Raw genomic sequence first — 54785 nt, 5'->3', positions numbered from 1 at the left:
CATTTAGGATGTGCTCCGCCATCTTGGATTTGAGGAGACCTTCCTCCTTGACGCGCTTCACGTATCCACCCATCAGACCGCCCAACGGCACCGAACGGTCCCTAGGTATGCCGTGCTCCTCGCATAGCTTCCGAAGAAACTTGACCAGAAACGTATGTAACCGGTCCAGGCCTTGTTCGGGCTCGTTTCGCTCAAAGCACTCCCTTGCGGCCTTAGCCACCTTCTGGAAGTCCTCCGAGTCGCCTTCGATGGCCTCTATATCCGCCACTGCCTTCGCTTGCGCCAGACGTGTCCCTATAGCTTCGCACTCCTTGAACAGAGCCTGCCGCTCTAAGGCGGGGTGACCGGTGTCCCCGCAATGCTCTAGCAACCCCAGAATTACCCGACCTACCAGGAAATCGTCTTCCTTGGTCCAAAAGCTGCGCAGATGGTTGGCTTTCGACGAGCCATATTCGCTGTACTTCCCTCCGTAGATGTCCAGATAAACCACTTCTTCAAAGAACCGAGCAAATGTGCTGTTCGAAAAGTCGAGAACGTAACCACTGCTCATTCCGAACAGATCTTCAAGTTTTCGTTTTTCCCGGGGAGCTAACGTAGACATAGCGGCCAGACTATTGGTGTGAGGGGTGGGACTACTTACCAAGGAATGTCGTCATCGTCAGCTGATGTCTCAGCATCTTCATCCCCATCGCTAGGGCTCATCATCTCAATCAGGCGCTCTCCTTGAGCCAGCAGGTGATCGTAGGTCATCACGGATATCCCGTGCATGCGCTGATTGAGGCCGTGGAGCGCACGCTGTTGCTCATCGGACCACTCATTGGACCGCCCGATGACGATGGTGGCCCGCGGGTGGTAGGCGACTACTTCTTTGTGGTCCAGCAAACCGTGCCTGGCTGCCTCATGAAGGAGGTCCAGGTAGCGATGACATTGCCCGATGGCACGGGATACGTCCGCTGAGAAGTAGTGGTTCTTGTGGGCTGCATCGTAGAGCAGCACATCCTTGTCCGGTCGCTTGAGCTCGACGATGTCCCGATAGCCGGCAATGACATTGGGCAACATCAGATCGAGATTGTCACCGGTGGTAATGCCCCTAACCTCATCCCGGACCACGTAGGCGCTGCCAAAGGCCCAGCAGTGCTTTTCGCACCAGGCCTGGTAAGTCTGTTCAACCGCCTCTCCCCGGGTGAGGTTGGAGCGCAGTTCGGCCACCGCTGATCGCATCTCGCTCAAGCGGATTGACCCACGCAGCGCCGTGCTTAGCTCATGCGTGAGTTCAGTGCTGGACAAATGACCCAGCAACTCTGACTGCGATAGAACCTTTGTCAGGGCACCCACCAGTTCTTGAGGATCATGGCCCGTCAGGTTGGCCTCGCCGTTGGCCACCCGAATCAAGATGAACTCCCCCGTTTCCGACTGAGCGGCAAGGGGCAGATGTGTCTGTAGGTATTTAAGTAGCTGGAGGGACGAAGTTTCCGACAACGTCAGGGTCTTGGTCTTGTCCTCGATAAAGGGCTGGCCTTTCGACTTCACCAAGCCTTCTAGCTTCAGCGAGAAAGTGGTTCGACCATCGCTATGGGGGATGAACCAAGCTAACGCTTGCAGCTTGCTTTTGCTGGTCTCGTTGAGAACCACGGGTGGTGCGTAGTCCACCTTGCCACTGCTGGCCGTCTTTCTGACGACTTTCTGGACTTCCCTTGGCTTTTCCATGTCTGTTCCCCGTCTATGTCCCGATCGCCGCCTTCCATTGCTCGGTGCCGCTATTTCCCGCCTCTTGCTTTAACACAGCCATCCGGTGGATTCCGCAGCCCTTGCCCTTGGTCGCCCGGAGATCGTCCACGATCCACTTATCCGCCCTGTATCTGTCCCAAGTATCGTTCAGCCCCATGGTAGAGGGCCACTTTCGCAGCACCTGCGACATAGCAAGCCTCTGTTTCCAAAGATTCTCCCCATCAGCGGCAAGCCACCTCGGCCACCGTTTGCGCAGCCCCAAGGTCCGCAGGCAGCTGGGCCTTGCAGACCCCTTCCACGTCCACCGTCTGGCCGGGGCGCGGCTGCTCCAGGTAGAGCACCCCGTCATAGCCCACCTGGGTGGTCTCGGTCGCTGTCTTGGCCACCGTGCCCGCTTCGATGGCCGGGCCCGTGAGGCGGAAGGTGCGTGCGGTCTCGGTCAGGACCGGGAAGGTGAGGTGCATGCCGGCTTGGCGGCCCGCGGTGGCGGTTTGCTCGATCTCGGCCAACTGGGTGCCCAGTGGCAGCGCCCGATCGTCTACGCGGACCTCGGTGGGCACCATTGGGGTCACCTCGCCCACCACCAGGCGGCCCTGGGCGTTGGTCTTCCCCACCAATCGGCCGCCCACCCTCACCGGCACCCCGGCTTGGCCGGGCACGTCCACCACGGCGAAGGATTCGGCCGGACCTAGGAACGTCACGCCCTGGCGGTCCAGGTGAACGGCACCGGCCATCGAACCGGAAGTCCAGGTGCCGCTGGGCCCGTGCTCGGCGTTGATCTGAGCCCACCCTGCCCGGGTGGTCCAGTTGGCGTTGGCCCGGGCCGTCTGGCCAGCCGCTCCCTCGTCTACCGACAAGGACAAGCCCACCGGGGTTCCAAAGACCGTGGGGCGGGCGCGTCCTTGGACGGCCCAGGCCGTGGCATCCGGGGCTTGCCGGGCCCTAACGCTCACGCCCTTGCCCCGGCCGAAATCGTAGCTGTAGCCCACCTCCACCCGGGTTTCCTTGCGCTCCAGATCGCGCAACGCGGAGACGGCCACGGTGTGCCCGTCGCCACGCCAGGTCAGCCCGGCGTCGGCGTAGGCGGTGCGAAAGCGTGGCGTGCGCACGTTCGAATAGCTGGCCCGAAGGGACCACTGGGGCGTGGGCCGCCAGAAGACCGAGCCCCGGGTGCGCTGTTCCACGTCCAGCGCACCGGGCGCGCGCAGGCGCCAGTAGTCCTGTTGGCGCTCGTGCTCCAGGCGCACGCCAAACCTCGGGCCGCGGTAGTCGTAGGCCAAGGCCTGGCGTTGGCCGCCTTGCGTGGAGGTGCCTAGTTCCATGTCCAGCGTGCCGTAGGTCCCAAGCACCGTCGTGGCCCCCAACGCCACGCTGGCCTTCCCGTCCGCTGAGGTTTGGGCGGTGCCGTGCAGGGTCCACCGGTCGTTGAGGCCCCAAGCCACCGACCCGGTCGCGCCCAAGGTCCCGTAATCGCTCTCCCCTTGGCGCACCCGGCCGGCCGCGACCTCCCAGGTGGTGAGCCCTTGGCGGAGCAACGTGGGGGCGACGTAGAAGCGCTGATCGTTCACCACGGTTTCGCGGCCGTAAGGGTCTCGCACCACCACTTGGGTTTGCTGCGCACCGGTGCCCAAGGCGCTGCCATCGGCCGTGAACGGCCCTCTCCCCACCCGGCCTTGCAGCACGCGGGCGCGGTTGGCCAGGACTTCGACCGTGGCCGGATCGAGCGCCACGCCGCCGAGCATCGGGACCGGATACGTGGGCGTCAACGGGTCCAACGCCCGCGGGTCCTTGGCCACGCGCACCCCTCCCAGGTTGACCGGAGAGGACGAGGGACCGGCGAACACATCGCCGGCCTGGTAAGTCACCAAGCGGTTGGGATCGTCTTTCTGCCAGCGCGTCACGCCGCGAACGTAGCCGGTGCCCGACGCGTCGGTGTTGACCTGCCCGCTGGTGCTGATCACGCCCCAACGCCCCGCCTTGCGGACCTCGTGGCCCAACGAGAGCGCCTGCTGTTGCTCGGAGGCCATGCCGGCCACGCTGTAGTTCACCAGCACCCCGGGAGCGGGTGGCGCGATGGGTCCGCGCTCGGTGCGATCACGGGCCACGCGTTGGGCCTTGAGCCGATCGGCCGGCAGCTCCAGGGCTACCGTCGCGGTGGCCTCGTCCACAGCAAAGCCCACACCCAACGCTTGGGCGCTCATCGCCTCCGTTTGACCCGGGGGAAGTTGGAGCCCGACCTCGCGCCACGTGGCCGGCTCGGCGAACCACTGACCGCCTTGCTGCCAGAACGTGAGCGGATCCGCCTTGGCCTTGCCGCCGATGACCGGCACCAGGAACGCGGGGGCCACGCCGTCGGGCACCGCAGCGCTGGCCGACGATGCAGCCAGCAACAACACGGCCAAGGCCCGGCCACGCATGGATCACCGCCCCACGGGGACCGTGACGGGCTGGTTGTTGACGGTGATCGAAAGCACCTCGGCGCGCTGGTCGGGTTGGGTCTCGTAAGTCATCGAGGCCCCCGGCAGTGTCCAGCCCAATGCACCCTCGCGCCACGGCTTCCCACCGGTAGGGCCGATGGACGACACGCGGGCCGCGGTCTGCCCGTGATTCGTCAAGCGGTATCCATTGGGCACCGCGTGGACGGTCACCTGGGGGACGGGCGCGTTGGCAGCTTCAAAGGCCACAGGCAGGTCCTGGTTGACCAGCAACTGGACGCCCTGGGCGTTGGGGTCTTTGAGCTGCATCAGCAGCACGCGGTAGTAGCGCCGCTCGCCCAGTGCGCCCACCCGCATCAATCGGGCGGTGCGCTTGGATTGGGGTGGCACGTCCACGAAGGTGGGCGCCCCCACGATCTCCGTGGTGGGTGAAAACACGTTCTGCCCTGTGGCCTGATCCCACCCCACGGCTTTCACCTGGTAACGCACCGACGCGTCGCCGCTGTTGTGCAGCGTCACGGCGACGTGCTTGGCCGAGGTATCGGCCATCAGGGTGGTGGGGCCGACGGAGATGGAACCGGCGGACGCCGAAAAGGACAGCAAGGACGCAGCGACCGCGGCCAGGGAGCGTTGGGAATGGGTCATGGGATCTCCTTTGGGGGGTCTCCTTTCAAGCTAGATCGGAATGCTATTACGTCAACCCATACCTACTCATCTTTTCGACAACAAAAAGCCCCCAGCGCGAACCGGGGGCTTCGGGACAACCGATGGGGATCAGTTGTAAGTGGCGGTGACGGTGACCGTATCGGTGTAGTTGCCACCCACGGCCTGCTTGAGGGCGAAGAACTTCAACGCGAATTCGTGGGTTTGCACAGCACCGTTACCCGTGCCCGCGAACGCATCGGCATCATCGCCCCATGCCTGGGTGCCGGGAATGTCCTTGAACAACCCATACGGAATGAAGGCACCCGAACCGTTGCTCACGGCGCGGTAGGTCTCGTAACCCGCCAACGCTCCGAAGTTCTGTCCCTGTCCTGGGGAAATGGAGTAAGTGGTTCCCTGGTTGCACACGATGCTCAACGCAGAGGTTCGGGTGGAGTTGTCAGAAGTGCCCGACCAATCCATGTCCGTGACCGGAGAAACGGACAGGTTGCAGGTGTTGGTCAGGGTGCCCTGAATCGTCAGGTCTGCGGTGGTGTCGGCGGCGAAGGCGGGCACCGCCAGCGAGGCCAGGGCGATGGGCAGCAGGGCGCGAAAGAAGGTCTTGCGTGTCATGGGTATCGTTTCCTTGAGAGGGATTGAGTGGGGATGAGTAGCCCTTAATGGGCCATCCCCTTACCGATACCTCGAATCTAAAAACGCGCAAGGGGGCCCCTTGCTACCTGGCCGCCTTTGTCTCGTTAGTCTTCGGTGATAGAAGGACTTTTATCTGACGCGCCTCGCTCATCTAGGAATGCCCTCCACTCGTCGGTCTTAACGACTTTCGCTACCGCCTCTTTAGTAGCGGCTTCCCAGTCGACTCCAGACCCAATACGAAAGGGCCTCATAAAGGAGCGTATCCAAGAATGACCGGCTGAAAACTCCCCATCCTTTTGTTGAACGTTGTGACAATTTTTCATGGCTTGTCTCCTCTTGATTGACCAGCGGACCTCGCCGGATACGGGTTCGGGTGGACTGCCCCCGAACTGGGCTGGGTAGATCCGGATGGGCTAAAGTGGGCCAGGTAAGGCCCATTGAGCCAGCGGTCAGAGCCTGGGACGTTTGCCACCTGCGGTGGCTGACTGTTGCCATGCCCCATCCAACTCACGCGCACGGTGCTGAGCCATTGCCTCCTGAATCATGCGCTGAAGGACGAACGCAAAAGCGTCGGTCACAAAAACGCCCACGCCGATCCCGCAATCATCCGGCAAGCTGGAAATCTGTTTTATCGATGGCTGGTGAATGACCTCGTCGAGCTCAGGGGGCAACGGGTCCACGAACGTGTCAATGAACGCGCTCACCTCTGTTTCGGCTGCCTTGCAGAGGTCGGCGTCAGCGAGCAGCACCCGCAAGTCGGCCAGCGTGGGAAGCCACACCGTGTTGAATAGCGGGCCACCCACCGAGGGACTGATGAAATGGATGCCGTGAAGCACGGTTGCCCTCTCACTCTTTCCGAGCTCTCCCTCCCCCCAATGTCCGTTCATCCGGGGGATCGAGTCACCCATCACAACCGGCGCATCTTTGGCCTGGGTGAGAAAAGGAGCCAAGGTCAGTGCCCTCCCCGCGCTTTCCAGTAAGCCAGTTCTGCGCGCCGACCCTGCTCCTCTCGCCAGCACCTGAGCAAATGCTTGTAGCCGGGCTTGGCTTGGGTGACGTGGAAGGATCGGCCGTTAACGTAGACCTTCCCGCCGTTGTGGAGCTCGACGGCATGAACCGCACTCCAAGTGGTCGCCCAGCCCAGGCGGTCCTCTTCTTCAAAGCTCACGGGCTCCAAGGAGACCGCTGCATAATCTTCAATCAAACCGGGGTTCAACCCCAACTCGGTCATCGCGGCTTCGTTGGTTGTGACGGCTGTGCTCATGTGACACCTCTTGGCTTGGTCGGCGGTATTGCCTACCTATAGATTCAAGGTAGATCGCCACGGCATTTTGTCCACACCACGAGTGGACAATAATTTGACTAGACACAAAAAGTGCGAAGCGAAGGCCGCAGTTTTCCACCTCATCGTTTTTCGCGCCGAAGGCGTTTGTGCTTTCCATCCATGCGGATGCTTCTTCATATGCCGGCGCGCAGCGACCGGCGGCGGCTTCCGGCACTGGCCTTTGCTCCCAAGTGGGCCAGCCATCGGGAACTTGAGAGCTTCGGTCGGAACAGCGACGATGGGACGACCTGTCCTCTCACGAAGGCCCCTATGTCCAACATGGCCGATCCCAATCAAGCCCTAATCTCTTTCCAAGAAGCCCTGGCTGCGGGCGGCCTTCGGCTGGAGCGGGGCCGCATCGATCCAACGGTCTACCTGCACGTGGATCACCTCCAAGGCAAGCCGCGATTCACTTACGTTCAGATGGACGGGAAGACCGTCACGGCTTTTGCCAATTTCGTTCCCAATGGAACCTTTGAAGGCCATGCAAACCTAGCGGTTGGCTACGCGGTTCCCGAGCGTTATCAAAACCAGGGGCGCGCCAAAGCCATCCTTGCGGCGGGCATTGCAGAGCTCCAAAACGGCTTTCGCGGGCATCCGCCCTTCTACATCGAAGCGGTGGTGAGCGTGAACAACCCCGCTTCGCAGAACGTGGCCCAAGAGGTTCTGGGCGGCGAACCTGAGCCAATCGTGGATAACCATTCGGACGAGCCCGCTCTTCGCTACGCAAAACTGTTCCCAACCGGCAAGTAGACGGCGACGGCCGCGCCTACTTTGGACCCTACATACAGCAAGGAACGCACATGAGCACGTTCTCAGAACGCCACAACTACAGCTCGCCCGATGCAGACATCACCATTCGTGAAGATGCGCCCGAGGTGTTGCGCGGAGCCGTTGTTGCCATCGCTGGCAAAGCGGGGATTGGATACGAAACCCTGCGCAAGGAAGTCTGCGGTGCGCTTGGCGTGGCACCAGACACCCGGGGCAACTGGAGCGAACCCAACGTGATCGCGGAGGTGCAGCATCACCTGGAAGAGTGCGAATGGTTTGAGGTGTATGACGTCATCGAAAGCATAGCAGCGTCCCTTCAAGGTCGCCCACCTGCCTATGGGCAGCCCAAAGCACCTTCGGACGTCTTCTCGGACGGAATCAACAAGGTCTTTCGGAAGAACGGAATCGGTTGGCAGCTGTTGGGCAACCGCATTGAGTTTCGCGGCTCAGAGGCGTTTGAAGTTGCTATAAGGAAGGGCACCAACGAGTTGCGCAGCGCAGGGAAGAACACGACGGCCAATGAACTCCACGAGGCATTGCGCGATCTGTCTCGTCGCCCCAACCCCGAGCTCACCGGCGCCATTCAACACGGGATGGCTGCCTTGGAATGCTTGTCGCGGGACGTCACTGGATCGAAAGACACCTTGGGGAAATTGCTCGGAAGAAACCCCAACCTGTTTCCAGCGCCACTCGGAGACGCAACGGAAATGATTTATGGCTTTGCTTCCAACAATGGCCGCCACCTTAAAGAAGGCGGCGATCCGACGTTGGAAGAGGCGGAACTTATCGTTGGACTGTCAGGCGTGCTGTGTCGCTACCTGGGCCGCAAGCATTCCCCGAGCAGGTAATTGCGCGCCCCGTGCAACATGGCCTGAGTGGCCGCCATGAGCTTGGCGGCCACCGGGCACTACTTACAGACCAAACGAGGCTTCACGGACAGCGACTTGCATGCCGGACAGAAGAGGCCCAAGTTGATCTCCCGCTGGAAATGGTGATTGCATTTCCTGCAGGCAAAGAGATAGGGAGCGCCCGGCACGAAGGCGACCATCACCTCCCCTCCTTTCGCCGAAATTTCGCCTCCCCCTTGGAACTAAAGTCCACGTCGTAATCCTTGTGAATCGCCAAGATCAACGCGATGCCCAAACTGGCTGCGGTGATAATTGCCGCTATTTCCAGCCCGGTGACTGTGGCTACCGCCGCCAGCCCCAGCGTGCTGAGCCCTCCGGTAACCGGAGCCAAGCCAACGGCAGCGGCGATTGCCGCAACGCCCACAGCCCCGAGTGTTGCAAACTTGCGCGTCTTCTTGAGGTCGTCAGCCAACTTTCCCACAGCGACAATCTCGTGGGCCTTTGCGTTCTTGGCCACTTCCAGCTCATCCCGTGTCCTTACGATCACACTTTCCATATCGCCCCCTGTTGTTAGCAAAACCACTGATGGATACCCTCGATAGGATAGCCGAGGGCTGAATCACGGCAACGATGTCGCCTGGGCAGCAATGATCGCACTGGACTGTCTCTCTAGTTGAGACGCGGCGCGCTCATCACATCCGCTGCCGCGGGACGTCTTTGGGCGCCTCCACCAGAGCCTCCACAACGTCGTCTGACGCACGCCACACCTTCCCTTCGCGCACCATGGCGGGGGCCCTGGAAAGTGCGATGGCGACCTCTTTGGCGGTTGGTGGGTTCCATGACCGGTGTTCGTCCAGGTAGCGCTCCAGGGACGGCCTCAACGGCCGACCGATGTTGGGCAAGGGCAATGCCCGATCATGGCGTTCGTCTTGCTCACGCGCATAGGCGACTTGCTCGGGCTCCCCAAGCGCCTCCCGGTGGGCATCGAGCAAGCGATCAACCGCGTCCACGTCCCCGCGGGCATGGAGCGATTCGGTGTAAAGCGCTTGAAGCAACGAATCACGCTCTTGATGAGCTTCCTCGCCCGTGCCTTCGCCCTGAAAAAGCCCATCGTGGCGAGGGCGGGCGTCGACGGCGTCTGGGCGGAACCGCCCGTGACTGGTCCTCATGCTCGCCTCCGGGCCAGCCCGCTGCCCTGAAGCAGCCCACACGTCATCGAATAGACGACAAGCGCCAGCGTGGATGACAGGTATAGGTTGGAAGGATCCAACCAGACTTGGCTCACCACATGCTGTAGCTGGTAAGCCAGCAGTGCCAGGCACGCGTAGAACACGGCCAAATGCCACACCAACGCAACCACGGATGGGACGTCTTCCCGGCCGGCTTGGAACGCCTCCCAGCCCCTGCGTGCGCTGCGGGCTTTGGAGGCGCACAGCCACGCGACCCCGAAAGTGACCGCGGAGAGGACGAGCTCAGACAGCACGACCACCAGAAAAAGGGTCATGGCGTCCTCCTCTGGTTGGGGAGCAGGCCATGGGCCTGCAGGTAAGCGTGGACCGCCTGCCGGGTCACGCCCAGGCGCTTGGCAATTGCAGGGCCGTTGTTCCCCTGCTCCAGGAGGCGCACCACCAGGGCGTGCTGGTCAGCTAGTGGGCGCCTGGGCTTTTGCCGCAACCCCAGGTGAGCCAGGTCGGCGCTCACCACGGGCGCCGGAACGCCCAGGGCTTGGGCGATGGCCGCCCGGCGGTGCCCCTCTCGGAACATCCGGGCGACTTCAGAGCGGCGGTGGGCAACGGATGGCCGCTTCATGCGCCCAACCACCAGCCAGCGAACAAGGAAATCCATTTCATCAGCGCATCTCATCCGCCAAACCAATGGCACCGCAGGCGCGCTCGTTGCATGACGATGCGTTCTCACCACCTCCCCACGGCGAAACATCCATCCGCGCAATCGGCACAACCCGGGTCTTGCTTCCCTTCCCTACCAGAAACACCCGATCGCCTTGGCGGACGTCCACGTCCGCGTCTTGGACTACCGCGATGACGCGCTGGCGCCTGTCGCTCAGGTCGCGCACGTAGATCTCCACCGCGCGCCGGCCGCTCAGGCCCTTCTGGACGGCGGTTCCAGCAACCGCACCGATGACGCCACCGGCCACGCGGGCAGCATTGCGGTAGTCCCGGTTCTTGACTTGGTTAGCAGCCCCATAACCAACGGCCGCCCCAATGGCAGAACCAGCGTTGAGCCGCTGGTCGGACTTCAGTTGAACCGTGCGAACCATCAGGACCTCGCCCAGTCGGGCGTCCTGGACGAACAAGGCTTCGGACGAACCGTAACGGCGAGCGGAGGTGGAATCGGCGGCAAAGGCAGCTGGAGCAGACAACGCCAATGCAAGGGCCAGGACGATGGGTTTCAAGGTGCACCTCCATTTCGTGAGTAGGTTCACCTATGCATAGACCGATTCTGGAAATGCGCAAGAGGGTTCAGGCCACCATAACGTGGCTCATCTTTCTGGTCTTCTCACGCGCTTTCGTGCGGGCCTTCGTGCCGTTGGTTTTTTCAAGCTCCTGCAAATTGGTCGCCACTGACTGTCGCTCCTGCTCAACCTTCGGGAGCGGCTCCCGAACCAACTCGGGCACCTTCAGGAACTCCACCACCCGCTCGGCCGCCGCGGCGGCACGGAAGAGTTCCCGGGGATCGTCCCGGAGGATTTGGATCCAGGACTTCACGTAAGCCGCGTGCTGGGTTGGATCGTGGCCATTGCCCAGGCGTTCGCCCATCAGCATGGACGACACCTCCGCGACCAGTTCTTCCTTGGCGTAGTCGATGCTCCCAAAGGCCCCCTTCTGATCGCGGTGGAGGCGGGTGGGAAAGCCGGTCCAGTGGCCCAGCTCGTGCAGCGCGGTGGCGTAGTAGCCACTGGCCGAGTGAAAGGTGTTGCGATGGGGCAAATGGATGCTGTCGTTCATCGGACGGTAGAACGCCTGGTTGCCCCCGTCGTGGTGGATCTCGGCCCCGCTGCCCTTGAGCACCGCTTCGCAGGCCTGATGGATATCGGGCTCTCGACGCGGGGGTGGCAGGACCAGTGCCGGCAACCCATCGATCTGCATCGCGTTGAACACCCGGGGGAAGAAGACCTTGGGGTGGGCCTTGGCGATGAGATCGGGATCCCCGCTCTTCTTGGCCTCCTCCACCGGCGACCAATCCCAATACTCAATCACGCTGGCCTTCTCACCTTTTCGCACCTGAGCGCCCACGGCCGCGGCTTGCTTGTAAGTCATCCACCGGTTGTCCTGGGTGTCCCAGGCGCTCTGCAGGGCCCACAGGTGGAGAAGGTTTCCGCCCCGGTAGCTCTTGCCCGTCGTGGCGTTCATCGGCAACCCGAGGTCCACGCGGGCGTCCCATGGTTTGAGGAAGGGACCGGTGCCCTCCTCCATTTGGCGGATCAGGCGTTCGACGACGTCGCGGGAGTGGCGCTGAAGGAAGCTTTCGTTGGGGGTTGCATCGGACACGGACAGGCTCTCCTGGAAGGCAAGGAAAGGCGCCTGTCGGCAACGCCAAGGGGGCTAGGCTGGAAACTTCAATCGTGAATGGTGACGACGCGTCCCTGCTCCAACAGGTTCTCCAGCAACGCCAAGGCCCGATCGATGGTCAAACCTGTGCCGGGGTCTCCGTCGCCCTCCTGGAGCTGCACACGGACGCCATCCGGGGTTCGTTGCACGGTGAAACGGGTGGAGGCCGCCAGGGCGTCTTGGCGGTTTATGCTGTCATCCACGAAGGCTTCCGAAGGGGTCATGGCCCCAGCATGCGACAGCATTGGGATTTGGCAAGCCCCCGCCACGATTGCACCTGATGACAGGGGGGCCTCTAGGGCCTGGATTTGAGATTGGACCACTGCTTCCTCCCGCGGTTGACGGCATTGGGTCCCAGCCTCTCTGCAAGCCAGCGAACCGCAAACGGTTGTTGTGGAACTGGCTCAAACAGGCGTTTCCATATCTGCCATGTCCCGCAGTGGTTTGATCCCCGCAATTCGAATCTCGGCCACGCGAGGCTTCTTGCCCCCATGGGAGATCTGGTAGATGCCGGCCTCGGGGAACTTCTCGCGAACGCGCTTCCAGAAGTCCTCCGCGTTGACGGGCTTCTTGCCCAGCTCTTCCAACACGTATTGGCGGTAGTCCGCGTAGATGGCCGTCTTGTCGGTGCAAACACCACTGTCGTAGGAGGCGTCTCGGTCCGCCATGTAGGCCATGGTCGTGTCCGATTCCATTCGATTCTGCTCGGCCAGCGCGAGCACGGCGTCGGGTAGCTTCTCGGAAAACCCGCCACGCTCCATAAGGCGCAGCGCGCCTTCCAGCACCCAGTCCAGCATCTGGGCCATCTCCTCCTCGCTTTCGGTGATCTGAAGGTGGAAGTCAGGCTCACGCTTCTTTCCATTTCCACCCTTCGCGTCCTCATGGGTCTTCTCACCCATCCGAACATTGAAGGGGATGGCCAGGACCTTTCGCCAGAACCCGTGCTCATGTCCGGAAACCGTGAACCAGGCGTTGACGCTGGCGAATAGGGTGCCGATTGGGAGCGTGGTGTATGCGTCTTTGCGCTTGGCCTCGACTTGGATCGGGTCACGGGAAATGAGCGCTTTCAGGACTTCCTGGATGGATGCGGCAAGGACCTTTGGCGTCTCCGTGACAATGTAGGCGCTCTTGCCCACCAACGGGGCCATAGCGAAGGTTCCGTCCAACTTCTCCAGACGCAGCGACACATTGCGGGGGTGAAGGGCGCGCAGGATGTGGAGGAACGTGGATTTGCCATTGCTGCCCGACCCAACCAGGAAGAAGGCCTTCTCAAAGCAGATCGACATCAACGAGCTGGCCACCGCCTCCTGAAGGAGTGCACGCACCTCCAGGTCGGGCTGAAAGAGATCCAGGTATTGACCGAACTTCGAGTTGGTGTCCAGCGGCTTGGGAGTGTAATAGCCATCGCCGTCAACCTGTTCCAGCCGCAGCTTGGCAGGGACCTGGTAAGTGATTCCATGCTCCTTGGTGGCCGCCAGCACCCGAATTCGCGTCCTAGACGGCGCCTCGTCGGTTTGAAACAGGAGCCCTTGCCGCAGGCCCAAACTCTGTCCATACGTCGGAGAGAAAACGTCCTGGTCAATGACTTCTTCTCCATCCGCCGCCGCGGGAGCACAACGCGGTTCGTCAGGCTTGACGATCTCAAGGTAGCCACCCTTGAGGGGAACGATGGCCCTGCGATCGGACTTCTTGGGCAACCAGCATTTCCGATCTCCCATCAGCTCAAGCACCGCCGTGTTGATGCAGCTGGTTGCATGACCTGCGTTCGCCTTCTCCTTGCGCTCCAATCGCAGCCAGGAAAGCGCCTTGGCGGCCATGTCCTTCTCGGAGCACCGATCCCAATAGCCTTGCTCAGGAAGCCAACGGAAGAAGCTGCAATCGTCATCCCCATCCGGAAGCTTTCCGCCGATCGCATACTCCTCGGTTGCCTTCAGGTGATCGGCAAAATCGGCCTCGAATGCTTGATCGCTCAAGGTTGCCTTGGGCGCTGGCGCTCCGAAAGCTGCTTTGGGGGCCGCATTCCCACGGAAGGAAAGGACATTGTTGGGGCGCCCATTGACACCCGAAGTTGGTGTTGTATCGTTCATGTGTGTGTTTTCCGTTTTTTTGAACCCCGGTTGGCGCCGGGGTTTTTTGTTGATTACGCGGCCTGCTGGACGCGACTCATCCATTCCACCAGTGCTTGACGCATGGCTTCCGATGAAGTTTTGCCCTGGGCATCAGCCGCCGCTTGAAGCCGCCGCTTGAACGCTCGACTCACCCGCGCCTTCAGCATTTCGTCTCGCGGTTGCGTCGCCTTCTTCGATGTGGGGGAGTTCGTCATTGCTCGTTTCCTAGGTGATGTGGTCCCGTTGTGGCCACAACCCCATCCAAACAGAGCTCACGAACTTGTCCAGATCGACTTCTTGACTAAAACCAATATCTGTTGCCTCAACAGCATTTTTTTCATAAACGAGAGGCAATTCACGCTTTTCAGCCAAGGTGTAACAGGTGCTTGTTACACCCCTTGTTACGGCTGGAACCCTGACCAGACAAGGTTTGTCATGGGTGTAACAGGTGTAACAAGTAGATCCATTGATCTGAAAAAGTGATTGGCCATTGAAGCCAAAATCTCTGATGCAGCTGCAAGTAATACCTACCCACCCGTTACACCCGTTACACGCGCCTTGGCCCCTGCAAAGCCATTGAATCCATTGGACAAACTTCCGTAACAAGCACCTGTGACGGGTGTAACGGGTGCTTGTTCCGTCCCCGAGAAGATCATTCTTCGTTCGCACTCCCCTGGTTCGCACTGGCCACCTGCACTACCCGCTCGATGGCAAAGAACTTCCCGCGCAGCACACCACTTGCTTGCGCTTGCTGAAGGTGACCGGCTGCGCGCCTGCCGTAAGCGACCACCACCGATCCCGACGGCGCTGCCGTGCCGGTGGTCCCGTCGGGACGCACAAACTTCAGCCGCCCGCGGGTGAACAGAATCGCCGTCGCGTTGGGGTGGGAAAGCACGCAGTCGTGCATCCATCCCGTCTCCATGTTGACCGGCACGAGAGCCATACCGCCGCCGGGGTGGTTGGCCAGCTTGCTCAGCCACTTCTCCATCCCTTTTCCGTAAGGCGGGTTCATCCACACGAATGCCTGCATGGGCCACGGCGTTGCCAAGCCGTCCTGGCTCGGCGGGATCATTCGGCGGGCCGTGGGCGCCGGCAGCCGCGACGGGTCTTCGGGCGTGCAAGGATCGAGGTCAAAGCCGCGCCTTCCCCCCAGCGCCCTGACGATGGCATGCGGGGTATACCAATCGACGCTCGTGTGGGCCTTGTCGCTTGCCTTGTAGCAAACGGAGGTGAGCCGGGTGGGTTTAGCCGCTGCGAGGCGGTTGGGGCGGTTGGCAGTCTTGAACGGCACAACATTGGTTTTGGGTTGCATGAGAAATCTCCAGGCAAATCTCCGCCAGCACGGCTGTGTTGCCGCGTTGAAGGAATGGGTTTTGGGAGTTGGGCTTGAACCAGCCCGAGAGGCGCTGCTGGCGGCGGGTTACCACCAAGAGTTGTAGAACACGTCCCAACCGCCGTTGATCAATGCGCGGGCCTGCGCAATGAAGTCCAGATCTTCTTTAGCTCGATCGGGATCCGATTCACCGAAGAAGAAGCCCACCGTGTGGGGCAGCCGCTCATCGAGGACAGCCTGCTCCAATGCGTCGAGGTCTGCCGCTCCGAGAAACACGCGAACCATGTTGAACTCAAACGGGTCAGAGCACCCCGTCCGGGCACTGTGCAGCCCGAACATCCAGCCGTGGAGGTTGGGATGGCATCGCCACTGAAAGAACACCTGTCCCTCGCACGACGTCTCCTCCTTGCGGATCTTCCCCCCATACATATCAAGGCCCATCTTGTTGCTCCATCGCTCCGACCACCGGGGCGTTGGAGCAATCATCCGAATTCAACGCCACCCAAAATACGGATATTGGAGGCCTCCAATGCGATTCAGGCACTGCTTAGACGCGTTTCTTCTTGAGTTCTGGCGTGTGCTGGGTGGTTTGGTTTAAACGCTCGTCGAGCGCTTGTTCGATTACCCTAGCTCGCGAGGCGTCTAACTGGTGAGCGAGATCACGCAGGCGTTTGGCCTGGGCTTGGGCTGCCTCGTTGAATGCGTCCACCCACTGACGCTTGACGTCAGGGTTTTGCCAAGGCTGGGCGAATGCCTCGGTCAGCGTGCAGACCCGAATCCCAAGCCCGATCTGCGCGCCCAATGCTTGGAGCCGGCGAATTAGCGCATCGGTGATCGGTTGGTCAGTCAGTGGCTCCAGGAAGAGCTGCTTAGCCTTGGGCCCTTTGGCCACCAGAAAAGGCAGTTCTGCAGTTAGGAGGGTGTTGATCGCAACGCCCCGTTCGCTCAACGGCTTCCAAAGGCCCTTAGCCTTGAGCTCGGCTGCCCAGGCCATCAACGGGACAAGGGTGGTCGAGCGCTTGCGAGTTCCCTTCACCGTGAACAGCGTCCCCGTTGGGGAGTGTTCCTTCAAGAGGTGTTGCAACTGGGCCGTGCTGATCGCCAACACCCCAGCGGCCTCATTGAAGCTCAGCTCCACGTCCACCGTGGAGCGCAACTTCGCTAGGCGCAGATGGTCTGCAACCTTCTTCTCCATCTGGCCCACGGTTTCGGAGCCAGAGAGTTTGCCGAGAAAGCGGTCGATGGCTCGTCGGTAGGCATCGGCGGCAGTGAGGGCCATTAGTTCGGCTCGCTCCCCTTACGGCCGACCTTTGAAGAGCGCGCGGCAGCATTGCTGCTGCGCCGCCCGACCTTGCGCGCCGGCAGGGTGCGCAGCGCCTCCAGGTCGATTCCGTAATCTAGGACACCCAAAGCTGGCGTTCCTCCGGCACCGTTGAGCTTCTCACTCACCGTAAAGGGCCTGCTGTAAGTCGCGTGGTGTTCGTCGTCCAATTCGTGGCCGACGATTTGGGCTCGCATCTCAGAGGCCACACCGCTGCCCTGCATCTCCTGAATCACGGTCTTTCGGAGACTATGGAAACCACGCTTCGCTTTCGGCCACCCACCACTGTGCTTTTGGAGGTAGTAGCTGAACGCCTTCGATATCCAGTTCCCCGCACCATTCTTCGCCTTACTGTCAGCCTGCGGAAACAATCGCCAGTCCCCGCTCTCCCTTCGTTCGGCGACGTAGTCCAAGAAACCGAGCTTGATCAGGTCGGGATGCAACGGGACGACCCGATTGGAAACATCGGTCTTCAACCGCTGATCCTCCCCCTCATCGGTAAACCGTATGCACGGGATCCCCTCCTCCTCCTTGACGTCGAGGGTGAACAGCTGCCCCACCTCACCCGCCCGGGCTCCCGTATACAGGCCCAACAAAGCCGCCCAGCGCGCTCCCGTTGAAAGCTGCCTGAAGCTATCGGGTGCGAAGAGTTGATGGACCTGGTCCAAGGTAAAGGCCTGGAAGCCAAATTTTCTACGCTTACGCTTCTCAGCCATCGAAACGCTGACGTGACCTGCGGCGACATTGTCTCCCTTTAGCACATAGCCTGAAGCCATTGCCCAAGTGAAGAATCCTCTCTTTCCTGCGAGGTAGCTCTGGCGATTGTTGAGCGTAGAACGCGTTAACCCGCGCTTGGCCAAATGGTCGTAGAAGCGGGCCATCTCAGGCCGCGTGATGGTATGCAGCTCGCGCTCGGCGCCCAAGAACTCGATCAGCTCTGTCACGGGAAGCAGTTTGATGCCGACCGTTTTGACCTCGATGTCCTCGGCGGCGACTTTGTCCTGCCAGATTCGCTTCGCATCGATGAGGCTGATCGTCTCAGCTGGCAGGGGCTGCGCCGCCGCTGATTCCAACGGGTTTGGCCCAGCCGCCGCCGGAACTGCACCCGCATCACGGAAGTGGAACTTGCCGATTTCTTCCAGCGCCTCCATTGCTCGAGCATGGTCCGCCGCATCCGTGGTCCGAAGACGGAAGCCCGGCAAGTCAATTTCATAACGTCTGGAGCCGTTCTCCGCGACGCTGCGGAGAACATCCTGAACCGTGAGTCCCTTCTTGGTCATGCACCCATCCCTGATGGCATCGAATGCTTGAGCATAACGCTGCGCGATGGCCAAGGCAGCCACTCTTGCGCTATGCAGGTGGATGCCCAAGGGATGCTTGACGAAAGGTTTGCCGACGATGCCGCGCATGTCCGTCGGAACGCGCATGCGAAACTGGTAACGACCAGTGGAAGAGCGAGTGAGATAGCTTGGTAATCGCATCGGAGTTGTGCCCCGATTTGTGCCCCAAGCCGCCCTTCAAGACCCTAAAAAATGTCGTTTAAAAACAAACACTTATTCAGGATTGGCGGAGAGAGTGGGATTCGAACCCACGGAAGGTTTGACTCTTCGCCGGTTTTCAAGACCGGTGCCTTAAACCGCTCGGCCATCTCTCCAATCTGGTCCCGGTCGCCCGGGCAGCGGCGTATTCTCGCACGTGAAGGCCATTTGCCCAAGACCACCCTTGCCCCCGCCCCTCGCATCCGGCACGGTGAGGGCTCGACTGCATCCGGAGCCGCCATGGCCCACCTCGATCTGGCCAACCTGCGCACCACCCTGCTGGACGACACCCAGCTGGCCGCAGTGGCCCTGCACCGCACCTTCGCCGGCCACCTGCCGGTCAGCAGCGGGCACCTGGTGGTCTGCGATCCGCTGGTCCAGGCCGAGGCGCCGGCGCTGGCCGACTACACCGCTCCGGTGGGTCGGCATCCGGTCGAGATCATCGTGCACAGCGGCCGCCCGGCACTGGCCGTGGCCTGGTTCAAGCCCCGCGAAGCCCTCACTGCATCCGCGCTGCATTGGCAGATGGCGCGCTGGACCACGCAGGACCTGACCGGACTGGATGAAGACAGCTTCATCGGCTATCCGGTCGACGCCGGCATCGGCTGTTTCATGGACACCGACACCCAGCAGGCACTGCTGGCCCTGATCGAACAGGCCAATGGCGACGAAGACAGCGCGTGGTCCGATGCCCTGATCGACCACGACGGCTTGGATGAAGGCGCCGAGTACCGTCCGTGGGGAGAGGACTCCCCGCATGGGCTGGTGGTGTTCACCAGTGGCTGGGGCGATGGCGTCTATCCCAGCTACTGGGCGCTGGATACCTCCGGCATTCCAGTTGCCCTGGTGACGGATTTCCTGTGCATCCAGGGCGGTGACGGGCGCGACGAGCGCGAGATCGCCGACCAGGCCTATCGCGACAACCTTCCACCTGAAGAAGCGGAAGCGCTGGCTCGGCTGGTGGCGGCCGTGGAGCGGGATGACGCGGATGCGCTGCACATCCTGTTGAAGGACGCCCCACAGCGTGCCAACCAGATCGAACCCGGTTGCGGCGGCACCGCGGTGTTCGAGGCGATCCGGCTGGACCGCCCAGAGGCGTTGCGGGTGCTGCTGCAGGGCGGCGCCTTGCCGGCGATGCCGGAGCGCCTGCACATGAGCAAGGTGACCAGCTATCTGGACTATGCGCGCTTCCTGAAGAAGCCGCGCAGCGCGGAGCTGATGGCAGTACTGGAAGCGCCGGTCGTCGCTGCCGCCCCCACGCCGATGCCGGCACCGCAGCGTAGCTTCTGGGACCGGTTGTTCGGGCGGAAGTGATCTACCCGGGAGACAGCAACGCCGGGCATGGCCTGGCGCTACCATTCAGCTCTCTCAGCCCGCATCCACCGCCAGCGCGCCCAGTGCACTGGCCTTGATCCGCTCCTTGGCCTTCTCGCAGGCACCATCGCAATGCAGGCGCGAGGCCTCCAACTGCGGCGGCAGGTGCTCGGCCAGGAAGTCGATGAACACGCGCACCGCCGGCAACAGGCCGCGGCGCGAGGCGAACACGGCATGGCACACGCCCTGCGGCAGCGACCAGTCCGGCAGCACCACTTCCAGCTCGCCGTTGCGCACGGCGTCGGCGCACACGGTTTCCGGCAGCATGGTGATGCCGAAACCGTCCTTCACCATGCTCTGCAGCAGCGGGAAGTCGAAGCCGGCCACGCGCGGCTGCAGGTCGACCCGGCGCACTTCGCCTTCCGGCCCGTGCAGCTCCCAGCGTTGGCGGGCTTCGTCTTCGCTGATGCTGAGGGTGACGTGCTGGGTCAATTCTTCCGGATCCTTCGGCCGGCCGGCGCGGTCCAGGTACTTCGGGCTGGCCACCAGCAGTTCCTGCACCTGGCCGAAGCTGCGCATCACCAGGCTGCCGTCATCGTCCAGGCGCGAACGCACGCGCAGGGCCACGTCGTAGCCTTCGTTGATGATGTCCACGCGGCGGTTGCTGATGTTCAGCTGCAGGCGCACCTTCGGGTACTGCTCAAGGAACTTGGGCAGCAGCTTGGGCAGCTGCATCTGCGCCAGCGACACCGGCACGCTGGCGCGGACCACGCCGCGCGGTTCCGCGCTGAGCCGGTCCACCACTTCGCGCGCGGCCTGGGCCTCGGCCAGCATCGTCTGCGCATGGCGGTGCACGCTGGTGCCGACGTCGGTGACCGCGAAACGGCGCGTGGAGCGCTGCAGCAGGCGCACGCCCAGGTCGGTTTCCAGCTGGCTGATGCGGCGGCTCAGTCGCGACTTGGGGATACCCAAGGCGCGCTCGGCGGCGGCGAATCCGCCGTGGTCGACCACCATCGCGAAGTAGTACAGATCATTCAGGTCATGCATGCCCGAGTTCCATATCTAGAACAATACGTGGCATTCAATCACCTTTATCCCGCCTTTGCAACAACCTATCGTTCTCTCCGTCGGCGGGGCCACCCCGCCCCTTCCCTCCAGAACATAGGTGACTGCCATGAAGCTTCTGCATCTCGACGCCAGCGTGCTTGGCGACAATTCCGTCTCGCGCCAGCTGTCGGCCGCCGTGGTCGCCCGCTTCACGGGCCAGATCGATGGCCTGCAGGTCGATTATCGCGATCTTGACGCCAATCCGGTACCGCATCTGCGCAGCAGCTCGCTGGCCAAGACCGATGCCGCCGAGGCGACCGATGCTGAACAGGTGATGCAGCAGTTCCTGGAGGCTGACATCGTGGTGATCGGCGCGCCGATGTACAACTTCAGCATTCCTTCCACGCTGAAGGCCTGGATCGACCGCGTGGCCGTGGCCGGCCGCACCTTCAAGTACACCGAGAACGGCCCGGTGGGCCTGGCCGGTGGCAAGCGGGTGATCATCGCCAGCAGCCGCGGCGGCATCTACACCGACTCGCCGGCCGACTTCCAGGAGCCGTTCCTGCGCCAGGTGTTCGCCTTCATGGGCATCAACGAGGTCGAGTTCGTGCGCGCCGAGGGCATTGCCTACTCGCCGCAGCACCGTGAAGACGCCATTGCCGGTGCACTGGCAGCCCTGCCGTCGCACGAAGTGGTCGAAGCTGTCGCTGCATAAGCGTTCCAGCGTTCGGCGCCGCTCTCTCCTCGTCGAGGCGCTGAACGCGGGCCGTGGATCCCCTCCCCCATCCCGGCCCACCCTGGCGGCCCCGCTTTGCGGGGCCGTTTTCTTGCGTCAGTAGATCCACGCCATGCGTGGATGCGGTGCCATGCGCGGCGCTCACCAGCACGTTAGGCTGGGGCCATGAACTACATCGTGACCACTGCGCACTGCAGCGAATTTCCGCACCCGATCACCCTGCGCCGCGGCCAGGCGCTGGTAGTGGGCGAACGCTATGAAGGCCCGGAGGGCTGGGATGACTGGTTCCTGTGCGAGGCCGAGGGGCAGCACCCCGGTTTCGTCCCGGCGCCGGTGATCGGTCGCGACGCGCAGGGTGGCGCGTTTGCCACGGAGGACTACTGCGCGCGGGAACTGGATGTGGATCCCGGGCAGCTGCTGCGTGGGCAGCGCACGCTCAATGGCTGGGCGTGGTGCGTGCCGGAGGCCGGCGACCCGGGATGGGTGCCGTTGGAGAAGGTGCGGGTTGTGGAGTGATCGTGGGGTTCATCCACGCATGGCGTGGATACGGTGCCATGCAAGCATGGCACCCACCAGAGACACAGCGGTGCCATGCAAGCATGGCACCCACCCGAGCCGCAGCACCGCCCGATCAGGGAATCAGGCGATGGTTTCCAGGCCACCCATGTACGGGCGCAGGGCCTCCGGCACGGTGATGCTGCCGTCGGCGTTCTGGTAGTTCTCCATCACCGCGATCATCGCGCGGCCGACGGCCACGCCCGAGCCGTTCAGGGTATGCGCCAGTTCCGGCTTGCCCGTGGCCGGGTTGCGCCAGCGGGCCTGCATGCGGCGGGCCTGGAAATCACCACAGTTCGAGCACGAGGAGATCTCGCGGTAGGTCTCCTGCGACGGCAGCCAGACTTCCAGGTCGTAGGTCTTCACGGCCGAGAAGCCCATGTCGCCGGTGCACAGCAGCACCTTGCGGTACGGCAGGCCCAGCTTTTCCAGCACCACTTCGGCGCAGCGGGTCATGCGCTGGTGTTCGGCATCGCTGTCTTCCGGGCGGCTGATCGAGACCAGCTCGACCTTCTCGAACTGGTGCTGGCGGATCATGCCGCGCACGTCGCGACCACCGCTGCCAGCCTCGGCACGGAAGCACATCGAGTGGGCGGTCATGCGCAGCGGCAGGCGTTCGGCATCGACGATCTCGTCGCGCACGATGTTGGTCAGCGGCACTTCCGAGGTCGGGATCAGGTAGCGCGTGGAATCGCCCACGGCCGTCTTGAACAGGTCGTCCTCGAACTTCGGCAGCTGGCTGGTGCCGCGCAGCGAATCGGCGTTGACCAGCAGCGGCACGTTGGTTTCCTCATAGCCGTGCTCGCCGGTGTGCAGGTCGACCATGAACTGGGCCAGCGCACGGTGCAGGCGCGCGATCGGGCCGCGCAGCACGGTGAAGCGCGAGCCGGACAGCTTGGCCGCGGTCTCGCCGTCCAGCCAGCCGTTGCGGGCGCCCAGTTCGACGTGGTCGAGCACCTTGAAATCGAACTGGCGCGGGGTTCCCCAGCGCGACTGCTCGACGTTGTCGTTCTCGTCGGCACCGGCCGGCACGTCATCGGCCGGCAGGTTCGGGATGCCCATCGAGATCGCTTCGATCTTCTCGCGCAGCTCGTCCAGCGCCACTTCCGAGGCCTTCAGCTCGTCGGCGAAGGCTGCGACCTCGGCCATGATGGCCGAGACGTCCTCGCCCTTGGCCTTGGCCTGGCCGATGGCCTTGGAACGGCTGTTGCGCAGGCTCTGCAGCTCCTGGGTCCGCACCTGGATGCGCTTGCGATCAGCCTCCAGGGACTCCAGGGCAGACACGTCGAGCTCGAAGCCGCGGCTGGTGCGCAGGCGTTCGGCGAGGTCGGCGGGCTGGTGGCGGAGCAGGGCTGGATCAAGCATGGCAGGTGTCGTGGTGGGTATCAGGGATGGGATTATCGCTTGTTATACGGATTTCTGCCGCCCGGTTCATTCCCGCCGTGGCAGAATCGAGCCATTCCGTACTGGTCCGGTCCATGTCTGCACCCCGCTCGTCGTCCGCCAAGTCGTTCACTGTGCATATCCCGCGCAACGCCCTGAAGATCGCCGGCATCGCCTTCGGCGTGGGCGTACTGCTGTTCGTGCTGGTCTGGCTGACCGGTCGCGACAAGGAGTTCTTCCGCGCCGATCCGGCTGCCCAGACCCCGCAGGAAACCGCCCAGATCGAGCCCCTGCCGGAACCGCTGGCCGCTGCCGCCGGTTCCAGCGACATGCCCGATGCCAAGCCGGCACCAGTGGAGGAAGAAGCGCCGAAGCTGGTGGAAACGGCCCCGCCGCCGCCCGCGCCCGTGGCTGAAGCGGCCCCGGCTGCACCGGGCCCTGCGCCGGCGGCCACCGGCAACAGCCAGCCGATGCCGATTGCCGGCCAGTCGCCGCCGCCGTCCTATCCCGCCGCCGCCCTGCGCGCCGGTGAAACCGGCACGGTGGTGGTACGCGTGGACGTGGACGCCACCGGCTATCCGAACAACGCCACGGTGATCCAGCGCAGCGGTTCACGCGAGCTCGACCGTGCCGCCACCGACGCTGTGCGCCGCTGGCGCTTCACTCCGGCGCAGAGCAACGGCCAGGCCGTACCCGGCAGCATTGAAGTGCCGTTCGACTTCAAGACGCAGTAACTGAACACTTCCCGGCAGGCAAACTGAACCCTGCCGGTGGCGTTGACGCAACGCTGACACTTCCCGTCCGTGGCTCGGGCAACACTGCCCACGTCGTCCATTGACGGAAGGAGTTTGCGATGACCGCCACCACCCACGAAGACCTTCATTCGCCGCAGCTGCCGCAGGATTCAAGCGCGCAGCACAAGCCCACGTCGCCCTGGATGTGGATCGCGCTGATCGTGGCGATGTTTGCCGGCGCCCTGCTCTGGCTGCGTCATTCGAACCAGGAAGACGTGGCACCGGCGCCGGTCGGTGAGCGCATGCTGCCGGCCCCTGAGCAGCCCGCGGTGACGGATGCAGCGGCCCCTGCCGCGCGCCAGGCAACCCCGGCTACTGCTTCGCGGAAGGCCGCGCCGGTAGTGCGCAATCGTGAAGCCCGCCCGCTGGCCAGCAACCGCATGCCCACCTACCCCGCCGCCGCGCTGCGTAGCGGCGTGCAGGGCAGCGTGATCGCCAGCCTGAATGTCGATACCCGCGGCAATGTCGCCAGCGCTGCGATCGTCTCGCGCAGCGGCGAGCGCAGTCGCGATCTGGATCGTGCGGTGCTCAATACCGTGCAGAACTGGAAGTTCCAGCCGGCGGTGCATGACGGCCGCGCAGTAGCAAGCGTAGTGCGGGTCCCGGTGGACTTCCGTACCGAGCAGCGTTGATCGCGGACGAGGGGTTCGTGATGTTTAGACGGAGGCTTCGGCCTCCGTCCTTTTATGCGGGAAAGCGTGCCAACCAAGGTTGGCACCTACCAGGAGATGTGAGCATGCCAACCAAGGTTGGCACCTACCGGGCATTGCGATCCGCCGGGCATGACCCGGCGGATGCAGTGACGATCAGGCCAGGTTGAATCCGGCGCTGCGGGCCAGGCCGTCGAAGTCCGGGAAGGACGTGGCGACGTTGGCGATATCGTTGATGCGCACTTCGCCGTCACTGATCTGGCCGGCAATGGCGAACGCCATGGCGATGCGGTGGTCGCCGTGGCTTTCGATGGTGCCGCTACCCAGGCGTACACCACCGTGCAGGGTGGCGCCATCTTCGGTCTCGTCCACCTGCATGCCCAGCGCGCGCAGGCCGGTGGCCATCGCCGCAAGGCGATCGGATTCCTTCACCCGCAGCTCGGCGGCACCGGTCACCACGGTCTGGCCTTCGGCGGCGGCGGCGGCCACGAACAGCGCGGGGAACTCGTCGATCATGTCCGGCACCAGTGCTTCCGGAATGCGTGCACCCTTCAGCGGGGCGTAGCGCACCACCAGGTCCGCCACTGGTTCACCGCCCTGCTCGGCCGGGTTCTCTTCGGTGATGTCGGCACCCATCAGGCGCAGCGCGTGCAGCAGGCCGGTGCGGCGCGGGTTCAGGCCAACCTGCTTCAGGCGCAGCTCGGAGCCCGGGATGATGCTGGCAGCCACCAGATAGAACGCCGCAGACGAGAAGTCGGCCGGCACCACGATATCCGTGGCACGAAGGCGTTGGCCGCCGCGCAGGCGCGCCTTGCCCGGCGAGAATTCGATGTCCACGCCGAACGCGGACAGCATGCGTTCGGTGTAGTCGCGGGTCGGGTGCGGCTCGACAACGCTGGTTTCGCCCTGCGCGTACAGGCCTGCCAGCAACACCGCCGACTTGATCTGCGCGCTGGCCACCGGCGAGGCGAAGTCGATGCCATGCAGCGTCTGGCCGCCATGCACGTGCAGCGGCGGCGTGCCGTCATCCTGGGTGTCGATCTTCGCGCCCATCTGCGACAGCGGGCCGGTGACGCGGCGCATCGGTCGGCCCGACAGCGACTCGTCGCCGATCAGCGTGCAGTCGAACGCCTGGCCTGCCAGCAGGCCGGCCAGCAGGCGCATGCCGGTACCGGCATTGCCGCAGTCCAGCGGTGCGCTGGGTGCCTGCAGACCGTCGATGCCGACGCCGTGCACGATGCGCTGCGACGCGCTGGGGGTTTCGATACGCACGCCCAGCTGGCTGAAGATGCGCGCGGTAGCGCGGGTATCTTCGCCTTCCAGGAAGCCTTCGATATGCGAGGTGCCATCGGCCAGCGCGGCGAACATCACCGAGCGGTGCGAGACCGACTTGTCGCCGGGAATGGTCAGGCTGCCCTGCAGCGGCTGGCCCTTGCGGGCGATCCAGTGTTGCGCGTTGCTCATCGTTCAATCATTCCGTAAACACCGGCAGCGCCGGCGATGCATCAGGGAGCGGCGGCCATGGCCGCCGCAGCAGCACTCAGGGCACGGCCACCGGGTAGGAGCCCAGCACCTTGATCTGTGCCGAGTGCGCTTCCAGTTCGGCCAGTGCGGCCTGCATCGGCGCGTCGTCGATGTGGCCGGCCAGGTCGATGAAGAAGCCGTACTCCCACTTGCCGTGGTGCGACGGCCGCGACTCGATGCGGTTCATGCTGATGCCGTGGCGGGCGAACGGGCTGAGCACGTCGAACAGCGCACCGGGCTTGTCATGGATGAACACCAGCACCGAGGTGCGGTCGTGGCCGGAGGTCGGGAAGATGTTGCGGCCCACCACCAGGAAGCGGGTGGTGTTGTCGGCATCGTTCTGGATCGGCTTGGTGACCACCTTCTTCAGGCCGTACACGTGGCCGGCACTCTCGCCGCCGATGGCAGCCGCGTCGTCGGCGTTGCGCGCACGGCGCGCACCTTCGGCGTTGCTGGATACCGGAATCTTCTCGGCCTTCGGCAGGTTGGCGCGCAGCCACGCCGAGGTCTGCATGAACGACTGCGGGTGTGCGTAGATGCGCTCGATGTCCTCGATGCGGCCGCTGCGCGACATCAGGTACTGCTGCACGCGCAGTTCCACTTCGCCACAGATCTTCAGGTTGGAGGTCAGGAACATGTCCAGGGTGATCTGGATGGTGCCCTGCCCCGAATTCTCCACCGGCACCACGCCGAAATCGGCGTTGCCCGCTTCCACTTCCTGGAACACTTCCTCGATGCTGGCCATCGGCAGGCCCAGCGCGGAGCGGCCGAAATGCTTGAGCACCGCCTGCTGGCTGAAGGTGCCTTCCGGGCCGAGGTAGCCGATCTTCAGCGGCTCCTGCTGCGCCAGGCAGGCCGACATGATCTCGCGGTAGACGTGCACCAGCAGCTCATCGCTGAGCGGGCCTTCGTTGCGATCCACCACCATCCGCAGCACCTGCGCTTCGCGCTCGGGGCGGTAGTAGTCGACGGCAGCGGCCAGCTTGCCCTTGGCCTTGCCGACCTGGTGAGCGAAACGTGCGCGCTCGGCGATCAGGCTCTGGATGTCGCGGTCGATCTGGTCGATCTTCGAGCGCACATCGGCCAGCGCCAGCGGCGCCAGGGTGGGCGCCGGGTTCGACGCAACCTTGGACGTGCTCTTGCCCTTGGCCTTGGTGGACGCGCTGTCCTTGGCCGGTTCGGCCTTCTTCGGCGCCTTCTTGCTGGATTTGCTGCTTGCCATCGGAATTCCCTGTTGCGGGGCACGCACCCGACGGTGCGCGCCGTTCATTGCTCAACCGTGACGCTGCTGGAAATCGGCCATGAAGGCGACCAGCGCCTCGGCCCCGGCCAGCGGCATGGCGTTGTACAGCGAAGCCCGAATGCCGCCGACCACCTTGTGGCCCTTCAGCGCCAGCAGGCCAGCGGCCTTGGCTTCAGCGACGAAGCGGGCGTCGAGTTCGGCATCGGGCAGGAAGAACGGAATGTTCATGCGCGAACGGGCCGCATGTGCGACCTCATTGCGGTAGAAGCCGCCGGAGCCGTCGATGGCGCCGTACACCAGCGCGGCCTTGGCGGCGTTGCGCTTGGCGAATTCGGTCACGCCGCCCTCGGCCAGCATCCACTTGAACACCAGGCCGGCCAGATACCAGTTCCAGGTCGGCGGGGTGTTGAGCATCGAATCGCGGGCGACGTGCGAGCGGTAATCGAAGATGTCCGCGCGCGGCTGGCCACTGCGCTCGAGCAGGTCGCGGCGGATGATCATCACCGCGATGCCGACCGGGCCCAGGTTCTTCTGCGCGCCGGCGTAGATCACACCGTAGCGGCGCACGTCCAGCGGCTCGCTGGCGATGGACGAGCTGAAGTCAGCGATCAGCGGAACGTTACCGGTGTCGGGCACATCACGGAACTCGACGCCGTGGATGGTCTCGTTGGCGGTGATGTGCACGTAGGCGGCATCGCGCGACAGCTGCCAGTCGGCACGCGCCGGCAGTTCGCGGTAGCCGTGGGCCTCGCTGCTGGCGGCGATGTTGACGTCGACGTAGACACCGGCCTGCTTGACCGCGGTCTTGCCCCAGTGACCACTGACCACGTAATCGGCACGCTGGCCCGGGGCGGCGAAGTTGAGCGGGATCAGCGCCTGCTGGGTGGTGGCGCCACCGGACAGGAACAGCACCGCATAGTCGTCGGGGATGTCGAGCAGGCGACGCAGGTCGGCCTCGGCTTCGGCAGCCACGGACATGAATTCCGCGCCGCGATGGCTCATTTCCACGATCGAAGCGCCGGACCCGTGCCAGTCCAGCATTTCCGCCTGCGCCTGGCGCAGGACCGATTCCGGCAAGGTCGCAGGGCCGGCACTGAAGTTGAACGCGCGCGTCATGTCACACCTGTGGGGCAAGACCCCTAGTATGCCGCAGTGCACCAGCCTTGCGGCCTTGTGGCGCAAGGGAAATTTGGTTTCATTGGAATCCATTGGCCGACGCGACCGGGTAGTGCCGGCCGCTGGCCGGCAACCTCATGGATTCGGGGCGGCGGTTGCCGGCCAGCGGCCGGCACTACCGTCACCGCGCGACCGTCAGCGCGCGCCGAACCAGAGCAGCAGGCTGAGCACTGCCGCCAGCAACAAGGCGCTGGCCAGCAGCCACGGCCAGCGCCGGACCCTGCGCGGCGTCACCGGCAGTACCGGCGCCTGTTCCGCGTCGTCGCCGGACTCGTCCTCGGCCGGCAACGGCCGCCGACGTGGATCGTGCGGCACTTCCAGCACGAAACGATGCTGGCCATCGAACACCACCTGGTCACCGGCCTGCAGCCAGCAGTGGCGCACGGCCACGCCGTTGACCCGGGTGCCGTCGGCACTGCCGAGGTCGCGCAGCAGCACACGTTCACCGTGCACTTCCACGCGGGCGTGCTGTTCGGCGAAGGCCGGATCGTCGATGGCGATGTCGGCGTCGCTGCCGCGGCCGATCAACCGTGCCCGCGACAGCGTATAGCTGCGGCCATGATGCAGGCCGCCGACACCGCGCAGCAGGCGCTGCTGCTCATCGGTGCCATCGTCGTTCTTCGGCGCGGGTGCCTGCAGCAGGCTCTCGACCTCGCCCTGCAGCACCATCTCCACGCCGTCCACATAGACCGCATCGCCTGCACGCAGCAGCGCCATGCGGCGCACCGGCCGACCATTCACGTGGATGCCACGGATACCGTTGCCGACCTGCAGCCACAGGCCGCGATCGTCCATGCAGAACTGCGCCAGCAGCAGGGCGCCGTGGCCGGCGTCGCCGAGCCGCACACTGCCGTTGGCCTGGCGCACGATGCGTTGCACCCCGGGCCGCAGCGGCTGGTCGGGCTGTTGTTGTTGACTGAAGTGAACAAGCAGGTTCTGCACGCGGCGCAGCCTAGCAGGTTGGCCGCCAACGAAGAAGAACCTGCGATGAGTGCTTGGCGCGACGGCCCTCGATGCGCACAATGCTCGCCCTCATTGATCATCCCCGCCCTGCGCCAGGAGCCTGCATGTCCACCATCGATGTCCGCCACGCCCACGCCCTGCCCGACGCGCAGGCACGCGCCGCGATCGAACAGGTCGCCGCCAAGCTGTCCGAGCGCTTCGGCCTGAAGTCGTCCTGGGCCGCCGACGTGCTGAACTTCTCTGGCAGCGGCGTGGACGGTGCGATCGAACTGCAGCCGGGCGCCGTGCGCGTCACCGCCAAGCTGGGCTTCCTGCTGTCGGCGATGAAGGGCATGGTCGAGGGCGAGATCCAGCGCGTGCTGAAGGAAAAGCTGGGCTGAACCCCGGCGGCGGCCGTCACGGCCGTGCAACGCCATCGCGCGCTACTCTCGGGGCAGGCCCAACTCCCACGGGAAGTGCGATGAACCAGTACGAAAACGATGACCGCCGCAACGACGACGCCTCGTTCGGTGACCAGGCCGAGCGCTTCTCGCGCAAGCTGAGTGACTCGGCGCAGCAGGTCTGGCTGGCCGGCCTGGGCGCTCTTGGCCGTGCACAGGCCGAAGGCAGCCGCTTCTTCGACGGCCTGGTGAAGGAAGGCGAAGCCTGGGAGGCCCGCCGCCGTGAACGCCACGGCGAACAGGGCCCGGGCTGGCGCGACAACGTGGAATCCTCGCTGGATGAGGCCCGCGAGAAGGCCTCTGGCACCTGGAACAAGGTCGAAAAGGCCTTCGATGACCAGGTGCAGGGCGTGCTCAAGCGCCTGCATGTCCCAACTGCCGATGAGGTGACCGCGCTGGAAGCCCGTATCGACGCCCTGCACGCGCGGCTGGCCAAGCTGGAAAACCGTGCGGCCTCGGGCGCCGATGCTCCCGCCCCGGGCAGCCATCAGTCGCCAGGCAGCGTGCCCTGACCGGCCATTGTTGCAATGCAATAAAATTTGATTGACAATCGCGAGCAACCCGCCAATCGCTTCGGCTGCCGTTTGTTCCCTCCCCTCACGGCTTCAGGATTGGCGGGTTTTTCGTGCCCGCCGTATGCCGATCTGAGCGTTCCATCACGCTTCCTGTCAGGAACGTCCTGACCCAGCCGGATAGTGCGACCTTTACACTGTCGTCTTCCGCATTCGCCCCTTCCGCGCACCTCCTGCATGCTCCCTTGGATCCTGGCCCTGCTGTCGGCCCTGCTTACCTGTTCCCTGGCTGTTGTCTATCTGTGGTGGATCAAGCGGCGGCAGAAGGAGATGCAACTCGGCCTGCAAGCCCTGGCGGGCATGCACTGGCGCGAGTTCTCGGTACTGGTCAAGCGCATGCTGCGCGAACAGCGCGGCCTGCGTGAATTGAATGACCCGGCGGAGGAATCCCGCGAGCCGAGCAGCGACTTCCTGCTCAGCGACGGCCCCAACCAGTGGCTGGTGTCCTGCAAGCATGGCCTTGCCTACCGTATCGGCACCGCCGCAGTGAACGAGCTGGGGGCTGCTGCGCGCCTGGCCGGCGCCAAGGGCGGCGTGCTGCTGACCGAAGGCCGGATGGAACGCGACGGGCGCAGCGCTGCCGAGAAGCAGGCGGTCGAGGTGCTGGACGGTCCACGCCTGTGGCCGCTGCTGCAGCCCTACCTGCCGGCGGAAATCGAAACCCGTGTGCGCGCCAGCGCCCGCCATGAAGCCCTGCGCCGGATCGCCATTGCCGCGCTCGGCGCGGTCACGCTGGGCCTGCTGGTGGGATTGAGCCTGCAAGGCTTGCATGTGCAGGACACCGCGCCTGTTGCCGAGGTGGCGGACACCCCCGCGCCGGTTGCACCTGCGGTTGAAGCGGCGCCCGAACCGGCGCCGGCCCCCGCCACCACGCCGCCGGCCGCTGCGCCTGCACCGGCCGCGCCCTCAGCCGACGTGCGCAGCAACCTCAACCCGGATGCCGCCACGCTGGAGCGCTTCCAGGCCGATCTGTCCCGCGCCTTGGCCGGCAAGCCCGGTATCGCCAGCGGGGTCTGGCTGACCCGGCAGACGCTGGCGATCAACCGCACCGGCGAGCTGGACGCGGTCTGGCCGCAGGTCTGCGAGGAAGTGCTGCACTACCCCGCCCTGCGCAACGTGCGCATCCAGCTCAACGCCCGCCCCGGCGTGGATGAGCCGGTGCGCTGGCGGCAGTGCGCCACGTATTGATTGGGACCAGCACCCACGCATGGCGTGGATCTACTGAATCCCGATGCGCGACCCCTTGTAGATCCACGCCACGCGTGGATGCCTTTGCAGAGTTGAGCCACACGCGAACAGCAGCCGAGCATCGGCTCGGCTCCACATGGCGCCAGCTCAGCCCAATGCCGCGAGATGGGCGATGTAACTGGAGCGCGATTCACCCGCCGCTCTGGCCTGCGCATCCAGCCTCGCCAGGATCCGGCGTGGCAGGCTGATATTGACCCGCTCGATGGTATCGTCCAGCAGAGCCGGATCAATGCAGATGTACGCAAGAATCCAACGGATGTCCTTGGATGCCTCGGCGACGATCTTCTGTGGCGCGGAAGGTGTCGGAATCGAACGCCCCTCATCCAGGGCCGCATCAATCCAGGCGAGTGCAGCTTCCTCGGCAGCGCTGAGCGCATCATCAAGCGTATCGGCCGCCGAGAAGCACCCCGGCAGATCTGGAACGACCACACTCCACGCGGTGCGCTCATCGCCTGCCTCGATCAAGACTGGATATCGCATGGGCCCTCCTACGTCAGTCCTGCGAGCTTCCGCAACGCCTGCACCAGCCCTTTCCCCAGATCCTTCCTTGGGTGAGGAACGGTGATGATGTGAGGGTGCTGCGGGTGCACAAATACATAATGGGACCCGCGGATCCGGCGACAGATCCAACCTGCCGCTTCCAGATCCCGGATGAGGTCCCTGCTCTTCATGCAGGGACGATACACATCGTACACACGCCCCGACAGAGTTCAAGGCAACAGTCGTTTCGGCCCAGTAGATCCACGCCATGCGTGGATGGAATCCCTATCGCGCGCCCGGCGCGAAGCGCGCCACCAGGTCCCAGGCATCCCCCAGGAACACCTGGCGCACGCGGGTGATCGGCTGTTCGCCACGCCAGGTCAGGCGTTCGATCACCAAGCAGGCGGTACCGGGCTTCACCTCCAGCAGCCTGGCGGTGGCGGTATCTGCCCCCCAGGCGCTGATGCGGTGCTGGGCACGGGTCCACGACACGTTCTGCAGCAGCCAGCTGCCCGGCGCGGTAGTGCTGAAGTCGACCTCCAACACCTCCGGCACCCCCACCGGGCTGATCAGGCGATGCTCCAGCGCCAGCGGGCGACCATCGGCCAGATGCAGGCAGCGCATCGCCAGCAGGTTTTCCTGTCCGGCCAGCTCGACTTCACCGGCATTGCCGGCATCGGCAAGGCGCAGGTCGCGCTGCAGCAGGCGATAGGCGTACTGGTGGCCGCGCGAGCCAACCTCCATCGCGATATCGGGAATCTCCAGCGCCACCTGCTCCAGGTGCGGGGGCTGCCGCGCGACGAACGAACCGGCACGGCGGCGACGCTCGATCATGCCGCTCTCGGCCAACGCGGTCAGCACCTTGTTCACCGTCATCCGCGAGCAGCCGTACTGCTCCATCAGCTCGTGTTCGTACGGAATACGAAAGCCCGGCGCCCATTCTCCGCTGAGGATGCGGCTTTCCAGATCGCTGCGGATACGCTGGTTGAGCGTGGCGGACTTGCTGGCCTTCACGTAATGGAGTCTCGGTAACGGGAGGCGATCAGCCCAGCACGCCACGCAGGGCGGCGGTAAAGGCGGTGGTGATCGCCTCGCGCTGCAGGTGGCGGCCCTCGGCCACGCATTGGCGGCCATGGCGCCAGACCGATCGCAGCGCGCCATTACGTGCGGCGAACACCCAGCTGTCAAGCCATGCGTCATCCTGTCGCGCCTGCAGCGCCGGGTGCCCGGCATCCAGTTCGACCAGGTCGGCACTGGCGCCGACCTGCAGGCCAGCGGCCACGCCCAGCGCCTGTGCACCACCGTGCAGTGCGCCTTCGAACAGGAAGCGGCCGGTGCTGCGGGTGGCATCCGGGGCCAGTACGTTGCGCCCACGCAGGGTCAGGCGCTGGCCGTATTCGAGCAGGCGCAGTTCTTCGGCCGCATCGATCAGCACATTGGAATCGGAGCCGACACCGAAGCGCCCACCCTCGCGCGTGAACGCCTGCATCGGGAACAGGCCGTCGCCCAGATTGGCTTCGGTGATCGGGCACAGGCCGGCCACGGCCTGGCTGGCCACGATGGCGGCGCGCTCATCGTCGGTGATGTGGGTGGCGTGCACCAGGCACCAGCGCGCATCCACCGGTGCATGGTCGTACAGCCACTGCACCGGACGCTGGCCGCTCCAGGCCAGGCAGGCCTCGACTTCACGCACCTGCTCGGCGATATGGATGTGCACCGGGCCGTCGGTCAGCGGCAGCAACGCACTCAATTCCTCGCCGGTGACTGCACGCAGGCTGTGCGGCGCGATGCCGAGCACCGCATCCGGCAGCGCGGCCAGTGCCGGCTTGGCGGCGTCCAGCAGCTGCGCGAAACCGTCCACATCGTGGATCAGGCGACGCTGCGCCGGATTCGGCGGCGCCCCGCCGAAATCGGCATGTGCATAGAACACCGGCAGCAGGGTCAGGCCGATACCGGTCTGGTCGGCGGCGGCAGCAATCCGTGCACTCATCTCGGCGCGGTTGGCATAGGCGCGACCATCGGCGTCGTGGTGCAGGTAATGGAATTCGCCGACGCGGGTGAAGCCGCTTTCCAGCATTTCCATGTAGGCCTGGGCGGCGATGGCCTGCACTGCGTCCGGGCGCAGATGGGCCAGAAAACGGTACATCAGCTCACGCCAGCTCCAGAAGCTGTCACCGTCGCCGCCGCCGATCTCGGTCAGCCCCGCCATGCCGCGCTGGAAGGCGTGGCTGTGGAGGTTGGGCAGGCCCGGCACCAGGATGCCGACGCAGGTGTCGCCGTGCTGGGCGCCCTGCCCCATGTGGATCGCCGTGATGCGGCCGTCCTGCACCTGCAGGCGGACATCGCGGGCCCAGCCGTCGGCCAGAAGGGCGTGGGCGGCATGGAAACAGAGCGGGGAACGCGAATCGGACATGGCTGGACAACCCGAAATGGACGCCTATATTGTATAGACATATAAGCACAGCCGCGTTGTGGATGCCATGCACGTCGATACCCTCTGGTCCAACGTCCACCTGATGACCCTCGATGGCGAGGGGCTGGGTGTCATCCGCGATGGCGTACTGGCCTGCGCTGGCGGCCGCATCGTCCATGTCGGCGCGGCCGGCAGCGATGCCCACCTGCAGCCGACCACCCGCATCGATGGCGAAGGCCGCTGGATCTCGCCCGGCCTGATCGACTGCCACACCCACCTGGTCTACGCCGGCAACCGCGCCAACGAATTCGAGCAGCGCCTGCAGGGGGTCAGTTATGCCGAGATCGCCCGTGCCGGCGGCGGCATCGTCTCCACCGTGCGCGCCACCCGTGCTGCCACCCCGGAACAGCTGGCCAGCGAAAGCCGGCCGCGCCTGCTGGCGATGCGTGCCGAAGGCGTGACCACGATCGAGATCAAGTCCGGCTACGGCCTGACCCTGCCCGACGAACGCAAGCAGCTGCAGGTAGCGCGTGCGCTGGGCGAGGAGTGCCGGGTCAACGTGGTGACCACCTTCCTCGGCGCACACGCGATTCCGCCAGGCCGCGAGGCGCAGGAATACACCGACGAGGTGTGCAACGTGATGATTCCGGCCATCGCCGCCGAAGGCCTGGCCGAAGCGGTGGACGTATTCTGCGAGAACATCGCCTTCTCGCCGGCGCAGGCGCGGCAGGTCTTCGAAGCGGCGCGCGCCAACGGGCTGGCGGTGAAGATCCATGCCGAGCAGCTGAGCAACCAGCATGGTGCTGAACTGGCCGCCAGCTTCGGTGCCCTCTCGGCCGACCATATCGAACACCTGGACGAGGCCGGCATCGCCGCGATGGCCGCCGCCGGCACCGTCGCCGTGCTGTTGCCCGGTGCCTTCTATTTCACCCGCGATACCACCCTGCCGCCGATCGCTGCGCTGCGTGCGGCCGGCGTGCCGCTGGCGCTGGGCACCGACAGCAATCCGGGCACTTCGCCGCTGACCAGCCCGCTGCTGGCGATGAACATGGGCGCCACCCTGTTCCGCCTGACCGTGGATGAGTGCATCGCCGGCTTCACCCTTGAAGCGGCGCGCGCGCTCGGACGCAGCGACCACATCGGCCGCCTCGCCGTGGGCCTGGACTGCGACCTGGCGGTCTGGGACATCGATGCCCCCGCCGACCTGGTCTATCGCATTGGATTCAACCCGCTGCACGCGCGCGTGGTGCGCGGACAGCCCGACCTGCCTGCCTCCTGGAGCAACACATGAGCAACACCCTGGTTCTTCGCCCCGGCCATGTCACTCTCGCCCAGTGGCGGCAGGTCTATCGCGGTGCGCCGCTTGCACTGGACCCGGCCGCGCTGCCGGTCGTGCGCGCCAGTGCTGCGGCGGTGGCCGCCATCGTCGCCAAGGGCGCGCCGGTGTATGGCATCAACACCGGCTTCGGCAAGCTGGCCAGCGTGCGCATCGAGCGCGAAGATCTGGCCACCCTGCAGCGGAACATCGTGCTCTCGCATGCCGCCGGCGTGGGCGAGCCGATGCCGGCCAGCGTGGTGCGCTTGATGATGGCGCTGAAGCTGGTCAGCCTGGCGCAGGGTGCGTCAGGCATTCGCGAGGAGACGCTGCTGCTGCTGGAAGCGATGCTGGTCAAGGGCGTGCTGCCGGTGGTGCCCGCACAGGGCTCGGTGGGTGCCTCGGGTGACCTGGCGCCGCTCTCGCACCTGGCCAGCGTGATGCTGGGTGTAGGCGAAGCCTTCATCGGTGACGAGCGCCTACCGGCGGCCGATGCACTGGCACGTGCCGGCCTGCAGCCGATCGAACTGGGCGCGAAGGAAGGCCTGGCGCTGCTCAACGGCACCCAGTTCTCCACCGCCTATGCGCTGGCGGGCCTGTTCGAGATCGAGACCGTGTTCCAGGCCGCACTGGTGACCGGCGCGCTGTCGGTGGAAGCAGCCAAGGGTTCCGACACGCCCTTCGACCCGCGCATCCACGCGATCCGCGGCCAGCGCGGGCAGATCGCCACCGCTGCCACCCTGCGCGCGCTGATGCAGGGCTCGGACATCCGCGAGTCGCATCGCGACAACGACGTGCGCGTGCAGGATCCGTACTGCCTGCGCTGCCAGCCGCAGGTAATGGGCGCGGCGCTGGACATCCTGCGCCAGGCCGCGACCACGCTGGAAATTGAAGCCAACGGCGTGTCCGACAATCCGCTGGTGTTCACCGACACCGGCGAAGCGCTGTCGGGTGGCAACTTCCACGCCGAGCCGGTGGCCTTCGCCGCCGACATGCTGGCGATGGCGGTGTGCGAGATCGGTTCGATCAGCGAGCGCCGCCTGGCGATGCTGGTGGACCCGGCCCTGTCCGGCCTGCCGGCGTTCCTGACCCCGCGCCCGGGCCTGAATTCCGGCTTCATGATTCCGCAGGTGACCGCCGCTGCACTGGTCTCGGAAAACAAGCAGCGCGCCTACCCGGCCAGCGTTGATTCGATCCCGACCTCGGCCAACCAGGAAGACCATGTGTCGATGGCCGCGCATGGCGCACGCCGGCTGATGCAGATGGCCGAGAACGCCGCCAACGTGATCGGCATCGAGCTGCTGGCCGCCGCGCAGGGCTGTGATTTCCATGCGCCGCTGCGCTCCAGCGCCGCGCTGGAAACGGTGCGCGCCACCCTGCGTGCGCAGGTGCCGACGCTGGAAGAAGACCGCTATTTCCACCCCGACATGGTGACCGCCACGAATCTTGTGCGCAGTGGCGCGCTGGCGCAGGGCCTGGGCGATCTGTTGCCGACTGTGGAACCGCAGGCATGACGACCCCTCCTGAATGGTTGACGGTGCACGAGGGCGATGCCCCCCTCATCGTCAGCTTCCCGCATACCGGCAGCGAGCTGCCGCACGACCTGATCGGCGACTACCACTCGCCGTGGCTGGCCCGCCGCGATGCCGACTGGTGGGTGCACGAGCTGTACGACTTCGTGCGCGGCATGGGCGCGACCACGGTGCGCTCGGCGATCTCGCGTTCGGTGATCGACCTCAACCGCGATCCCAGCGGCGTGTCGCTGTACCCGGGCCAGAACACCACCGGCCTGTGTCCGCTGACGACCTTCGACAACCAGCCGCTGTACCACGCCGGGCGCGAACCGGACGAAGCAGAAATCGCCCGTCGTCGCGACACGTATTTCCTGCCTTACCACGATGCGCTGGCTTCGCAGATCACACGCCTGCGTGCACGCCACGGCACCGTGGTGGTGTACGACGCGCACTCGATCCGCTCACACATCCCGCATCTGTTCGACGGTGAGCTGCCGCAGTTCAACCTCGGCACCGCCGGTCCGTCCGGCGCACCGGACACCTCCTGCGACAACGCCCTGAGCGACGTGGTGGAAAACCTGCTGAAGATCAGTGGCATGAGCCAGGTGCGCAACGGCCGCTTCAAGGGCGGCTGGATCACCCGCCACTACAGCAACATCGCCGGCGGCGTGCACAGCCTGCAGATGGAACTTGCCTGCCGCGGCTACATGCACGAACCCCTGCCGGACCAGGTGGACGAACACAGCTGGCCCACCCCGCTCGACCCCGACCACGCCGCACCACTGCGCCACACCCTGGCGCAGGTGCTCAACGCCTGCCTTGAATTCGCTACGAACCGGAGCGCCGCATGACCCGCAACGACCCGTCCCGCACCATCGCCGCGCCGACCGGCACCACGCTCAATGCCAAGAGCTGGCTGACCGAAGCACCGCTGCGCATGCTGATGAACAACCTGCACCCGGACGTGGCCGAGCGCCCGCAGGAACTGGTGGTGTATGGCGGCATCGGTCGCGCCGCACGCGACTGGGAAAGCTTCGACGCCATCGTTGAAACGCTCAAGCGCCTGGACGATGACCAGACCCTGCTCGTGCAATCGGGCAAGCCGGTGGGCGTGTTCCGCACCCACGCCGATGCACCGCGCGTGCTGATCGCCAATTCCAACCTGGTGCCGCGCTGGGCCAACTGGGACCACTTCAACGAGCTGGATAAGAAGGGCCTGGCCATGTACGGCCAGATGACCGCCGGCAGCTGGATCTATATCGGTGCGCAGGGCATCGTGCAGGGCACCTACGAGACCTTCGTGGAAATGGGGCGCCAGCATTTCGGCGGCGACCTGACCGGGAAGTGGCTGTTCACCGGTGGCCTCGGCGGCATGGGTGGTGCACAGCCGCTGGCTGCCGTGATGGCCGGCGCCTCCTGCCTGGCCGTCGAGTGCCGCAAGAGCAGCATCGACATGCGCCTGCGCACCGGCTACCTCGACACCTGGACCGACAATCTGGACGAAGCACTGCGCCTGATCGACGAGTCGTGCAAGGCCGGTACGCCGAAGTCGGTGGGCCTGCTCGGCAACGTTGCCGACGTGCTGGCCGAACTTCTCAAGCGCGGCGTGAAGCCGGACCTGCTGACCGACCAGACCTCCGCGCACGACCCGGTGAACGGCTACCTGCCGCAGGGCTGGACGGTCGAGCAGTGGGACGAGAAGCGCGTTTCCGCCCCCAAGGAAGTGGAGAAGGCCGCGCGCGCATCGATGGCCAACCACATCCGCGCCATGCTCGGCTTCCACGCGCTGGGCGTGCCGACCGTGGACTACGGCAACAACCTGCGGCAGATGGCGCTGGAAGAAGGTGTGGCCAATGCCTTCGATTTCCCGGGTTTCGTGCCGGCCTACATCCGCCCGTTGTTCTGCCGCGGCATCGGCCCGTTCCGTTGGGCGGCACTGAGTGGCGACCCGGAAGACATCGCCAAGACCGATGCCAAGGTGAAGGAACTGATTCCGGACAACCCGCACCTGCACCGCTGGCTGGACATGGCCGCCGAGAAGATCAAGTTCCAGGGCCTGCCGGCGCGCATCTGCTGGGTCGGCTTGGGTGATCGTGATCGACTTGGCCTGGCGTTCAACGAGATGGTCGCCAACGGCGAACTGAAGGCGCCGGTGGTGATCGGTCGCGACCACCTGGACAGTGGCAGCGTCGCCTCGCCGAACCGCGAAACCGAAGCGATGGCCGACGGCTCCGATGCGGTGTCCGACTGGCCGCTGCTGAACGCCCTGCTCAACACCGCCAGCGGCGCGACCTGGGTGTCGCTGCATCACGGTGGCGGCGTCGGCATGGGCTTCTCGCAGCACGCGGGCATGGTGATCGTCTGCGACGGCACCGAGGCAGCGGCCAAGCGGATTGGCCGCGTGCTGTGGAACGACCCGGCCACCGGCGTGATGCGCCATGCGGATGCGGGGTATGACATCGCGATCGACTGCGCGAAGGAAAAGGGACTGGATCTGCCGGGCATCCTCGGCTGATCGCAGGGGTGCCGGCCAGCGGCCGGCACTACCGGAAACGTGTGGTAGTGCCGGCCGCTGGCCGGCTCTCCCTGATGCGGGAATCGGTGCCCTTGACCCGCTCTTCCGACGTGACCAACATGCGCCATCACCGCTGACGGATCACCGCGATGTACCGCACCCTGGCTGCTGCATTGCTCTGCACGCTGTTTGCGATCCCACCCGTTTCGGCTCTTGAAAGTGCCAGCGATCTTTCCAATCAGCTCGACACCCAGCTGCAGGCCAACCGTGAACGCTACGGCATTGCCGGCCAGGCGGTACTGGTCGCCCACAACGGCCAGGTGCTGTACCAGGGCGCCAGCGGTGAACGTGATCCTGCAACCCATGCACCTGCCACCGTCGATACCATCTTCGCCGCGCAGTCGATGGCCAAGCTGCTGACCAGCACGCTGGTGATGCAGTTGGTCGACCAGGGCAAGGTGGATCTGGATGCACCGGCCAGCCGCTATGTGCCGGACCTGCCTGCAGCATGGCAGGCAATTCACGTGCGCGATTTCCTCAACCACAGCTCGGGTATCGGCGAGTACTACGATCGTGTCGACAACCGTTGGGTCAGCAAGGGCTACCCCGGTGTAGCCCCTGACCTTGGCGCTGCACTGAAGGTAGCCGGCGCGACACCGATGCAGTTCGCCACCGGCAGCCGCGTGCAGTACACCCAAGCGAACTACCTGGTGCTGACGGCGTTGCTGCAAGCGCACTACCGCAAGCCCTACCCGGCCATCGCTCGCGAACGCATCCTGCAACCGCTGAAGATGACCAGCACCTCTTGGGGCGTTGCCAGCGTGCCAGCCAAGCGCGCGGCGGTGCCTTACATCGGCAAGGACGGCCAGCTGCAGCCGGCCAATGAAGATGCCTGGCCGGATTACGGCTGGGGCCATGCCGATCTGCAGACCACCGTGGGCGACATGAACCGTTTCCTGCAGGCGCTGGCGAGCGGAAAGCTGGTGCGCACGGCGACCCTGGAAAAGCTCTGGCAGCCGCAGAAACTGAGCGGTGGCGGCAGCAATTTCTTCTCCACCGGTTGGGACACCACCCGAAGCGACGGCTACACCCAGGTCGGCCACGATGGTGGCACCCGTGTACGTGCGCGATTGGCCTACAAGGGCACGCTGGCCAGCGGCTACTGGGTGTTCGTGTACCTGACCAACGGCAGCGCCCGCAATGTCTGGTCCAGCACGCTGGTGGAGAGCATGATGGGGGTGGCCGCGCCCGGGGAGTTTCCGCATGCGGTGTTGTCCGAGCGGTTGATCGGCTATGCGTTGGATGACAGCACCGATGCGAAACCGCAGATGCGTAGCTGGCTGCGCGTCAGCAACGGCGTTCCCACCGGCGAACTGGAACGTGCGATCAATGCCGATGGCTATGCCATCCGCGAGAGTCTGGGTGCCAGCAAGGCACTGAAAGTGTTCGCGCTCAACGCCGAGCTGTATCCGGATTCGGCCAACGCGTGGGACAGCCTGGCCGAGTGCCATGCGGCATTGGGCGATAGGGAAGCGGCTGATCGGCTGTATGCGAAGGCCAAGGCGCTGATGAAGCCCTCGCCCTAAACCCTGCTGCAGACCCGAGCCCATGCTCGGCTGCTCTTCGTTGCGATCTCAGGAGACCCGCGCTGCGCGCGATAGCCGAGCATGGACTCGGCTCTACATGGATGTTGCGGGCGGCCATACGCGAGCGACGGGTGACGTGACGCCGCCAACCTGTTAACTTGCGCGCCACTTTCGCGGTTTACAGCATTCCCGCATGTCGCTCTCGTCGTACCGCCCCACCCCCTCGCTGCTGTTCCTGGCCGTTTCCCTCGGCCTCTCTTCCACCGCCGCTGCGGCCCCACAGGCCACCACGCTGGATGCCGTGCAGGTCACCGCTGCCGCCGATGCCAGCGCGCAGGCGCGCGAGGCGCTGAAGCGCGTGCCCGGCGCCAGCAACCTGATCGACGTGGCCAAGGCCGACAGCCGACTGTCCACCAGCGCCGATGTGCTGGCCTACCAGCCGGGTATCAGCGCGCAGTCGCCGGGTAATGAGGGCACCAAGATCTCGATCCGTGGCTCGGGCATCAACCGGGGCCCGGGCGCGCACGCCTCGGGTATTGCGGTGTCGATCGACGGCCTGCCACTGACCGGCCCGGGCGGCACGCCCTACGAGCTGCTGGAACCGCTGTGGCTGTCGCGCGTGGAAGTCCTGCGCGGCGCCAACGGCTTCGAGCGCGGTGCGTTGGCGCTGGGTGGTGCCATCGACTACGTCAGCCGCAGCGGTCGTGATTCGGCGGGCGTGCAGCTGCACTACGAAGCCGGCAGCCGTGGCTACCAGAAGCGCGGCATCAGCTGAGGCGGCGTCAGTGGTGATGTCGACTACTTCCTGGCCTACACCGATACCGAATTCGACGGTTACCAGCGTCATGCGCGCGGCGACGGCAAGGGTGCGATGGCCAACATCGGCTGGCAGATCACGCCCGACCTGCAGACGCGCTTCTTCGTGCGCTATCGCGAAACAAATCATGAAACGCCCGGCCGCCTGACCCGCGATCAGATCCGCAACGATCCGCGCGCCGCGAACGCGGCCAATCTGGCCATCGATGCGCGTCGCCCGCAGCCGGGCAGCACCTGGGTGGGCAACGTCACCACGCTGCAGATCGGTGAGGACTCCTCGTTGCAGGCCGGGCTGGTCTATCACAGGTACCCCATGGACTTGAACGAGAGCCTGTACCGGCAGCAGCTGGACTACGCCAACCTCAACGCCACGCTGGACTACCGCCGCCGCCACCGGCTGTTCGGCCTGGACAGCGAGACCACGGTCGGCCTGCGCGTCACCCACGATCTGGACGCCGATGTGCGCGAGTCGCTGCGCTTTGCCAGCAACGGCTATGCCGCCGGTACGCGCACGCGTGACTTCCGCCACCACGGCACCGACAGCACGCTGCACGTCAGCAATACCCTCACCTTCAATGACCGCCTGCGCATGCAGACCGGGCTGGCACTGATCAACCCCCGTCGCGATGTGCAGGTGACCTGGCCGAGCAGCGGCGGCCGCCTGCGCGACCACGACTGGGACTATGCGCCGCGACTGGGCTTCACCTGGCAGCACAGCGCCCAGACCCAGTGGTTCGGCAACCTCAGCCGCTCGGTGGAGGCGCCGCACCCCTGGTCGATGATCTGGGGCTCGAACCAGTACTTCGGGCCAGGCAGTGGCCCGTCCAGCGGCCGCCAGCGCGCGCCGGTGCCGATGCGGAACCAGACCGCCACCACGCTGGAACTGGGCGCGCGCGGTGACGCGGCGCTGGGCCGCTGGGAACTGACCGGCTACTACGCACACGTGAACCACGAACTGCTGAGCGTCGAACTGCAACCGGTGCCGAACCTGTTCATCGCCGAGAACAACGCCAGCCCCACCGTTCACCGCGGCATCGAGGCCGGATTGGACAGCACGCTGTGGCAGGCTGCACCGGGCCGCCTGTCGCTGCACCAGGCGTATACCTTCAGCGATTTCCGCTATCGCCACGACGCGCGTTTCGGCAGCAACCGCCTGCCCGGCCTGCCGCGCCACGCCTACCAGGCCGAGCTGCGCTTCGATCATGCATCCGGCCTGTACGCCGCGCTCAATACCGAATACGCCTCGCGCATCGCAGTCGACTACGCCAACAGCTACTGGGCTGACAGCCACGTGATCTTCGGCAGCCGCATCGGCTACGACGCACCCGGTGGCCGCTGGCAGGCCTGGGCGGAGATGCGCAACCTCGGCAACCGCCACTACGCCGCCACGGTCACGCCGGGCTACGACGACGCAGGCAGGGATATTGCCCGCTCGACGCCGGGCGAAGGCCGTGGCGTCTATGCGGGCATGCGCTGGCGCTTTGACTGATGACTGCAGGCGGCGCCGGGTGTGATCCGGCGCCGTCGTTCCAGGATCAGCCGATACGCCAGGCCGGCAGGCGCTCGCTGCGCTTCCAGATGGAAGGTGCGAAACCAATCAACGCCAGCGCCGCCAGCCACTTCGGTGAGGTGTTGAGCAGTGTCGAGGTAAGCGAACCATCGACAGGGGTGGCCATTTCCTGCCACGGGTTGTAGCCCAGGTAGACGACGCTGCCAGCCCACCACAGCAATGCCATACCGACACCCACCAGCAACAGGGCCAGCGTGCGGCAGGTCCAGCGCTGCGAGGTCGTGCCCCACTCGCGGGACGCCGCTACCAGCAGGCCCACCACCAGCAGCGACACCAGTGCAACCAGCCCGATATCGACCTTGTGCCCGATACGCTCGTAGGTGCAGGCGCGGCATCGCGCCTCTTCCGCAGCAGTGGCGGCTTCGGCGCCATCGGCCTCCCCGGCTGCGGGTTGCGCCAGCGCTGCAAACGGCATCAATACTGCCAGCAGCGTCACCATGATCCAACGAAACAACGTCCTGTTCCTGCGTGCAGCGACATCCATGCGCTTGTCCTTGTCAGGGTTGGTTGAAGCCGGGCCACGTTCCGGGTCCCCTGCGCCGATCATAGCGCAGGGCCGGGGAGGAACGAAAACCGCGAAGAGGGCCAGGCGTGGCCAACCGCGCTGCTGCAAGTGCCGGCGCGCACGCACGACTTCGCTGCCGCGGTTCATCGGCAATGCAAGCGGACTGCGTGAAAATTGGCGCGAGCGCTTCATGCCGCCGCCAGGAAGCGGGAGGCATCGCGGCCAGGGACCTCGGGAGCCTGATGCTGCATGCGGACATCCTTGCCGGGCACGCGTAGGCGGTGTTGGGCGGATTCTACCGCGAGCGGGTCCACTGTCCAGACGGCGGTTCCAAGCGGCCGATCCTCAGCTGCGATCAATGATCCCTTCGATGCGGCCACCCGCGAACACGAACTCGCTCTGGCCCTGCAGTTCCAGCTCGGTGCCCGCGCGCGGCCCATCGGGAACATCCTGCGCGAACACGCCGCGCCAGCCAATCGTCGCCATCGCCTGGTCGCCATCGAACTCCAGCGCCAGCAAGCGCTGTTCGCGCTCGCGGAACAGCGACGCAGAGTGGCGTGCCAGTTCGCCAAAGGCATCGATGCCTTCAGTGACCATCGTCAACTGGCCGCCACTGTGATTCTCGAAGCGTACGTTGTGCGCCAGCACTGCCAGCATGGCGTCGATATCGAAGCGGTTGTAGGCCTGCAGGTAGTGCTCGATCACCTGGCGGCGATGCGGTTCGTCCATGGCGGCATCCAGTCGTGGGCTGCTGGCGAGTCTGGCCTGCCTGCACCGGCCGATCAAGGCCGCGCGGCGGCCTTCAGCAACTGCGCTGCTACCCGATCAAACGGAGCGATGTCCTGCAGTGCGCGGCACATCGCCACGGCGCCTTCCACGCTGGCGATCACCAGGCTGGCCAGTCCATCCGCCGCCGCAGGTTCGTGGCCGTCGGCAATGAAGGCTGCGGCCAGATGCCCCTGCCAGCGCACGAACACCTCTGCGGCGGCCACGCGCGGTTGGCTGGTAACCGCCTCGACCGGCTCTTCGACGGCAGCGGCCAGCACCGGACAACCCGCGCGGAACCCGGACCGCAGCAGGCGCTCGCGCCACATCGCCAGGAACTGCTGCAGGCCCTGCACGGCCCCGCCCTTCAACAACTCAACGAGAAGCGCCTCCACCTTGTCACCAGCCATGTGGGTGGCGCGCGCCAGCAGCTCCTGCTTGCCGCCGGGAAAGTGGTGATAGGTGGAACCCAGCGGCGCCTCGGCCAGCTTGGTCACCTCACGGATGCTGGTGGCATTGAGACCCACGCGCGCCAGCATCTGTGCCGCAGCATCAATCACGCGTTGTGGCGCATCAGAGGGGCGCGGGCTCACGGCAGGCTCCTTGCCAGGACAGTCGTCATACATTAGCGTATCGGCGATTCTATAACAGTCGTCATAACCATGAATCTCTGGTTCCGCCTGCTCCACCTGCTGCTGTGCAGCCTGTTCCGGCCGAAGCTGGAGGCGCCGTTCGGGGTCTCGCGGCTGCAGTTCCGGGTACTGCCCAACGACCTGGACAGCAACCTGCACATGACCAACGGCCGCTACTGGAACATCTTCGACCTGGGCCGGCTGGACCTGATCCTGCGCATGGGCCTGGGCCGGGTGGCACTGCGCGAGAAGTGGGCACCGATCGTCGGCGCCGGCACCATCCAGTTCCGCCGCGAGCTGAAGCCGTTCCAGCGCTTCACCCTGGAAACGCGCCTGGTCGGCTGGGTCGGCTCGCGCGGCATCATGGAGCAGCGCGTGCTGATCGGGCCCGAGCAGAAGATCGCCACCCGTGCGCTGCTGGTCACCGGCATCTACGACCGTCGCGCGCGCCAGTTCCTGAGCATGCCGAAGATGATGGAAGCGATCGGCGTGGTTGCCCCGCCGTCGCCGCCGCTCAGTGCAGCCGCCGAGGCGCTGCTGGCGGCCGATGCGGCGTTGAAGCAGGACGACGCCTGAGCTTCAGATGGCGGCTATCTGCATGGGGTGATTTCCCCCGCGACGCTGGCGGCCCGCGCTGCAGTTGGATGTCGCACCCGATCGGCATAGCCGATCCGCTGGTGATCAGTTTCCATGCTCCAGCGCGCGTTTGACCGCTGCCTCGGCCAACGGCGCCATCACCGCATAGCCCTTCGCCGTGGGATGCACGCCATCCTCGGCCAGCTGCGGATCGAGTCCTCCGGCGGCATTGGCCATCGGCGTGTAGTAGTCCAGATAGACCAGATGCTGCGCATCGGCATAGCGCTTCAATGCCGTGTTCAATGCACGCACCTTCGGCGCTGGCGCTGTTCCCGGCAGCCACGGGTAATCGCTGACCGGCAGCACCGATGCCAGCACCACGGCGATGCCATGTGCACGCGCCAGGTCCACCATCGCGTGCAGGTTGTCCTCGATCATCGCCTGCGTGGACGGGCCGGTGTTGCCGGCAATGTCGTTGGTGCCGGCCAGGATCACCACCACCTGTGGCTTCAGTGCCAGCACGTCCTGCGGGAAGCGCACGAGCATCTGCGCCGTGGTCTGGCCGCTGATGCCGCGGTTGAGCCAGCCCTTGCCGGGGAAGAATCCAGCGCTGCCTTCCGCACCCCAGCCTTCGGTGATCGAGTCGCCGAAGAACACCACGCGCGGCTGGCCCGGCACGGCCGCAGGCAGTTGCGCGTTGGCATCACGATAGCGCTGCAGCTCCGGAAAATCGGCCAGGCGCTGCTGCATGAAGCGAACCTCGTCGGGGCGCAACTGGTCGATGGGCGTCTGCAGCAGCGGATTGACTGCGACGGCTTCGGCGGCACCCAGCGGAGAAGCCAACGCGAGGCCCAACGTCACGACGGTTGCAGCGGCAAGCTCAACAGGTCCACGCATGCGGGTACTCCTGAAATCATCTTGCGCAGTCTAACGCCCTGCCCTGTGCTCAGCGTGCAGCCGTACGCGCCGCTACACCCGTGACTTTCGCCGGCATCCACATGCCCGGCGTCCAGCCGCTGGCGGCCAGGATCGTTTTCGGGTTGTCCTGCTGGATCAGCGCACGCACCGCATCACGCTTGTCCTTGGCCTGCAGGTAATAGGCCTTGGCGATGCGGTAACCCACCCAGTACCCCAGGTCGTAGGGTTCCTGCGAGCCAGGCTTGTAGTTGTACAGCCACGGCGACAGATCGGTGCTGTCCAGATCCAGCGCGAACGCGCTTTCGATATGCACTTCCCGGCCACGGGTCCAGGCCGCGTGACGCCCATTGCCGACGTTGCCGGAAATCAGCTCGGCGATGAACTCGGCGATGCCCTCGCCCAGCGAAACACGCAGCACCGTGGCACGCGGGTCACCCGGCTCGAAGTCGATCAGGCCGGTCTGCTGGATGTGCACGTATTCGTGTGCGATCACATGCACGAAGCGATCCTGCACATTGGCATTCATGAAGTCGGCCGCGCACAGCGCTTCCAGGCCAATGATCACGCCGCTTTTCGAGGTCAGCCCGACCGGCCGGCCGCGGCCCACCGCGATGGTCACCGGCGGAAACGCGGCCTGCGGGTAGATCGCCTGCAGGTTGGAAAACACCTGCGTCAGGCGTTGTTTCACCGCCGGCAGTTCGGCCAGGCAGCGTCGTCCCTGCGCATACAGTTCCGGCTGGTTGGCGATGGACTCGGCAATGCGCTCGGGGGTGACCCGGCGTGCCTTGGCCAGCTCGGCCAGGCCCGTCGAACCCTCGGCCATGTATCCCCGCAACTGCGCAACGCTGGGTTTACCGCCAGCGCTGTCGTAAAGCGCGTAGAAACGACTGACATCCTCGGTGACGATCTGTGGCCCGGCCGGAACCGCTGCGGTGGCCACGCCTATCGCCCCGGCACAGGCCAGGGCCAACAGGCCGCGCAGGATCATGAACATCGCTCCGTCCTTGGTGGAGTGCATGCGAAGCGCGCAATCTATCACTCCGCCCGGCCCACTGCAGCAGGCGGATGCGGGCGCACCGGCGCTGTGCCAGACTCGCTTCGGCACCTGCCATGGAAGATGGAGCACCGCACGATGATGATCGTTCCCGCGTACTGGGCCGAAGCCCGCCTGCAGGCCCGTTTCCGTGGCCGGCCGGTGGTCGTGCGCCGCTTCGGCTGGTCCGACGAAGGCCCTGCCGAGGCGCAGGTGCACGCCGACCGCCGCGCCAACGAAGCCCTCAATGCCATCCTCGCCGGGCAGGCGCTTCCGCGACGCGAAGTGCGCAGCAACTACGGCGTGGAGGGCGTGCCGATCCGCGAGCAGATCGTGCAGCGCGACGGCGACGTCATCATCACCCGCAACAGCTACGGTGCGCTGTGCCTGAACACCCCGGACGTGCTGTTCGCCGACATCGATCATGCGCAGCCACCTGCCGGTTGCGTGATGCCTGCAATCATCGCCGCAGTGCTGCTGTTCGCTGGCGCCGTCATCGGCACTCTGCTCTGGCACTGGCTGGTGGGACTGGTGCTGGGGGTGGCAGCGGTGCTGCTGGTCAACACGGCGATGCTGATGCAGCGCAAGCGGCGCCTGGCCGCGGCCGGTGGCGCCGAAGGCGTAGCCCTGCAGCGGGTCGCGGCCTTCAGCGAACAGCATCCGGACTGGCATCTGCGTGCGTACCGCACGCCGGCTGGATTGCGCGTGCTGGCCATGCATGCCACGTTCCTGCCCGAAGACGAGCAGCTGCAGGCGTTCTTCAGAACGCTGGGCGCCGACACCCTGTACGCGCGCATGTGCCGGCTGCAGCACTGCTTCCGTGCGCGCCTGACACCAAAGCCGTGGCGCGTTGGCCTGAGGTACCGCATCCGTCCGCCGGTGGCCGCGTGGTCAGCCGAGCAGGCCAACAACCCGGATCGCCTGGCCTGGATTGCCGAGTACGAAAAGAAGAGTGCCGGCTTCGCCGCGTGCGCCTACCTGCGCAGTTTCGGTGATACCACGCGCATCCATGCCAAGGCCGAGCACGTGCGCGAACTGCACGACCGGTTGGCGCATGCGCAGGACCGCCTGCCGCTGGCGTGAGCTCGGGTGCTCAATCAGCGCTCTGCACAAACGGCTGCCCTGCCAGGGTAGTGCCCAGCCGCACCGCAATCTGCTGTTCACCCTTCTCGAAGGTCGTCGCGCACTGCTTCCCGCCCTTCTGGCACTCCACTTCCGGAAAGCCCTCCAGCGATTCCGGCGCGCCCTGCGCCGGCTTCACCTGCCATCCCGCAGCATCCAGCAGGCGCTTGGCCTTGGCGTAGGGCATGCCGGCGATGATCCCCAGCTGCGCCAGCTCGGTGGGCAGCGACTGGGCATGGGCGTTTGAAACCAGGACCAACGACAACGTTGCAGCAAGAACGATGGCTTTCATTGCACCGACCCGGGACGAACTCACAGGGTCAGCCTAGCCCATCTGCGTGGCATGCGAATGTGCCGGTAACACGTCGTTACCGAGTCTCCACAGTTGATTGCAGAGCGCGTGCGGCTGGTTACAGCAGGATGCAGGAAGGCCACCCGGAGGTGGCCTTCCTGTTCCTTCACTTGGCGTTCTTCACGTAGGTGTCGAACCAGTTCAGCATTTCCGATACCAGCTGCTCGTTCGACTCCAGCGCGGTGTACCAGTGCGGCTCGTTCGGCAGCATCACCAGGCGGGTGGTACCGCCGTTGCCGCGGATCGCCTGGTACAGCTTGCGCGACTGGAACGGCTCGGTGCCCGGGTTGGCGTCGTCCTCGCCGTGGACCAGCAGCAGCGGCAGTTTGATCTTGTCGGCATAGAAGAACGGCGAGGCCTTCAGGTACACGTCCTGCGCCTGCCAGACCGAGCGGCGTTCGTTCTGGAAGCCGAACGGGGTGAAGGTCTTGTTATACGAACCACTGGTCGCCACGCCGGCCTTGAACAGCTTGGTGTGCGCGATCAGGTTGGCGGTCATCAGGCCACCGTGGCTGTGACCGGTCACGCCGATGCGGTTGCGGTCGACCACGCCCATGTCCACGGCCTTGTCCACCGCCGCCTTGGCGTCGGCTTCCAGCTGCTCCAGATAAGTGTCGTACGCGTTCTTCGGGTCCCCGACGATCGGGAACGAGGCGTTGTCGATGATCGCGTAGCCGGCCAGCAGCATCAGGCGGTACGGCTGCAGACGGGTGAAGGTCTGCTGCGAACCGGACACCTGGCCGGCCTGCGCGGCATTGGCGAAGTCGGCCGGGTACGCATACAGGATCGCCGGCACGCGCTGGCCTTCTTTGTAGCCCGGCGGCGTGTACAGGGTGAACGACAGGTCCACGCCATCGGCACGCTTGTAGGTCACCAGCTGCTTCTTGATCTGGCGCACTTCCGGGGTCGGGTCGACCAGCTTGGTCAGCGCGGTCGCGGTGGACGCGAACTGCGCCTCGCCGGTCTTCGCATCAGCCACTGCCTCACCCTGCTGGCGGATGAAGGCATTCGGGGGATCGATCACCGACTGGTGCCAGGTCAGGTAGCGCCCCGGCGTGCTGCTGAAACCGAGGAACTGTTCGTAGGCGTCGGCACTGCTGCGGAACAGGCGCTCGCTCTTCAGGGTGCCCAGGTCCAGGCGGTCCAGGAACGGACGGTCGCCCTGCGGCGACGCGCCACGGCCGCTGAGGAACACATGGTTGCCCTCACGGCGCACCACCTGCGCGCCATTCGGCAAGCGGGTAAAGACCAGGTTGCCGGGGTTGGCGTACAGCTCGTCGCTGGACATGTCCCACAGCAGGCGGCCTTCCTTCTTCGGCTGGTCCACATCGACGATGCGGGTCTGCATCCAGTGGCGGTTCTCGTCGTTCTCGTACTGGAACGCCACGGCCGGATCGGCGGTCCACGCGAAGCCCTCAAATCGCTGCGCGGTACGGGTGATTTCGGTCGGCTTGCCGTTGAACGGGGCCTTCAGCATCAGCACGCGGTCGCGGTGCGGCACGTTGACCTTCCAGTCGCCCTTGTCCAGTGCCTCGGAATAGACCAGGGTGGCTGGATCGGTGGCACGCCAGTCGAAGCCACGCGGGCCTTCCGGCACGCCATGCACCGGTACGCGGTCGGCCAGCGGCAGGCTGGCAATCGGCGTGGATTTGCCGCTGGCGATGTCCAGCACGGCCACGTCGTTGGCGAAGCGCTGGTAGGTCACCGCATGCGAGTACGGCGCCTTGATCGATTCGGTCAGCACGTGCACGCCATCGGGTGCGGCGCTGACTTCGTTGAACAGCGCCGGCTGCCCGACCGGACGCACGCTGTTGGCGGCGGTATCGACCACGGCCAGCTGCGAGGCACCGTAATAAGCGAACAGCTTCTCGTCATGCACGCTGGTCAGCGTGTCGCGGGCTTCGTAGGTGCTGCTCTCGCCACTGCTGCCCAGCGACTCCTGTGCATCCGGGCCAGTCGGTACGCCGCCGTTGGACGGTGCCGGGCCCTGGTTGGCCGGCACCAGCTTCACCAGCAGGTTCTGGCTGCCGCCCAGCCACTGCACGGTGTAGCCGAAGATCGGGTTCAGCTGCACATTCGGCACCTGCTTCACCTGCCCGGTGGCCGCATCGCCCACCCACAGCTGCACGCTGGTATCGACCGCGTTCTGGAAGGCGAAATGGCTGCCATCGGCCGACCACAGCGCGCCGGTGGCGCAGCCCTGCGGCAGGTTGACCTTGGTTTCCTTGCCGCTGCCGATGTCGACCAGGGTGAAGTCGGCCACGCAGGCCGGAATGCCGTAGCCACCGGGCGTGTCATGGCGGCTGCGGTTCTTCGGCTCCAGGCGCACGCCGGCCAGCTTCAGATAGGGCTGGGCGACGCGGCTGATCGACGGGTAGGTTTGCGCGGTGGTCAGCAGCAGGCGCTGGCCGCCCGGGGCCACGTTCGGCGCCGGCGGCGGCGGTGCCTTCAATACCTTGAGCAGGTGTTCCGGCGGCTTCGCGTAATCGGCAAGCGCCGGGCCAGCGGCCAGCAGGCCGACGGTGGCAACGGCAACCGCCGCTGCCAGAGAGGTTCGACGGATGAGCATCCTTATCCCCTGGGGTGTGAATGGGCGCCCGGAATCGGGCATGGACCCGAATCTAGCACCGCAGGGGTTGTCGTGAATGGGCCGGAAGGACTAGTGGCCGGATGGGGCAAAGTGCGGCTCCGGGAGGTGCCGGGGAACTGCCGGCACCTGCCAGGCATGGCCTGGCACTACTGCTGCGCGTGCAGGTCCCAGGTGGCCAGGTAGTCGGGGTCGACCACGATCATGCCGCTGGTGCGCATGCGGTACTCGCCGGGCTCGGCTGGTTGGTACTGGTCCAGCATCGGTGGCAGGTAGCGCTCGTGGCCATCATTCTCGTCGGCCAGCACCACGCCCTCGTCGGCGCTGATGCGCAACACCGTGCCGGCGTACTGCTCTAGTCCCTTCACCTGGCCGTCGCCGCCATAGCGGGTGACCCCGACCAGGACGACCTTGCCGATCATTTCTTCCGCCTTGGCATCGTCCAAGGTCGGCAGAATGGGAGTGAATTCGTCGCTCATCGGTGCACCTCCGTAGCCTGCAGGACATCGTGGATGAGGTTTCCGCTTCGCAGTGCGCGTCGCTGGCAGCCGAGCAGGTACCCAGCCTGGAGCCTCTGCATCGAGAGTGCCAGTACGCCCATGAACCCAAGGGTTCCTGGAGCACGATGCTGCCATCGCAGGCGGAAGGGACAGGTGAAGGCCGAAATCGGTCCCCGCCGGTCAGAGGGTTGCACCTGCACCCACGCTAGAATGCACGCATGCGCACCGTACATGCCCTCCGCTACATCACGCCCTTGCGGGAAGGTGGCTCCCTGCCGGCCGTGGTCGAGACCGACGACGACGGCATGGCCGTGCTGAAGTTTCGTGGCGCCGGCCAGGGCCCGAAAGCGTTGATCGCCGAGCTGATCGCCGGCGAGATGGCACGCACGCTGGGCCTGCCGATTCCGGAAATCCTGTTCGTCGAGCTGGACCGCGAGTTCGCTCGCACCGAGCCGGACCCGGAAATCCAGGAGTTGATCCGCGCCAGCGAGGGCCTGAACCTGGGCCTGGACTACCTGCCCGGCGCGATCAACTACGACCCGGCAGCGATGCCGGTGGATGCCGACCTGGCCTCGCGCATCGTCTGGTTCGATGCGTTCACCAGCAATGTCGATCGCACCACCCGCAACCCCAACCTGATGGTGTGGCATCGAAAGCTGTACCTGATCGATCACGGTGCGGCCATGTACTTCCATCACGACTGGGCCAACGCCGGCGATGCGTGCGAAAAGCCGTTCGTGCTGATCCGCGACCATGTGCTGCTGTCGTTCGCCAGCCGCATCGCCGAGGTGGATGCCGAGCTGGCCGCGCGCCTGACTGATGCCGAGATCGAGCGCATCGTCGGCCTGGTGCCGGACAGCTGGCTGGTGGACGAACCGGCGTTCGACAGCCCGCAGGCCTACCGGCAGGGCTATATCAATTACCTCAAGCACCGCCTGAAGGTGCGTGCGGTGTTCGTGCAGGAGGCCATCCGTGCCCACGCTGCACACGTATGACTATGCGGTCATCCGCGTGGTACCGCGGGTGGAACGCGAGGAATTCATCAACGTCGGGGTGATCGTCTCCTGCCCTGGCGCGCGCCATCTGGAAGCGGCCATCGAGATCGATCCGGCACGCCTGCACGCGTTCGCGCCGGCGCTGGACCAGGAGGCGCTGCAACCGTGGCTGGATGCGATCGTGGCAATCTGCCGCGGTGATGCCAGCGCCGGGCCGATCGCGCAACTGCCCGCGCGTGCCCGCTTCCACTTCCTTACCGCCAAGCGCAGCTCGGTGGTGCAGATGTCGAGCACGCATGTGGGCCGCACGGCCGACCCTGCGGGTGTGGTGGAACACTTGATGACGAAGATGGTGCGGGTGCCGGCACCTAACGCGTAGCGGCGACTTGTAGAGTCGATTGTTAGTCGACTAACGCACGCAGCGCGGGCTCTTCGGCGGCATTGAGAAAGGCAGTCGACTAACAGTCGACTCTACCGGGTCGACTCTACCCGGTCGACTCTGCCCGGCTGACTCTGCCCGGTCGGTTCCATCACCATGGGCGTTCGCCTGCCGACTCGAGCTCGCTCAACGGCCAGCGGCACCATCCGTACGGATGGTCACCGATCTGCGCGGCAAGACCGGCTCGAACGGGATTTGCCAGAATGTAGCAAGCGTGCCTGTGCAGCGATGCGTCA

The 54785-nt window shown here is 65.1% G+C and carries 57 protein-coding genes, 1 tRNA gene and 1 pseudogene (2 of these 59 only partly in view); 20 read left to right on the top strand and 39 right to left on the bottom strand.

Annotation, left to right across the window (positions count from 1 at the left end):
• The 7 genes from JLDANKMP_RS08630 to JLDANKMP_RS08600 all read right to left on the bottom strand — a co-directional run.
• Positions 1 to 550, bottom strand: partial view of an abortive infection family protein gene (locus JLDANKMP_RS08630; RefSeq protein ID WP_099539936.1) — the 5' portion only. Its footprint begins 209 nt before the window's first position; only the first 550 of its 759 coding nucleotides appear in the window; its start codon is at positions 548 to 550; its stop codon lies beyond the left edge, outside the window.
• 86 nt (positions 551 to 636) lie between these two features.
• Positions 637 to 1707 (bottom strand): Shedu anti-phage system protein SduA domain-containing protein, encoded by a 1071-nt coding sequence (locus JLDANKMP_RS08625; protein ID WP_076739357.1) that lies wholly within the window; start codon positions 1705 to 1707, stop codon positions 637 to 639.
• Between the two features lie 242 nt (positions 1708 to 1949).
• Entirely contained in the window at positions 1950 to 4124 is a 2175-nt protein-coding gene (locus JLDANKMP_RS08620; RefSeq protein ID WP_158229330.1) for a fimbria/pilus outer membrane usher protein, read from the bottom strand.
• A 24-nt stretch (positions 4125 to 4148) separates the two neighbouring features.
• Positions 4149 to 4808: a fimbria/pilus periplasmic chaperone gene (locus tag JLDANKMP_RS08615; RefSeq protein ID WP_099539938.1), complete on the bottom strand. Its 660-nt coding sequence runs from the start codon at positions 4806 to 4808 to the stop codon at positions 4149 to 4151.
• Positions 4809 to 4937: 129 nt separating this feature from the next.
• Positions 4938 to 5438 carry a spore coat protein U domain-containing protein gene (locus JLDANKMP_RS08610; RefSeq protein ID WP_076739353.1) on the bottom strand — a complete coding sequence of 167 codons (501 nt, stop codon included), beginning with the start codon at positions 5436 to 5438 and terminating at the stop codon, positions 4938 to 4940.
• 470 nt (positions 5439 to 5908) lie between these two features.
• Positions 5909 to 6409, bottom strand: a complete 501-nt coding sequence (locus JLDANKMP_RS08605; protein ID WP_076739352.1) for a hypothetical protein — start codon at positions 6407 to 6409, stop codon at positions 5909 to 5911.
• A 2-nt stretch (positions 6410 to 6411) separates the two neighbouring features.
• Entirely contained in the window at positions 6412 to 6723 is a 312-nt protein-coding gene (locus JLDANKMP_RS08600; RefSeq protein WP_076739351.1) for a hypothetical protein, read from the bottom strand.
• Positions 6724 to 7053: 330 nt separating this feature from the next.
• On the opposite strand from JLDANKMP_RS08600, the gene JLDANKMP_RS08595 reads away from it, so the two are divergent.
• Positions 7054 to 7536, top strand: coding sequence for a GNAT family N-acetyltransferase (locus JLDANKMP_RS08595; protein WP_076739361.1), 483 nt, complete (start codon positions 7054 to 7056; stop codon positions 7534 to 7536).
• A 50-nt stretch (positions 7537 to 7586) separates the two neighbouring features.
• Positions 7587 to 8402 (top strand): hypothetical protein, encoded by an 816-nt coding sequence (locus tag JLDANKMP_RS08590; protein ID WP_076739350.1) that lies wholly within the window; start codon positions 7587 to 7589, stop codon positions 8400 to 8402.
• Positions 8403 to 8601: 199 nt separating this feature from the next.
• On the opposite strand, the gene JLDANKMP_RS08585 is transcribed toward JLDANKMP_RS08590, so the two are convergent.
• From JLDANKMP_RS08585 to JLDANKMP_RS08520, 13 genes are all read right to left on the bottom strand, one after another.
• Entirely contained in the window at positions 8602 to 8958 is a 357-nt protein-coding gene (locus JLDANKMP_RS08585; RefSeq protein ID WP_046272143.1) for a hypothetical protein, read from the bottom strand.
• 136 nt (positions 8959 to 9094) lie between these two features.
• Positions 9095 to 9571 (bottom strand): hypothetical protein, encoded by a 477-nt coding sequence (locus tag JLDANKMP_RS08580; RefSeq protein ID WP_076739349.1) that lies wholly within the window; start codon positions 9569 to 9571, stop codon positions 9095 to 9097.
• Positions 9568 to 9906 (bottom strand): hypothetical protein, encoded by a 339-nt coding sequence (locus JLDANKMP_RS08575; protein ID WP_076739348.1) that lies wholly within the window; start codon positions 9904 to 9906, stop codon positions 9568 to 9570. Before JLDANKMP_RS08575 ends, JLDANKMP_RS08580 begins: the two co-directional genes overlap by 4 nt.
• A 345-nt stretch (positions 9907 to 10251) precedes the next feature.
• Entirely contained in the window at positions 10252 to 10815 is a 564-nt protein-coding gene (locus JLDANKMP_RS08565) for a glycine zipper 2TM domain-containing protein (RefSeq protein ID WP_076739346.1), read from the bottom strand.
• Between the two features lie 67 nt (positions 10816 to 10882).
• A complete protein-coding gene (locus JLDANKMP_RS08560) occupies positions 10883 to 11911 on the bottom strand; it encodes a zincin-like metallopeptidase domain-containing protein (protein ID WP_212560919.1) in 1029 nt (342 codons plus the stop codon).
• 68 nt (positions 11912 to 11979) lie between these two features.
• Positions 11980 to 12195, bottom strand: a complete 216-nt coding sequence (locus JLDANKMP_RS08555) for a hypothetical protein (RefSeq protein WP_076739344.1) — start codon at positions 12193 to 12195, stop codon at positions 11980 to 11982.
• Between the two features lie 180 nt (positions 12196 to 12375).
• Entirely contained in the window at positions 12376 to 14058 is a 1683-nt protein-coding gene (locus JLDANKMP_RS08550) for a DUF5906 domain-containing protein (protein ID WP_139338725.1), read from the bottom strand.
• A gap of 53 nt (positions 14059 to 14111) precedes the next feature.
• Complete coding sequence (locus JLDANKMP_RS08545; protein ID WP_046272152.1) at positions 14112 to 14294, bottom strand: ribbon-helix-helix protein, CopG family; 183 nt, start codon at positions 14292 to 14294, stop codon at positions 14112 to 14114.
• Positions 14295 to 14731: 437 nt separating this feature from the next.
• Positions 14732 to 15391: a DNA N-6-adenine-methyltransferase gene (locus JLDANKMP_RS08540; protein ID WP_076739342.1), complete on the bottom strand. Its 660-nt coding sequence runs from the start codon at positions 15389 to 15391 to the stop codon at positions 14732 to 14734.
• Positions 15392 to 15499: 108 nt separating this feature from the next.
• The gene (locus JLDANKMP_RS08535) at positions 15500 to 15853 is read right to left on the bottom strand and encodes a hypothetical protein (protein ID WP_005410171.1); all 354 of its coding nucleotides are present in this window, start codon (positions 15851 to 15853) and stop codon (positions 15500 to 15502) included.
• A 106-nt stretch (positions 15854 to 15959) separates the two neighbouring features.
• Complete coding sequence (locus JLDANKMP_RS08530; RefSeq protein ID WP_049403081.1) at positions 15960 to 16691, bottom strand: hypothetical protein; 732 nt, start codon at positions 16689 to 16691, stop codon at positions 15960 to 15962.
• Positions 16691 to 18214 carry a site-specific integrase gene (locus JLDANKMP_RS08525; protein WP_049403082.1) on the bottom strand — a complete coding sequence of 508 codons (1524 nt, stop codon included), beginning with the start codon at positions 18212 to 18214 and terminating at the stop codon, positions 16691 to 16693. Before JLDANKMP_RS08525 ends, JLDANKMP_RS08530 begins: the two co-directional genes overlap by 1 nt.
• Before the next feature lie 83 nt (positions 18215 to 18297).
• Positions 18298 to 18387: transfer RNA gene (locus tag JLDANKMP_RS08520), tRNA-Ser, on the bottom strand.
• 124 nt (positions 18388 to 18511) lie between these two features.
• Here JLDANKMP_RS08520 and JLDANKMP_RS08515 point away from each other — a divergent pair.
• A complete protein-coding gene (locus JLDANKMP_RS08515) occupies positions 18512 to 19585 on the top strand; it encodes a DUF4241 domain-containing protein (protein ID WP_111118391.1) in 1074 nt (357 codons plus the stop codon).
• A gap of 54 nt (positions 19586 to 19639) precedes the next feature.
• On the opposite strand, the gene JLDANKMP_RS08510 is transcribed toward JLDANKMP_RS08515, so the two are convergent.
• Positions 19640 to 20632, bottom strand: coding sequence for a LysR family transcriptional regulator (locus JLDANKMP_RS08510; RefSeq protein WP_049429058.1), 993 nt, complete (start codon positions 20630 to 20632; stop codon positions 19640 to 19642).
• A 127-nt stretch (positions 20633 to 20759) separates the two neighbouring features.
• Between JLDANKMP_RS08510 and JLDANKMP_RS08505 the strand changes: the two genes are divergently transcribed.
• Both JLDANKMP_RS08505 and JLDANKMP_RS08500 read left to right on the top strand, forming a co-directional pair.
• Positions 20760 to 21347: an NAD(P)H-dependent oxidoreductase gene (locus tag JLDANKMP_RS08505; protein WP_049452196.1), complete on the top strand. Its 588-nt coding sequence runs from the start codon at positions 20760 to 20762 to the stop codon at positions 21345 to 21347.
• Positions 21348 to 21533: 186 nt separating this feature from the next.
• Positions 21534 to 21884, top strand: a complete 351-nt coding sequence (locus JLDANKMP_RS08500; RefSeq protein ID WP_212560918.1) for a ligand-binding protein SH3 — start codon at positions 21534 to 21536, stop codon at positions 21882 to 21884.
• 123 nt (positions 21885 to 22007) lie between these two features.
• Here the strand turns inward: JLDANKMP_RS08500 and serS are convergent, their stop codons facing one another.
• Positions 22008 to 23288, bottom strand: coding sequence for a serine--tRNA ligase (serS, locus tag JLDANKMP_RS08495; RefSeq protein WP_005410178.1), 1281 nt, complete (start codon positions 23286 to 23288; stop codon positions 22008 to 22010).
• Positions 23289 to 23401: 113 nt separating this feature from the next.
• Here serS and JLDANKMP_RS08490 point away from each other — a divergent pair, with 113 nt between their 5' ends.
• Both JLDANKMP_RS08490 and JLDANKMP_RS08485 read left to right on the top strand, forming a co-directional pair.
• Positions 23402 to 24040 (top strand): energy transducer TonB, encoded by a 639-nt coding sequence (locus JLDANKMP_RS08490; protein WP_005410179.1) that lies wholly within the window; start codon positions 23402 to 23404, stop codon positions 24038 to 24040.
• Positions 24041 to 24159: 119 nt separating this feature from the next.
• The gene (locus JLDANKMP_RS08485) at positions 24160 to 24732 is read left to right on the top strand and encodes an energy transducer TonB (protein WP_049430801.1); all 573 of its coding nucleotides are present in this window, start codon (positions 24160 to 24162) and stop codon (positions 24730 to 24732) included.
• A gap of 174 nt (positions 24733 to 24906) precedes the next feature.
• Here JLDANKMP_RS08485 and aroA read toward each other — a convergent pair whose 3' ends face one another.
• The 4 genes from aroA to JLDANKMP_RS08465 form a co-directional block, all read right to left on the bottom strand.
• Positions 24907 to 26214, bottom strand: coding sequence for a 3-phosphoshikimate 1-carboxyvinyltransferase (gene aroA / locus JLDANKMP_RS08480; RefSeq protein ID WP_212560917.1), 1308 nt, complete (start codon positions 26212 to 26214; stop codon positions 24907 to 24909).
• 76 nt (positions 26215 to 26290) lie between these two features.
• Entirely contained in the window at positions 26291 to 27496 is a 1206-nt protein-coding gene (gene pheA / locus JLDANKMP_RS08475) for a prephenate dehydratase (RefSeq protein ID WP_212560916.1), read from the bottom strand.
• A 51-nt stretch (positions 27497 to 27547) separates the two neighbouring features.
• Entirely contained in the window at positions 27548 to 28633 is a 1086-nt protein-coding gene (serC, locus tag JLDANKMP_RS08470; protein ID WP_088429463.1) for a 3-phosphoserine/phosphohydroxythreonine transaminase, read from the bottom strand.
• 195 nt (positions 28634 to 28828) lie between these two features.
• Positions 28829 to 29635 (bottom strand): FHA domain-containing protein, encoded by an 807-nt coding sequence (locus JLDANKMP_RS08465; protein WP_212560915.1) that lies wholly within the window; start codon positions 29633 to 29635, stop codon positions 28829 to 28831.
• Positions 29636 to 29760: 125 nt separating this feature from the next.
• On the opposite strand from JLDANKMP_RS08465, the gene JLDANKMP_RS08460 reads away from it, so the two are divergent.
• From JLDANKMP_RS08460 to JLDANKMP_RS08450, 3 genes are all read left to right on the top strand, one after another.
• Positions 29761 to 30036 carry a polyhydroxyalkanoic acid system family protein gene (locus JLDANKMP_RS08460; RefSeq protein ID WP_005410185.1) on the top strand — a complete coding sequence of 92 codons (276 nt, stop codon included), beginning with the start codon at positions 29761 to 29763 and terminating at the stop codon, positions 30034 to 30036.
• An 80-nt stretch (positions 30037 to 30116) separates the two neighbouring features.
• Positions 30117 to 30608 (top strand): phasin family protein, encoded by a 492-nt coding sequence (locus tag JLDANKMP_RS08455; protein WP_024956383.1) that lies wholly within the window; start codon positions 30117 to 30119, stop codon positions 30606 to 30608.
• A 237-nt stretch (positions 30609 to 30845) separates the two neighbouring features.
• Positions 30846 to 31856 (top strand): restriction endonuclease, encoded by a 1011-nt coding sequence (locus tag JLDANKMP_RS08450; protein ID WP_212560914.1) that lies wholly within the window; start codon positions 30846 to 30848, stop codon positions 31854 to 31856.
• Between the two features lie 147 nt (positions 31857 to 32003).
• On the opposite strand, the gene JLDANKMP_RS08445 is transcribed toward JLDANKMP_RS08450, so the two are convergent.
• From JLDANKMP_RS08445 to JLDANKMP_RS08430, 4 genes are all read right to left on the bottom strand, one after another.
• Entirely contained in the window at positions 32004 to 32396 is a 393-nt protein-coding gene (locus tag JLDANKMP_RS08445) for a type II toxin-antitoxin system HicB family antitoxin (protein ID WP_212560913.1), read from the bottom strand.
• An 8-nt stretch (positions 32397 to 32404) separates the two neighbouring features.
• Positions 32405 to 32587 (bottom strand): type II toxin-antitoxin system HicA family toxin, encoded by a 183-nt coding sequence (locus tag JLDANKMP_RS08440; protein ID WP_212560912.1) that lies wholly within the window; start codon positions 32585 to 32587, stop codon positions 32405 to 32407.
• A gap of 94 nt (positions 32588 to 32681) precedes the next feature.
• Entirely contained in the window at positions 32682 to 33410 is a 729-nt protein-coding gene (hutC, locus tag JLDANKMP_RS08435; RefSeq protein WP_012480723.1) for a histidine utilization repressor, read from the bottom strand.
• A 28-nt stretch (positions 33411 to 33438) separates the two neighbouring features.
• Complete coding sequence (locus JLDANKMP_RS08430) at positions 33439 to 34809, bottom strand: formimidoylglutamate deiminase (RefSeq protein ID WP_212560911.1); 1371 nt, start codon at positions 34807 to 34809, stop codon at positions 33439 to 33441.
• Between the two features lie 67 nt (positions 34810 to 34876).
• Here JLDANKMP_RS08430 and hutI point away from each other — a divergent pair, with 67 nt between their 5' ends.
• The 6 genes and pseudogenes from hutI to JLDANKMP_RS08400 all read left to right on the top strand — a co-directional run bounded on the left by hutI (position 34877) and on the right by JLDANKMP_RS08400 (position 44044).
• Positions 34877 to 36100, top strand: coding sequence for an imidazolonepropionase (gene hutI / locus JLDANKMP_RS08425; RefSeq protein ID WP_212560910.1), 1224 nt, complete (start codon positions 34877 to 34879; stop codon positions 36098 to 36100).
• Positions 36097 to 37638, top strand: a complete 1542-nt coding sequence (gene hutH / locus JLDANKMP_RS08420; protein ID WP_024956379.1) for a histidine ammonia-lyase — start codon at positions 36097 to 36099, stop codon at positions 37636 to 37638. Before hutI ends, hutH begins: the two co-directional genes overlap by 4 nt.
• Positions 37635 to 38489 carry an N-formylglutamate deformylase gene (gene hutG / locus JLDANKMP_RS08415; protein WP_212560909.1) on the top strand — a complete coding sequence of 285 codons (855 nt, stop codon included), beginning with the start codon at positions 37635 to 37637 and terminating at the stop codon, positions 38487 to 38489. Before hutH ends, hutG begins: the two co-directional genes overlap by 4 nt.
• Entirely contained in the window at positions 38486 to 40153 is a 1668-nt protein-coding gene (gene hutU / locus JLDANKMP_RS08410) for a urocanate hydratase (protein WP_005410194.1), read from the top strand. The genes hutG and hutU overlap by 4 nt, the downstream gene beginning before the upstream one ends.
• A gap of 149 nt (positions 40154 to 40302) precedes the next feature.
• Positions 40303 to 41739: a serine hydrolase domain-containing protein gene (locus JLDANKMP_RS08405; RefSeq protein WP_212560908.1), complete on the top strand. Its 1437-nt coding sequence runs from the start codon at positions 40303 to 40305 to the stop codon at positions 41737 to 41739.
• 193 nt (positions 41740 to 41932) lie between these two features.
• Positions 41933 to 44044 (top strand): annotated as a pseudogene (locus tag JLDANKMP_RS08400) (TonB-dependent receptor).
• Positions 44045 to 44090: 46 nt separating this feature from the next.
• On the opposite strand, the gene JLDANKMP_RS08395 reads toward JLDANKMP_RS08400, so the two are convergent.
• The 3 genes from JLDANKMP_RS08395 to JLDANKMP_RS08385 all read right to left on the bottom strand — a co-directional run bounded on the left by JLDANKMP_RS08395 (position 44091) and on the right by JLDANKMP_RS08385 (position 45988).
• Entirely contained in the window at positions 44091 to 44609 is a 519-nt protein-coding gene (locus JLDANKMP_RS08395; protein WP_212560907.1) for a hypothetical protein, read from the bottom strand.
• Positions 44610 to 44975: 366 nt separating this feature from the next.
• Positions 44976 to 45359 carry a nuclear transport factor 2 family protein gene (locus JLDANKMP_RS08390; protein WP_212560906.1) on the bottom strand — a complete coding sequence of 128 codons (384 nt, stop codon included), beginning with the start codon at positions 45357 to 45359 and terminating at the stop codon, positions 44976 to 44978.
• Positions 45360 to 45412: 53 nt separating this feature from the next.
• The gene (locus tag JLDANKMP_RS08385) at positions 45413 to 45988 is read right to left on the bottom strand and encodes a TetR/AcrR family transcriptional regulator (RefSeq protein ID WP_212560905.1); all 576 of its coding nucleotides are present in this window, start codon (positions 45986 to 45988) and stop codon (positions 45413 to 45415) included.
• A 69-nt stretch (positions 45989 to 46057) separates the two neighbouring features.
• Here JLDANKMP_RS08385 and JLDANKMP_RS08380 point away from each other — a divergent pair, with 69 nt between their 5' ends.
• Positions 46058 to 46603: a thioesterase family protein gene (locus JLDANKMP_RS08380; protein ID WP_212560904.1), complete on the top strand. Its 546-nt coding sequence runs from the start codon at positions 46058 to 46060 to the stop codon at positions 46601 to 46603.
• 105 nt (positions 46604 to 46708) lie between these two features.
• On the opposite strand, the gene JLDANKMP_RS08375 is transcribed toward JLDANKMP_RS08380, so the two are convergent.
• The gene (locus tag JLDANKMP_RS08375; RefSeq protein WP_212560903.1) at positions 46709 to 47500 is read right to left on the bottom strand and encodes an SGNH/GDSL hydrolase family protein; all 792 of its coding nucleotides are present in this window, start codon (positions 47498 to 47500) and stop codon (positions 46709 to 46711) included.
• Positions 47501 to 47549: 49 nt separating this feature from the next.
• Positions 47550 to 48515 (bottom strand): DUF2268 domain-containing putative Zn-dependent protease, encoded by a 966-nt coding sequence (locus JLDANKMP_RS08370; RefSeq protein WP_212560902.1) that lies wholly within the window; start codon positions 48513 to 48515, stop codon positions 47550 to 47552.
• Between the two features lie 138 nt (positions 48516 to 48653).
• Between JLDANKMP_RS08370 and JLDANKMP_RS08365 the strand changes: the two genes are divergently transcribed.
• Positions 48654 to 49637: a hypothetical protein gene (locus tag JLDANKMP_RS08365; RefSeq protein ID WP_212560901.1), complete on the top strand. Its 984-nt coding sequence runs from the start codon at positions 48654 to 48656 to the stop codon at positions 49635 to 49637.
• Between the two features lie 10 nt (positions 49638 to 49647).
• On the opposite strand, the gene JLDANKMP_RS08360 is transcribed toward JLDANKMP_RS08365, so the two are convergent.
• The 3 genes from JLDANKMP_RS08360 to JLDANKMP_RS08350 all read right to left on the bottom strand — a co-directional run bounded on the left by JLDANKMP_RS08360 (position 49648) and on the right by JLDANKMP_RS08350 (position 53094).
• A complete protein-coding gene (locus tag JLDANKMP_RS08360) occupies positions 49648 to 49968 on the bottom strand; it encodes a hypothetical protein (protein ID WP_212560900.1) in 321 nt (106 codons plus the stop codon).
• A gap of 166 nt (positions 49969 to 50134) precedes the next feature.
• The gene (locus JLDANKMP_RS08355) at positions 50135 to 52597 is read right to left on the bottom strand and encodes a prolyl oligopeptidase family serine peptidase (RefSeq protein WP_212560899.1); all 2463 of its coding nucleotides are present in this window, start codon (positions 52595 to 52597) and stop codon (positions 50135 to 50137) included.
• A gap of 167 nt (positions 52598 to 52764) precedes the next feature.
• Entirely contained in the window at positions 52765 to 53094 is a 330-nt protein-coding gene (locus JLDANKMP_RS08350; RefSeq protein ID WP_005413891.1) for a hypothetical protein, read from the bottom strand.
• A gap of 239 nt (positions 53095 to 53333) precedes the next feature.
• Between JLDANKMP_RS08350 and JLDANKMP_RS08345 the strand changes: the two genes are divergently transcribed.
• Together JLDANKMP_RS08345 and JLDANKMP_RS08340 are read left to right on the top strand one after the other, a co-directional pair.
• Positions 53334 to 54110, top strand: a complete 777-nt coding sequence (locus JLDANKMP_RS08345; protein WP_049422090.1) for a HipA family kinase — start codon at positions 53334 to 53336, stop codon at positions 54108 to 54110.
• Positions 54088 to 54489 (top strand): DUF3037 domain-containing protein, encoded by a 402-nt coding sequence (locus JLDANKMP_RS08340; RefSeq protein WP_212560898.1) that lies wholly within the window; start codon positions 54088 to 54090, stop codon positions 54487 to 54489. The genes JLDANKMP_RS08345 and JLDANKMP_RS08340 overlap by 23 nt, the downstream gene beginning before the upstream one ends.
• A 151-nt stretch (positions 54490 to 54640) precedes the next feature.
• Here the strand turns inward: JLDANKMP_RS08340 and JLDANKMP_RS08335 are convergent, their stop codons facing one another.
• On the bottom strand, positions 54641 to 54785 hold the 3' end of the coding sequence (locus JLDANKMP_RS08335; protein ID WP_313770488.1) for a transposase. The gene runs 383 nt beyond the window's last position; the window shows 145 of its 528 coding nt (coding positions 384–528); its start codon lies beyond the right edge, outside the window — the gene reads right to left on this strand; it ends in the stop codon at positions 54641 to 54643.

Source organism: Stenotrophomonas sp. PE591 (genome assembly GCF_018320795.1).
GTDB classification, from domain to species: Bacteria; Pseudomonadota; Gammaproteobacteria; order Xanthomonadales; family Xanthomonadaceae; genus Stenotrophomonas; species Stenotrophomonas maltophilia.
Note: the sequence above shows the minus strand (reverse complement) of the source record. Positions and strands in the feature narration are given on the sequence as shown.

Bases quoted from the DNA above. Each gene is read 5' to 3' on its own strand.
- JLDANKMP_RS08625 (WP_076739357.1), bottom strand. From the start codon at position 1,707: ATGGAAAAGCCAAGGGAAGTCCAGAAAGTCGTCAGAAAGACGGCCAGC.
- JLDANKMP_RS08615 (WP_099539938.1), bottom strand. From the start codon at position 4,808: ATGACCCATTCCCAACGCTCCCTGGCCGCGGTCGCTGCGTCCTTGCTG.
- JLDANKMP_RS08610 (WP_076739353.1), bottom strand. From the start codon at position 5,438: ATGACACGCAAGACCTTCTTTCGCGCCCTGCTGCCCATCGCCCTGGCC.
- JLDANKMP_RS08600 (WP_076739351.1), bottom strand. From the start codon at position 6,723: ATGAGCACAGCCGTCACAACCAACGAAGCCGCGATGACCGAGTTGGGG.
- JLDANKMP_RS08595 (WP_076739361.1), top strand. From the start codon at position 7,054: ATGTCCAACATGGCCGATCCCAATCAAGCCCTAATCTCTTTCCAAGAA.
- JLDANKMP_RS08590 (WP_076739350.1), top strand. From the start codon at position 7,587: ATGAGCACGTTCTCAGAACGCCACAACTACAGCTCGCCCGATGCAGAC.
- JLDANKMP_RS08585 (WP_046272143.1), bottom strand. From the start codon at position 8,958: ATGGAAAGTGTGATCGTAAGGACACGGGATGAGCTGGAAGTGGCCAAG.
- JLDANKMP_RS08580 (WP_076739349.1), bottom strand. From the start codon at position 9,571: ATGAGGACCAGTCACGGGCGGTTCCGCCCAGACGCCGTCGACGCCCGC.
- JLDANKMP_RS08575 (WP_076739348.1), bottom strand. From the start codon at position 9,906: ATGACCCTTTTTCTGGTGGTCGTGCTGTCTGAGCTCGTCCTCTCCGCG.
- JLDANKMP_RS08555 (WP_076739344.1), bottom strand. From the start codon at position 12,195: ATGACCCCTTCGGAAGCCTTCGTGGATGACAGCATAAACCGCCAAGAC.
- JLDANKMP_RS08550 (WP_139338725.1), bottom strand. From the start codon at position 14,058: ATGAACGATACAACACCAACTTCGGGTGTCAATGGGCGCCCCAACAAT.
- JLDANKMP_RS08545 (WP_046272152.1), bottom strand. From the start codon at position 14,294: ATGACGAACTCCCCCACATCGAAGAAGGCGACGCAACCGCGAGACGAA.
- JLDANKMP_RS08540 (WP_076739342.1), bottom strand. From the start codon at position 15,391: ATGCAACCCAAAACCAATGTTGTGCCGTTCAAGACTGCCAACCGCCCC.
- JLDANKMP_RS08535 (WP_005410171.1), bottom strand. From the start codon at position 15,853: ATGGGCCTTGATATGTATGGGGGGAAGATCCGCAAGGAGGAGACGTCG.
- JLDANKMP_RS08530 (WP_049403081.1), bottom strand. From the start codon at position 16,691: ATGGCCCTCACTGCCGCCGATGCCTACCGACGAGCCATCGACCGCTTT.
- JLDANKMP_RS08525 (WP_049403082.1), bottom strand. From the start codon at position 18,214: ATGCGATTACCAAGCTATCTCACTCGCTCTTCCACTGGTCGTTACCAG.
- JLDANKMP_RS08515 (WP_111118391.1), top strand. From the start codon at position 18,512: ATGGCCCACCTCGATCTGGCCAACCTGCGCACCACCCTGCTGGACGAC.
- JLDANKMP_RS08510 (WP_049429058.1), bottom strand. From the start codon at position 20,632: ATGCATGACCTGAATGATCTGTACTACTTCGCGATGGTGGTCGACCAC.
- JLDANKMP_RS08505 (WP_049452196.1), top strand. From the start codon at position 20,760: ATGAAGCTTCTGCATCTCGACGCCAGCGTGCTTGGCGACAATTCCGTC.
- JLDANKMP_RS08500 (WP_212560918.1), top strand. From the start codon at position 21,534: ATGAACTACATCGTGACCACTGCGCACTGCAGCGAATTTCCGCACCCG.
- serS (WP_005410178.1), bottom strand. From the start codon at position 23,288: ATGCTTGATCCAGCCCTGCTCCGCCACCAGCCCGCCGACCTCGCCGAA.
- JLDANKMP_RS08490 (WP_005410179.1), top strand. From the start codon at position 23,402: ATGTCTGCACCCCGCTCGTCGTCCGCCAAGTCGTTCACTGTGCATATC.
- JLDANKMP_RS08485 (WP_049430801.1), top strand. From the start codon at position 24,160: ATGACCGCCACCACCCACGAAGACCTTCATTCGCCGCAGCTGCCGCAG.
- aroA (WP_212560917.1), bottom strand. From the start codon at position 26,214: ATGAGCAACGCGCAACACTGGATCGCCCGCAAGGGCCAGCCGCTGCAG.
- pheA (WP_212560916.1), bottom strand. From the start codon at position 27,496: ATGGCAAGCAGCAAATCCAGCAAGAAGGCGCCGAAGAAGGCCGAACCG.
- serC (WP_088429463.1), bottom strand. From the start codon at position 28,633: ATGACGCGCGCGTTCAACTTCAGTGCCGGCCCTGCGACCTTGCCGGAA.
- JLDANKMP_RS08460 (WP_005410185.1), top strand. From the start codon at position 29,761: ATGTCCACCATCGATGTCCGCCACGCCCACGCCCTGCCCGACGCGCAG.
- JLDANKMP_RS08455 (WP_024956383.1), top strand. From the start codon at position 30,117: ATGAACCAGTACGAAAACGATGACCGCCGCAACGACGACGCCTCGTTC.
- JLDANKMP_RS08450 (WP_212560914.1), top strand. From the start codon at position 30,846: ATGCTCCCTTGGATCCTGGCCCTGCTGTCGGCCCTGCTTACCTGTTCC.
- JLDANKMP_RS08445 (WP_212560913.1), bottom strand. From the start codon at position 32,396: ATGCGATATCCAGTCTTGATCGAGGCAGGCGATGAGCGCACCGCGTGG.
- JLDANKMP_RS08440 (WP_212560912.1), bottom strand. From the start codon at position 32,587: ATGAAGAGCAGGGACCTCATCCGGGATCTGGAAGCGGCAGGTTGGATC.
- JLDANKMP_RS08430 (WP_212560911.1), bottom strand. From the start codon at position 34,809: ATGTCCGATTCGCGTTCCCCGCTCTGTTTCCATGCCGCCCACGCCCTT.
- hutI (WP_212560910.1), top strand. From the start codon at position 34,877: ATGCACGTCGATACCCTCTGGTCCAACGTCCACCTGATGACCCTCGAT.
- hutH (WP_024956379.1), top strand. From the start codon at position 36,097: ATGAGCAACACCCTGGTTCTTCGCCCCGGCCATGTCACTCTCGCCCAG.
- hutG (WP_212560909.1), top strand. From the start codon at position 37,635: ATGACGACCCCTCCTGAATGGTTGACGGTGCACGAGGGCGATGCCCCC.
- hutU (WP_005410194.1), top strand. From the start codon at position 38,486: ATGACCCGCAACGACCCGTCCCGCACCATCGCCGCGCCGACCGGCACC.
- JLDANKMP_RS08405 (WP_212560908.1), top strand. From the start codon at position 40,303: ATGTACCGCACCCTGGCTGCTGCATTGCTCTGCACGCTGTTTGCGATC.
- JLDANKMP_RS08395 (WP_212560907.1), bottom strand. From the start codon at position 44,609: ATGGATGTCGCTGCACGCAGGAACAGGACGTTGTTTCGTTGGATCATG.
- JLDANKMP_RS08390 (WP_212560906.1), bottom strand. From the start codon at position 45,359: ATGGACGAACCGCATCGCCGCCAGGTGATCGAGCACTACCTGCAGGCC.
- JLDANKMP_RS08380 (WP_212560904.1), top strand. From the start codon at position 46,058: ATGAATCTCTGGTTCCGCCTGCTCCACCTGCTGCTGTGCAGCCTGTTC.
- JLDANKMP_RS08375 (WP_212560903.1), bottom strand. From the start codon at position 47,500: ATGCGTGGACCTGTTGAGCTTGCCGCTGCAACCGTCGTGACGTTGGGC.
- JLDANKMP_RS08370 (WP_212560902.1), bottom strand. From the start codon at position 48,515: ATGTTCATGATCCTGCGCGGCCTGTTGGCCCTGGCCTGTGCCGGGGCG.
- JLDANKMP_RS08365 (WP_212560901.1), top strand. From the start codon at position 48,654: ATGATGATCGTTCCCGCGTACTGGGCCGAAGCCCGCCTGCAGGCCCGT.
- JLDANKMP_RS08360 (WP_212560900.1), bottom strand. From the start codon at position 49,968: ATGAAAGCCATCGTTCTTGCTGCAACGTTGTCGTTGGTCCTGGTTTCA.
- JLDANKMP_RS08355 (WP_212560899.1), bottom strand. From the start codon at position 52,597: ATGCTCATCCGTCGAACCTCTCTGGCAGCGGCGGTTGCCGTTGCCACC.
- JLDANKMP_RS08350 (WP_005413891.1), bottom strand. From the start codon at position 53,094: ATGAGCGACGAATTCACTCCCATTCTGCCGACCTTGGACGATGCCAAG.
- JLDANKMP_RS08345 (WP_049422090.1), top strand. From the start codon at position 53,334: ATGCGCACCGTACATGCCCTCCGCTACATCACGCCCTTGCGGGAAGGT.